Origin of the sequence: Phyllobacterium bourgognense (assembly GCF_003337575.1) — a bacterium.
Lineage (GTDB): Bacteria > Pseudomonadota > Alphaproteobacteria > Rhizobiales > Rhizobiaceae > Phyllobacterium > Phyllobacterium bourgognense.
On record NZ_QPJM01000004.1, the window covers coordinates 56938 to 112753 of the forward strand.

Here is a 55816-nt window from a genome sequence, read left to right on the forward strand (position 1 = left end):
TCAGACGGCGAGAAACGGCGTTGTCGATCTCCTGATCATGGATGTCGGGCTGCCGGACATGGATGGGCGCGAGGCGATCAAGCTTTTGCGCAAGGGCGGCTTCAAAGCCCCGGTCATCATGCTGACCGGTCATGACACCGATTCGGATACCATTCTTGGCCTCGAATCGGGCGCAAACGACTATGTGACCAAGCCTTTTCGCTTTGCGGTCCTGCTTGCGCGCATTCGGGCACAACTTCGCCAGCATGAGCAAAGCGAGGACGCGACTTTCATTGTCGGGCCCTATACGTTCAAGCCCGGGCAAAAGATGCTGATCGACGCCAAAGGCAGCAAGATACGGCTGACCGAGAAGGAAGTCGCCATAATCAAATATCTTTACCGTGCCGGCGGCAAGGTCATCACAAGGGATATCTTGCTTGAAGAGGTGTGGGGATACAACTCTGGGGTGACGACACACACGCTGGAGACGCATGTGTACCGGTTGCGGCAGAAAATAGAACATGATCCATCCAATTCAACCATCCTTGTCACGGAAAGCGGGGGATACAAGCTCATTCCTTGATGCCGATTGCTACGCCCTACCTCTTTTTTGAGGCATAAAGGACGCAGCACACGAATGATTTGCGCGTAATCCTGAAGATGGTTTTTTGGGGTTATGCGCGACGCCAATCTAGGTATATGTCTGTTATTGCATGGCAATTGAAGATGATATTCGCATTCTGGAGACGGTGGGGCTGTTCGAGACGTTTACGCGCGACCAGTTGCGCCTGCTCGCCTTCGGCACCGAACGTCTTGTCTTGCGCGAAGGCCGCGAGCTTTACCGTGAAGGCCAGGCGGCGGATTGTGCCTATGTCATTGATCGTGGTGACATTTCCCTGTTCCGTGAAGGGCCGACAGGTCGCATAGTCCTGAAAACGGTTGGTCCTGGAGCTGTCCTCGGCGAGATGGCGATCATCGCCCAGACCAAACGCCTTACCAGCGCCATGGCCGAATCCGAGACCGAGGTCATCCGGCTCAATCGCTCGCTTTTCCGGCGAATTCTCGAAGAATATCCCGAAATCGCGGCCGCTTTGCATGACCAGATATCGGCGGATCTCAGCGAAATGATTGAGGCCATTACCCGGTACGAACACCTGTTCAATGAGCACTGACTAAACCGGCCGCAACCAAATTTCCCGCACAGCTTGAAATTCATGCGCCAGAATCGAGGATTCTTGCATAGGATTTGAGGAAGTTTGTGCGGGATTCGACTATTCTTGTGCAAATCTTGTTCCGGATCAGACTTAGTCCAGATTAAAACGTGCAATGACCGGAACGTGGTCCGACGGCCTCTCCCATCCGCGTGCCTCGCGAAGGATCGTGATGTCGGTCAGATCGGTTTCGAGGTCCGGCGAACCCCATATGTGATCCAGCCGCCGTCCGCGATCCGCCGCAGCCCAATCGGCGGCGCGATAGCTCCACCACGTATAGATCTTCTCGCTCGGAGGGATGTGGTGACGCATCAGATCGCTCCATCCGCCATCCTTCCTCAGCTTCTCGAGGCCTTCGGTTTCAATCGGGGTATGGCTGACGACTTTCAAAAGTTGCTTGTGCGACCAGACGTCGGTTTCGAGCGGAGCGATGTTGAGATCGCCGACCAGCAGAGACGCATGACCATCGCCGTGAACAGCATTCATCGCGCGCATCTCGTCGAGGAACCCGAGCTTATGCTTGAACTTTGCATTGATTTCCGGATCGGGCTCATCGCCTCCGGCCGGAACGTAGAAATTGTGGATCCGCAGCCGTTTCGATCCGGCATTGACGACCGTGCTCAAGTGCCGGCAGTCGGCGATATCGCAAAACCCGACTCGCGCCGGTTCGGTCAGGGGGCGGCGCGACAGGGTGGCGACACCATGATAGCCTTTCTGGCCGCTGATCTCGATATGCTCGTACCCGGCCATATGAAATGGCTCGCGCGGGAAAAGATCATCCGGGCACTTGGTTTCCTGCAAGCACAATACATCGGGTTGATAGTCGCGGAGGAATTGCAGGACCAGCGGCAAGCGCAAGCGCACCGAATTGATGTTCCAGGTGGCAACGGAAAAAGGCATGAAGACTCGCAAGATGGATGGCACTATAAAGCAGTGCGTGGTTCGACAAGCTCCCATGAGGGATGTCGAGCTGAAGAATAAGAGCGCCAACTTTTGCGACTGTTGATGCCAGACGACCACCCCCTCATGGTGAGCTTGTCGAACCACGCACTTTGGTCATGCCAAAAGATTTCGCAGACCGCAAGGCCGGCTACCGCTTCATCGCGATGCGCGTGTAATCGATCTTGAACATATCATCGGCAAAGCGCACGCCGGTCCGCACATCGGTGATCATCACCGTTGTATCGAGACCTTGGGCATCGGTGATGGTCCACTGGCGCAGGTCGGACGTTTTCGGATCGAACATCATGGAAATGGTCGAGTTGCCGAAGATCGACTTGTCGCCAAGCACGATCGTCGTCATGTCGGGTTCCTGCTTCACTGATTTGACCGATCTGGCGGACAGATCGATCTGATCGCTAAGGAGCAGCTTCAGTGGGGTTTTCGACAGAGGATAGAGATCCCAGGTGTCCAGCTTGCGATTGTTGATCACCACGGACTTGCCGTCGGAGATAACGCGAATGGGCGACGGCTTGTTGTAGTTGAAGCGGATTTTGCCGGGACGTTCGATATAGAACGTGCCCCCGGTTTGGTCTCCGCGCGGGCCGAACTGGACGAAACTACCCGTCAGCGTTTTAACGCTGGAGAACTTGTTTGCTATGTCCTGTGCCGCATTAATGCCGGCGGGACCGGCTTGTGCCAAGGCCGAGGTCTGCAGCGCGATATTCGCAACACCAAACAGGAGACCCATGCCGACGATGGAAGCAACCGCAGAGCTCTTCGCAATGGAGCCAAGGGCGCGAAACGGTGCATTTGTCAGTATCATGATCGTATCTCCTGTCGTCTCTCTTCGTACGAAGCCAGTTGGGCTGCACTATGGCCAATAAACGGCAGGATATCGTTTCTTGTTCCCTTGCGCCGTTACGTACCGAACTCCGACCATTATGTAATGTGCCGCTGCCTATTGTTCCATAACGATCCGCATAAACGTTACGTTACGCCTAGAACTCATCGTCCTCTGTCGGCACGAGAATCTCGCGCTTGCCTGCGTGATTGGCAGGGCCGACAAGCCCTTCCTGTTCCATGCGCTCGATGATCGAAGCGGCGCGGTTATAGCCAATGCCGAGCCGGCGCTGGATATAACTCGTTGACGCCTTCTTGTCGCGAAGCACGACGGCCACAGCCTGATCATAGGGATCGTCCGAATCTTCGAGATTGGACGTTCCCGCTGGTCCGCCACCTTCGTCTTCGTCGTCTTCCTCTGTGATGGAATCGAGATATTCCGGAACGCCCTGCAATTTCAGATGCTGGACGATCTTCTCCACTTCGTCGTCGCCGACAAATGGTCCATGCACGCGCTGGATGCGGCCACCGCCGGCCATATAGAGCATGTCGCCCATGCCGAGCAGCTGCTCGCCGCCCTGCTCGCCAAGGATCGTTCGCGAATCGATCTTCGATGTAACCTGGAACGAAATACGTGTCGGGAAATTCGCCTTGATCGTGCCGGTGATGACGTCGACCGACGGACGCTGTGTCGCCATGATCACGTGGATACCGGCAGCGCGCGCCATCTGCGCCAGCCGCTGCACTGCACCTTCAATATCCTTGCCGGCGACCATCATCAGGTCGGCCATTTCGTCGATGATGACGACGATATAGGGCATCGGCTTCAGGTCGAGCTCTTCGGTCTCGTAGACGGCTTCGCCCGTCGCGCGATCAAAGCCAGTCTGTACCGTTCGGGCAATACGTTCACCCTTCTTGTGGGCCTGCTCGACCCGCTGATTGAAGCCGTCAATATTGCGGACGCCGACCTTCGACATCTTGCGGTAGCGGTCTTCCATCTCCTTGACCGTCCACTTCAGCGCGACGACGGCCTTTTTGGGATCGGTGACGACAGGCGTCAACAGATGCGGAATGCCGTCGTAGATCGACAGCTCCAGCATCTTCGGGTCGATCATGATCAGGCGGCACTGCTCCGGCGTCATCCGGTAGAGCAAGGAGAGGATCATCGTATTGATCGCAACGGATTTACCCGAGCCCGTCGTTCCGGCGACCAAGAGGTGGGGCATTTTCGCAAGGTCGGCGATAACCGCCTCGCCGTTAATGGTCTTGCCGAGCGCGAGCGCCAACTTGGTCTTTGTCTGTTCAAAGTCACGGCTTGCCAAAAGTTCACGCAGATAGACCATCTCGCGGGTCTGGTTGGGGAGCTCGATACCGATCGCATTACGGCCGGGCACCACAGCGACGCGCGCGGCGATCGCGCTCATGGAGCGGGCGATATCGTCTGCGAGGGTGATGACCCGCGACGATTTGATACCCGGCGCCGGTTCGAGTTCGTAGAGCGTCACCACCGGACCCGGACGTACATGGATGATTTCACCGCGCACCCCGAAATCCTCAAGCACGCCTTCCAATAGCCGCGCGTTCTGCTCCAAAGCCTCTTTGGAAAGGCCCGGATTGCGCACGACGTTCTTCGGTTCGCTCAGGAAATGCAGCGACGGCATCTCGTACTCGTCAGATGCAATCAACGATGCCTGTGCCTCGCGCTGAACGCGCGCGCCGGCCCGCGGCGCAGGCGCCGGTGTATCAATGCGTGCAGCAACTGGCCTGTTCGGAATTGCCGTCGGTCTTGCCGGGGCTGATTGCAGCGCCCAATCGTCGACGTCCTCTTCATCGCTGAAGGCAACCGGATCGAAGCGGCCGTCGAACTCATCATTGCCGATATCGATAGCAGGCGCCTCGATTTGTGGTGTTTCGTCGTAGAAGCCGGGCTCGCGCCGTCCACCGGTCTGTCCGTTTTTCTGACGCGAAACCGCAATGTCAGGGAAATCGCCGTCATGACGCGTGCCGATACTGCGTGCACTGTTGTAGAGCCCGGCGCTACGACCTGAAACCCGGCGGAACAGGGCTTTCGTGCTCAGGAACCAATGGGTCAAGGCGCCGAGAGCGAGCAGGCCGCCACCTTCGCGATCATCATCATCCTCGTCGTCATAATCATCGTCTTCGGCCACGTGTCGAGTGGACTTCTTGGTGACCACCGGTTCGCTGTCGCGATAGGTGATGCCACTGGCAAAGCCAAATATCCAAAGGGTCGGGATGGCAAGAATGGCAACCATGATCATGGCAAGACCACCACGGGGGAAAGTGCCGATAAAGATGCCAGGTATTTTGAGGACCATATCACCAAAGACACCGCCAAGACCGATGGGCATGGGCCAGCTTTCAGGGATAGCGAAGCATCCGGCGATCGCCGCAGCCAGAAGCGAGGCGCAAAGCCAGGCAACACTTCGGCGCATCATACGATCCACGCCGCGCCCAGTGAGAAAGAGCCCGCCCCAGAAAAGCGCCGGCATCAGTGCCACGACCATGGAAAGACCAAAAAACTGCATGCCGAGATCGGCGAAGACCGCACCGGGATAACCGAGTGCATTGCGGGTCGGATTCGACGTCGCATGACTGAAGCTTGGATCAAGCACGTTCCACGTAGCGAGGCTGCCGATAGCAAAGGCCACCAAACCGATAAGCCCCAGCCCCCACAGGATATGAATCTGCCTGCGGAACAGGGTGGATAACCCGGTTCGCTGATCATCAATGGCATAGGAGGAAGGGTATCCCTGACGCATGAAATCCGGCCCCGCGTGAACGCATACAGAGCAGCTGCGAGCAGCCGCCAATCCAAGAGTTGATTCTGACGTTACGGTGCGGATGGTTAAGGGGCCATTAACCATGGAAAGGGCAGTCGAGGTATTTACCGAAAACGAAATTGAAATGTTGTAGCGGCTACGGTGACTTCGTGATCGTCAGGGATGTGCTTCTTGATCTACGTCTAACAGTCGCTTGGCGAGATACTCAGCGAATTCGGCTCCAGAAGAAAATAGGATCCAGCTGACTGCCCCCACAATGTCGAACAAAGATATGACATACCTGTCGCCATAACTGACACCCGCCATGAGCCCGGGTGTGCGAGCGATGTGGCGATCGTATATCTTCCAAACTTTTCGAGCTGTTCTACTCTTCACAACAATGAGAAGTGCCTTTGCCGTTTTATGGTACCAAGGCAGTGGCTTTTGCCGAATTGCCAGCAATCCAACCAAGGCCTTCCTTAGCGGTTTTCGAAGCGTTGGTGACAGCTCGGAACAAATTTGAAACGCAAGTTTGTCTTGTTCTTCAGCGGTTAGCGTCATGTTACCTCTCCGGCGAAACAATACTCACTATCCATAAAGGAATGCTTGCATTGTTCGGGAGCTGAGGGTTCCCGCAAATCGCAGGCGTCGCTGTTGGCACAAGGTTGCCGCTGGTGAGCCATGTCCGAACAAAAAGGGCCCGGAAAACCGGGCCCTTCTGCTTCTTTTCAAGATTGTTCTATCAGCTGTGATACGCGGCTTCACTTCGGGCTAATCCACTCACGCGTCTGCGCCAGCAGTTCATCAGACAAATGCGGGTCATCGCTCATCCGGGCCAAGATAACTGCACCCACCATCGCCGCCCAGCTCCCAATGGCGGCCCGGCGTTTGTTTTCTGCGGTTGCTCCAGGAGCCGAGCGGCTCAGGCGCTCGATGTGCTCTCGCAAGCCTGCCGTCATCGCTGCGCGGGCCTCTGGCGATTGATGGATGGTTTGGCCGGCCAGCCCCGCCGTTGGACATCCGCCGGCGATATCATCCCGGTGACTTTCCGAGAGGTACGTCGTCGCGTACCGCGTCAGATCGAGGTCCTCCGGTATCCCGGCTGAAACGATGTGGGCCAGGGTTTGAACGATCAGGTCATCTTTCGAACTGAAATGCCCATAAAAAGCGCCGTGGGTGAGAGACGCCGCCTTCATGACATCCGCCACTGTCACCGCCTCGAACCCTTTGGCCCTGAAAAGCCTGCCAGCTGCCTCCAGGATCCTTTGCCGGTTTTCCGCGACTTGCTCCCGACTGACTTTCATTCCGTCCTCGATTTCTCACTTGACTTTAATCATTACAGCGATCATGAATACACTAAACATGATGACGATCATGATTAATAATCCCAACTCAAGGAAAAAGCAATGAAAGCCAAATCCACCGTCCTTATTACCGGAGCCTCCACTGGCATCGGTGCTGTTTATGCCGACCGTTTTGCCAAGCGAGGACATGACCTTGTATTGGTTGCTCGAGACCTGGCTCGACTGGAAGCGCTCAGCGAGCGGCTGCGCCGTGAAACCGGAGCCAATGTCGATATCCTTCAAGCCGATCTCACCGATGAGGTCGAGCTCGCCGGGGTGGAGTCGCGGGTGCGTGACGATGCGCGCATTGGCATACTGATCAACAATGCCGGCGCCAGCGCGGCCGGCGGCTTCGCCGATCAAACGCCGGACGACGTGGCCAAGCTCATCAGTCTCAACACGACTGCGCTGACACGGCTGGTCAGCGCTGTTACACCCCGTTTCGTCAAGGCTGGGGAAGGGTCGATCATCAATATCGCCTCGGTTGTTGGATTGGCTCCTGAATTTGGTCTAACCGTCTACGGAGCGACAAAAGCATTTGTGCTGTTCCTCAGCCAGGGACTCCAGCTCGAACTTGGCCCAAAGGGAGTGTATGTCCAGGTAGTACTGCCCTCGGCGACGCGAACAGAGATCTGGGAGCGTTCAGGTCGGGATGTGAATACACTTCCGGCCGTGATGGAAGTAGACGAACTGGTCGACGCAGCACTAGTGGGCTTCGATCGTCGCGAGTCCGTGACTATTCCGCCGCTTCCGGATGCCGATCAATGGAAGGTTTTCGACGCGGCTCGACAGTCAATGATTCCGAATTACGCGCAGGTCCACGCTGCCGATCGTTATCAGCCCGAAAAAGCGCTCGCAAGTTAAGGCAGCGCCAGGAGGCGTTTAAACACAAAGGGCCCGGTGAACCGGGCCCTTCTGGTTCTTTTCGAGATAGTTCTATCAGCTGTGATAGGCAGCTTCGCCGTGCGAGGTGAGGTCGAGGCCTTCACGCTCTGATTCAGGCGATGCGCGCAGGCCGACGATCAGATCGACGATCTTGTAAAGGATCGCGCTACCGATACCGGACCAGAGCAGTGTCACGGCGACACCCTTGAACTGCGCCCAGAGCTGAGTCGCCGTACCTGCGTAGCTGGCGGCGAAGTCGGCAGTCGAATAATCAACGATGCCGGCACCACCCAGTGCAGGATTGACGAGGATGCCGGTACCAAGAGCACCGATGATACCACCGACGCAATGGATGCCGAAGACATCGAGGCTGTCATCATAGTCGAACGTGTTCTTCACCACTGCGACGAAGAAGTAGCAGACGACGGTGACGACCGCGCCGAGCACGATGGCTCCCATCGGACCGACAAAACCGGCAGCCGGGGTAACGGCAACCAGGCCGGCAACGGCGCCCGATACGGCACCGAGCATCGAAGCCTTACCACGCAGGAAGGATTCGAGGATGATCCACATCACCGCCGCAGCAGCTGTCGCGACGAAGGTGTTGATCATGGCAAGGCCCGCATAGGCATTGGCTTCGAGATTGGAACCGGCATTGAAGCCGAACCAGCCAACCCACAGCAATGACGCACCGATCATGGTCATCGTCATGGAGTGCGGTGCCATGATGTCTTTCTTGTAGCCGGTACGCTTGCCGATCATCAGAGCGCCGACGAGACCTGCAATGCCGGCATTGATATGAACGACGGTACCACCGGCGAAGTCGATTGCGCCAAAGCCGAAGATCAGGCCCGACGGGTCGGAATAGGCACTTGGACCACCCCAGAACCAGACCATGTGAGCGATCGGGAAGTAAACGAAGGTGACCCAGAGAATAACGAACAGGATGACCGCCGAGAACTTCACGCGTTCAGCGAACGCACCGACGATAAGCGCCGGCGTGATGCAGGCAAAGGTCATCTGGAAGACGACATAGACCAGCTCGGGGATGGCGACGCCCTTCGTGAAGGTTTCGGACATCGTCGTCACGTCGACGCCTTGCAAGAATGCCTTCGACAGGCCACCGACAAACGAATTGCCGGGTGTGAACGCCAGGCTATAGCCGTAGAACACCCAGATCAGCATCACCACAGCGGTGATGGTGAAGACCTGCATGAGAACCGAAAGCATGTTCTTCGAGCGGACAAGACCGCCATAGAAAAGCGCGAGGCCGGGGATGGTCATCAACAGCACAAGCACTGTCGAGATCATCATCCAGGTGGTGTCGCCCTTGTCGACTGTGAAGGCTGGCGCTGCGGCGGCGGGAGCTGCTGGCGCGGCCTCCTGAGCGAATGCGGCCAGCGTACCGATAGCGACCAGTGCGAGCGACCCGAGAAGGGTGCTGCGCGCCGCAGATGTCAGACTGGTTGGAATTTTCATTATTGTCTCCTTGAACCCCAAATAAATCACAGCGCGTCGGTGTCGGTCTCGCCCGTGCGGATACGGACGGCCTGCTCGATGCTGAGAACGAATATCTTTCCGTCACCGATCTGACCGGTCTTGGCAGCCGTGGTGATGGCTTCAACGGCAGTGTCGACGAGCTCGGATGCGACCGCGACTTCCACCTTCAGCTTCGGAAGGAAGCTGACGGCATATTCCGCCCCGCGATAAATCTCGGTGTGCCCTTTCTGGCGGCCATAACCTTTCACCTCGGTGACGGTCAGGCCCTGGATGCCGACAGCGGTGAGTGCTTCGCGCACTTCGTCCAGCTTGAACGGCTTGATGATGGCCATCACAATTTTCATTGAATATACCCCTGCGCTAGCGCGGCGCCTTTCAGGTGGAATTACTCGAAAGGCTTCACATCCGCGTTGAACCCATCGCCTAAAGCCGCTTGCGGCAATCGGTGACTGCTAAGGAGTATTCAAGTTCCATGCCAGACTCGAAATATAACGCCAAGTTATTGATTATAAATGTATATTTTTAACAATTGGCAGCATGCCTGCGTGACTCTAAGCAACATGCCTAAAATTTAGGCAAACTCAATGGTCTTTAAAAACGTCACGCCTCGGAATGCACACGAATTAGGCCTTCCTGTGCTGTCGAGGCAATCAATATGCCATCACGGCTATAGATTGCACCACGATTAAAGCCACGCGCTCCGGATGTACTGGGGCTGTCTGCCGTATAAAGCAGCCAATCGTCGAAACGGCAGGGACGATGAAACCACATGGCGTGGTCGAGACTGGCGACCTGCAGGTCGCGATCGAAAATCGATCTCCCATGCGCATAGAGCGAGGTATCGAGCAGCGTCATGTCCGACAGGTAGGCCAGCACCGCCGCCTGCACGGCGCGATCATCCGGCACAGGACCTGTGGTCTTGATCCACACGTTCTGCTCGGGCGGCAGCTTCTCGCGCGAGAAATAATGGGCGAGCGACAGAGGCTTCATCTCGATGGGCCGGTCCTGCTCCCAGTACTTGCGGATAGCGGCAGGCGCATTCTGCAGATATTGCTCTTTCAGGTCGCGGTCGCTGATGAGATTTTCCGGTTCGGTGACGTCGAGCGGTTTGGGCTTTTGATGTTCAAGCCCCTCCTCCTCGATCTGGAAGGAGGCTTCCAGCGAAAAGATCGCGTGGCCGTGCTGGATACCGACAACGCGCCGCGTGGTGAAGCTCGAACCGTCGCGAATACGATCGACCTCGTAGATGATCGGCACTTTCGGATCGCCGGCGCGCATGAAATAGCCGTGCAGCGAATGCACATGACGCAGAGGATCGACGGTGCGCTGTGCTGCGACCAATGCCTGGCCGATGACCTGGCCGCCGAAGACGCGTTGCCAGCCGGACTGCGGGCTGCGACCTCGAAACAGGTTGTGTTCAAGCATCTCAAGGTCGAGTATGGACAAAAGCTCATTCATGGCGTCAGACATGATCGAAGTCTCCCGTTCGCGCGTCCAACGCTTGCAACAGGAACAGCAGCACAAGTCAAGCGCCGCACAATTGCAACCCGGAGGCAAATCATGGTTGAACGAAGCTCCCCGCAAGACATCACCATCGCCGGCGCAGGCTATGTCGGCCTTGCGACAGCGGTCGCGCTGAAATCATCGGCGCCGCACCTTGCCGTCACGGTTATCGACGCCGCGCCCGCCGGCGTCTGGCGTAACGATACGCGCGCGTCGGCTATCGCCGCCGCCGCAAGCCGCATGCTGGACCGCCTCGGATGCTGGGAGGCGATCCTTCCCGAAGCGCAACCCATTACCGAGATGATCGTCACCGATTCGCGCACGTCCGATCCCGTACGGCCGGTGTTCTTGACCTTCAACGGCGAAGTCGAGCCGGGCGAGCCGTTCGCGCATATGGTCGAGAACCGCGTCCTCAACGCATCGTTGCGCAAGAAGGCGGAAGAACTTGGCGTAACCTTCATCGAAGGCGCGCCGGTGAACGGTTTCGAACATGGCGAGGCACATCTGACGGTCCGTTATTCAGATAACAAGAGCTTGCGCACCCGGCTGCTGATCGCGGCCGACGGCGTCAAATCCCGCCTGCGCGAGATGGCCGGCATCAAGGTCGTGAACTGGGAATACGGCCAGTCAGGCATCGTTTGCACCGTCACCCATGAGCGCCCGCATCATGGCCGGGCCGAGGAACACTTCTTGCCGGCAGGCCCCTTTGCGGTGCTGCCGCTCAAAGGAAACCGTTCATCGCTGGTCTGGACAGAACGGACCGCAGATGCAGAGCGCCTGATCAACGAGGATGATTTCGTTTTTGAAGCCGAACTCGAACAACGCTTTGGCCTGAAACTCGGTGAAGTACACGTGGAAGGCGCGCGTAAAGCCTTTCCGCTCGGTCTTACGCTTGCTCGGGATTTCGTCAAGCCGCGCTTCGCGCTGGTGGGCGATGCAGCGCACGGCATCCACCCGATCGCCGGGCAAGGTCTCAATCTCGGCTTCAAAGATGCGGCAGCGTTGGCGGAAACCATCGTCGATGCCGATCGGCTCGGGCTCGACATCGGTTCGGTAGCGGTGCTCGAGCGCTACCAGACCTGGCGCCGCTTCGACACGGTGCAGATGGGCGTCACAACGGACGTTTTGAACCGGCTGTTTTCCAACGACAACGTACCGGTCCGGGCGCTGCGCGATTTCGGTCTCGGCCTTGTCGAACGGATGCCGCGGCTCAAGGGATTCTTCATCCGCCAGGCCGCGGGACTATCGACGACAGCGCCGAAACTGCTGCAGGGCCAGCCGATCTAGAGCGGGCGTGGATATTTGCGGTAGATCGCGTTTATCTCCTTGAGGAGTTCCGGTGGCAGCGTGATCTGGCTTGCCCATATATCGGTCTTCAACTGCTCCATTGATGTTGCACCGATGATAACCGAGGTCATGAACGGCCGCGTCAGCGCGAAAGCGATCGCCATCTGCGCCACATCGAGATTGTGCTTGCGGGCGAGTTCAATATAAGCGCGAACCGCAGGCGCGGAGTGTTCATTGTTGCGCCACAGACCGCCCGGCTGAATCGAGCCACGTGTGCCCGCCGGCGTTTTCCCGTCGAGATATTTGCCGGTCAGTACACCGGAAGCCAGCGACGAATAGGCGAGAAGGCCGACATCCTCATGATGGCTGAGTTCGGCAAGATCGAGATCGAAAACGCGCTGGATAAGGCTGTATTCGTTCTGCACCGAAGCAACGCGGGGCAGATCGTGACGCTCGGAAAGCTTGAGCCATTGACCGATGCCCCAGGCCGTTTCGTTGGAAAGGCCGATGTGACGGATCTTGCCTTCCTTGACCATATCGCCAAGCCCTTGCAGAGCCTCTTCGATCTGGGCGACGACCTGCGACTTGTCCTGGTTCTGCGGCGCATACTGCCATGCGGTACCGAAATGATAATGACCGCGGGCGGCATAGTGGACCTGATAGAGATCGATATAGTCGGTCTGCAGACGCTTCAGACTGCCTTCCACCGCCTCACGCACGGTCTGGCGATCAGGTGGAGTTCCATTGCGGATCCAGCTATTGCCGCCGCCGGAAATCTTCGACGCCAATACGAACTTGTCGCGCTTGCCGGTTTTCTTGAACCACGTGCCGATATAACTTTCGGTTTTGCCGTAGGTGTCCGCGCTCGACGGAATTGCATAGACTTCCGCCGTATCCATGAAATTGATACCCGCATCCAGCGCATAGTCGATCTGGCTGTGTGCATCGGCTTCGGTGTTCTGTACGCCCCAGGTCATGGTGCCGAGGCAAATTTCAGTGACGACGATATCGGTCCTGCCGAGTTTCTTCAGTTTCACGGGATTTTCCTGTTTGATCTTGGTTGATCAGTCGACTTGGAGGCCAAGCCTCTGCTTTAGCTTTCTGACACGCTGGCCGTAATGATGGGAGACAGGGACGGCAGCAGCGGCCGCCCCTACCATATCAATCAATTCGCACTTTTCCAGTTCGTTAAGCTGCTGGCGCAGAAACGGGGAGGTTTTTTCGATGACAGTTGCGGTATCGCCGACCTGGCTGAAAGCCCATTTCGCATAGATCATCGCCTCGTCCGCCTTTTTGGGACTGCTGATATGAAGGACCACACTCCTTACGGCATCGAAATGACCATCCGTAATCAGAGTATCTTCGGCGATGATCGCAAAGATCAATGTCGCTGCGGCAAGAACCGGGTCCTCAATCGCAGTCAGCGGCGAATGCTCTGCCTGCAAGCGTATTTTCCTGCGTCGGAAATATCCGCGCAGGCGCCCGGCGCCGTCTAGGACATCACCCGCCGCTTCATTCAGTATCTTCAACCTGTACCACCAGAAGAGGCCGCCGCCGAGGAGCCCGAGAACTGCCAGAATAATATGCATGATTAAAATCCCCCTATGAAAAACTCCAGTTTAGAGGGAGGGAAATCGATCCGTAAATTAGGCGATGGAATAATACGGTGCCATGGATATGATACGGAACTATGCTAGCACGGAACCGTTATCGCCAAGCCTGATCACGGCGCACCACACGTCTTGCAATAACTTCAACGAGGGAGATAGAAATGGACAGACAAGCAACAGCAATCTGGAAAGGCGCGCTGAAAGATGGCCAAGGTACGCTCGACACCCAAAGCGGCGCGTTGAAAGGTCTTCCCTACAATTTCAAGGCCCGTTTCGAGGACGCAAGCGGCACTTCCGGTACCAATCCTGAGGAACTGCTAGGCGCAGCCCACGCGGGTTGTTTTGCCATGCAGCTTTCACACTTCCTTGCGGAGAACGGCACCCCGGCGGAAAAGCTCGAGGCAAAGGCGGTCGTGACGCTTGACCCGGCCAAGGGCGCGATCACCAAAAGCGCACTGACGCTGGTCGGCAATGTTCCGGGTATCGACGCTGCGACTTTCAGTGAGCTTGCCAACAAAGCCAAGGCCAACTGCCCCGTGTCAAAGGCGCTCGGCGCGATCGAACTTACTCTGGATGCCAGGCTGGCTTGATTGTCAGGCAGCCAACCGAATGATCTGCGGGCGCTCTGGCGCCCGTTATTGTGTATGGCGATAGGCCGGATCACTTAACTTATGATTGCATCGCTCAAACAGTGGGCGCGGACTATCAAACGCGATGTCGTTGCGCTCTGGCTCGCCGCGCGTGATCCGCGTGTTCCGTGGTATGCGAAAGCAGTCGCCGGGGCCGTTGCCGCCTATGCTCTGAGTCCTATCGATCTTATACCGGACTTCATTCCGATCATCGGCTACCTGGACGATCTCATCATAGTACCGCTTGGCATCATGCTGGCGGTCAAACTTGTGCCTGACGATCTCATGCAGGAACTCCGGGACGAGGCCACGCGCCGCGCCAGACCGGCGAGCAAGGAGGGGCTGATCTTTGTGGTGCTGGTCTGGACGCTGGCGGCTATCGCGTTGCTGTGGGTTTTCTGGCCGAATTCTGCCTAGCTTCCTTCGGCGACCGCGGCGTCAAACCCGCCGCTCCACCATCATCTTCTTGATCTCGGCGATTGCTTTGGCGGGATTAAGACCTTTCGGGCAAGCCTGCGCGCAGTTCATGATCGTATGGCAGCGATAGAGCCGGAACGGATCTTCCAGATTGTCCAGACGCTCGCCCGTTGCTTCGTCGAGGCTGGTGCGCATAATCATGCACAGGCGACAGAGAGCAGGGTGCTTCAGGCAAATGGACCGAACTCTCCAACCTCAAAGCTCGCCTGCAAAACCCATTCTATTGGTTCTCAGTTCCAAGATGGAAGACCACCTCGACATCTTTCCAATTTTCATATTTTTCCGGAGGAAGTTTATACGGTGCAGCACGGAGTACGGAACGGCGAACGCTGGCAATTGCCGCTCTCTGCATCGCGGGCGGAGCCCCACTGGCAGATATGTTCAGTTGCCCTTCGATTTCGCCCTTTCGATCAAGATGAAATTTGACCGTCACGGTGAAATCTGGAGACGCGTCTAAATCCACAGGACGCGCCCAGTTAGATTCAATACTCCGTTGTATCTGACTCAGGATATTCTCTGAGGGGCCTGCCGATGCTTGCGAAGGGCCCGCTACAACTGTGAAAATCATGATTGATGAGAAAATACTGACCTTGCCAAAAACTCTATCAAAATAGCGCAAAATATAAGCTCCTACGTTAAAATCAAACCCGGCGCTCCACCATCATCTTCTTGATTTCGGCAATTGCCTTGGCAGGGTTAAGACCCTTCGGGCAAGCCTGCGCGCAGTTCATGATCGTGTGGCAGCGATAGAGCCGGAAAGGGTCTTCCAGATTGTCCAGACGCTCGCCCGTTGCTTCGTCACGGCTATCGATCAGCCAGCGATAGGCTTGGAGCAGAACAGCCGGGCCGAGATAGCGATCACCATTCCACCAGTAGCTTGGGCATGAGGTCGAGCAGCAGGCGCACAGGATGCACTCGTAAAGGCCATCGAGCTTGGCGCGGTCCTCGTGACTCTGCAGCCATTCCTTGGCCGGCTCAGGTGAGACCGTCTTCAGCCACGGCTCGATCGAACGATGCTGCGCGTAGAAATTGGAGAGGTCCGGCACCAGATCCTTGACGACGGGCAGATGCGGCAGCGGATAGATCTTCACAGCGCCCTTGATCTCGTCCATGCCCTTGGTGCAGGCGAGCGTATTGGTGCCATCGATGTTCATGGCGCAGGAGCCGCAAATGCCCTCACGGCACGACCGGCGCAATGTCAGTGTCGGATCGATCTTGTTCTTGATCCACAACAGACCATCGAGCACCATGGGCCCGCAGTCATCCAGATCGACATAATAGGTATCGATACGCGGATTTTCGCCATCGTCCGGCGACCAGCGGTAAATCCGGTACTCGCGCAGATTGTTTGCGCCCTGCGGACGATCCCATGTCTTGCCGGGACGCATCTGCGAGTTCTTGGGAAGTGCAAGTTCAACCATAATATCCTGGTCTCTCTATTTGTTCTGTCGCAACCCCTGACGGAAAACCGGTACCCACTTTTCCCGGGATTGCTTTTAGTACACACGCGCTTTCGGCGCGATCTTGGCGAGGCTGATGCCGCCATCCTCTTCCTTGAGCAGCGGCTCGAGGTGAACAGGACGATAACCCAGCGTGACCTTTCCATCCGGCGCCAGCCAGGCAAGGCTGTGCTTGCGCCAGTTGACATCATCGCGGTTGGGGAAATCCTCGTGCGCATGGGCGCCGCGGCTTTCCTTGCGCGCCTCGGCGGCAACGACTGTGGTGATGGCATTGGCCATGAGGTTTTCGAGTTCGAGCGTTTCCACCAGATCGGAATTCCAGATCATCGAACGATCCGTAACTTTCACATCCGGTAGCTCGTTCCAGATCTGCTCCATGCGGTTCACGCCCGACTTCAGCGATTCCGAAGTGCGGAACACTGCCGCATCTTCCTGCATGGTCTTTTGCATCTTTTCGCGCAACGCAGCGGTCGGAATTCCGCCATTGGCATGACGCAGGCGGTCGAAGCGATCCATGATCTTCGTGACCGAAGCCTCATTGATGTCCGGGATCTTGGCGTTACGGTCGATTACCTGTCCGGCGCGGATCGCAGCGGCACGACCGAACACCACAAGGTCGATCAGCGAATTGGAGCCGAGACGATTGGCGCCATGCACCGAGGCGCAACCCGCCTCGCCCACAGCCATCAGACCGGGCTGGATCCGGTCCGGATCTTCCTTGGTCGGATTGAGCGCTTCACCCCAATAATTGGTCGGGATGCCCCCCATATTGTAGTGAACCGTCGGAATGACCGGGATCGGCTCCTTGGTGAGATCGACGCCGGCAAAAATCTTCGCCGATTCCGAAATGCCTGGCAGCCGCTCGTGCAGGACGGCCGGATCGAGGTGATCAAGATGCAGGAAGATGTGATCCTTGTTCTTGCCGACGCCGCGCCCTTCGCGGATCTCCAGCGTCATGCAGCGTGAAACCACGTCGCGCGACGCCAGATCCTTGGCGGAGGGTGCATAGCGCTCCATGAAACGCTCGCCTTCAGAATTGACGAGGTAACCGCCCTCGCCGCGCGCACCTTCCGTGATCAGACAGCCGGCGCCATAAATACCAGTCGGGTGGAACTGGACGAATTCCATGTCCTGCAAGGGCAAACCCGTGCGCGCAACCATGCCGCCGCCATCGCCGGTGCAGGTATGCGCCGACGTTGCGGAGAAGTATGAGCGGCCATAGCCGCCCGTTGCCATAACCACCATCTTGGCGGCAAAGCGGTGGATCGTGCCATCGTCGAGGTTCCAGGCGACAACGCCGGTGATAGTGCCCTCTTCATCCTGGATGAGATCGAGCGCGAAATACTCGATGAAGAACTGCGCATTGTGGCGCAGGCTCTGACCATAGAGCGTGTGCAGGATGGCGTGGCCTGTGCGATCGGCCGCCGCGCAGGTGCGCTGCACCGGCGGACCATCGCCATAATTCATCATGTGGCCGCCGAAGGGGCGCTGGTAGATCTTGCCCTCTTCGGTGCGCGAGAACGGCACGCCGTAGTGTTCGAGCTCGTAGACGGCGGCCGGCGCTTCCCGCACCAGATATTCCATGGCGTCCGTATCGCCAAGCCAGTCCGAACCCTTGACGGTGTCATACATGTGCCACTGCCAGGAATCGGCACCCATATTGCTAAGCGAGGCAGCGATGCCGCCCTGCGCTGCAACCGTATGTGAGCGGGTGGGGAAAACCTTGGTAATGCAGGCTGTCTTCAGGCCCTGCTCCGCCATGCCGAGCGTGGCGCGCAGGCCCGCGCCACCCGCGCCGACGACGACCACATCGAACTTGTGGTCGACGAACTTATAGGCTTTATCTGTTGGTGCCATAGTAGAGTTTAAACTCCAAAGCTCAGCTTGAGGATCGCAAAGATGCACACGATACCGACGCCAAGAGCGAAGAAGGTATTGAGCATCAAAAGCACGACCTTCGCACCTTCACCGTGTACATAATCTTCAATGATGACCTGCATGCCGAGACGCATGTGATAGAGACCGGAGATGATCACCATCAACAGCACAAGGGCAGTCAGCGGATGGGACAGGGCGGCCCTTGTCTCGACATAGCCTGCGCCATGCAGGGACAGAATCAGCCCGATGAAGAACAGGATCAGCGGAATATTCGACATCGCAGTCAGGCGCTGACGCCAGAAATGTTCCGTGCCTTCTTTTGCAGAACCAAGTCCGCGAACCTTCTTAAGCGGCGTGCGCATATCGCTCATATCCGCCTCCTCAAGCTATCGTAAATGCGGCGATCCAGACCAGGATCGTCAATGCGACGGAAAGAACGAGCGAACCCCAGGCCATCTTCGTGGTCGTGTCCTTCTCGAGGCCGCGGCCGGTATCCCAGATCAGGTGGCGTATGCCGCCGATCATGTGATGAATAAGCGCCCAGGTGTAACCGAGCAGAACCAGAAGGCCGATCCATGAACCATAGACCATGTTGACGATGTCGAACTGCCGCTCGCTTGTCGCCGTTGCGATCAGCCACCAGGCGACCAGCAGCGTGCCGACATAAAGCGCCGAGCCGGTGATGCGGTGGACGATCGACATGACCATGGTTGGAATTGGTTTGTAGATTTGCAAATGCGGCGACAGCGGCCGATTGGCTGTAGAGCGAGATTGGGTCATATTGATGCGTTCTGCCGGATGGAATTTGGTTCAAGGTCGAGGGGTTTGGCGAGGCCGATGTTTTTCCATCGGACGAGGCCGAAGTCCGAAGGATTTGGACCAAATTCGCCCGGCCCTTCGGGTTTCCGGCTGGCGGCCAACCACGTTGTCAGGCGGCATCGGACGATGGAAGCACATCGCCCTCGCCACCTTCCTAGTGGATTGTCTCGCCATCCGAGAAACAGAACGTCGTCAATATGACCCGATCTCGCTCTAAGATTTGTCTTGCTCATAGCGTCCCCGAGGGTAGCGCCACATCTGGTTAGACGGGCAGGGCCGAAAGGCTGGATAAAGGCAATTTAGAGGGGTTTTAATCCGGTTTTTGCACTGCGTCAAAGCCCCATTCCGCACCCTCATGCGGCGAATTGGCTTGAATAGCAAGTCAATAAGGTTTTTGCTTAAAATTCAATCGTTTAAAGCGGTAAAAACGCCTGTTTCAGCGGTCAAATCTGGCACGCGTGCCCTGCAAAAATAAATTGCCTGAGTCTCGAACAACGAGACTCAAGACGAGCATTTATACGATAGTCGAACGCGACGGGACGGGTCGTTTGCAGGATATTCATCGTGCGTAACAATCCCGGGTTGCCCCGGGTTACTGATTGCCGAAGCGGATGATGAAACTGGTCCAGTCGGCGGGCGCAGCGACCTGTTCGTAGAGCTTGCGGCCATCTTCCGGCACGCGCGGCGCATTGAGCGAGAGCTTGGTCCAGCCGCGTTCTTCCGCCTTGTCGGCGAGCACGTCGATCAGTGCCTTGGCAATACCTTTGCCGCGATGATCATGGTGCACATAGATATGATCGACCTGGCCGGCGCGCATGCCGGACACGGGTTCGGGCAGATCGTAGAAAATGACGAAGCCGACGAGAACCCCATCGAGCCGGGCGCCAGCGATTTCCGCCGTGCGATCCCGCAACAGGTTCTCGGCGTAATAATCGTCCGGACGGCGCGGTGCGCCCCGCTTCAGGGCCTGGGCATAACTGGCAAGGAGAGGCGCGAACTCATGGGCATGGCTGAGATGCAGCAAGGAAATGTCGATGGCGTGCTCGTCCGCGCTTTTCTTGGTCATGGTCGCATCTGTCCCTTCATGGCTGCCTCGGCAGGGTGTTCTTATACATCGGAGGATTGGTTGATTGCGGTCAGCACGTCAACCTGCACCGGGGATGAAAATCGATTTGATTAGGTTTTGAGCGGATGACAATTGTTAATAAAAGGTTAATCTTCGGTTGACGAAATTCGAGCATCCGAGGTCGGCCATGTTCCAGAACAAGAATCTTGCCTGCTCAGTACTGGTATCGCTTACGCTCGCGATCAGTTCGCAGATTGCGGCGGCAGAAGATTTCAATCCCGGCAATAGCTATGGCGACGAATATGGCAATGTGATCCTGCATGAGGCGGGAGGCCTGAAGATCATCTTTGTGGGTGCCGCTGCAGCGAAATCCGACAAGCTGGGCCGGGCCATTCGGCGGCAGGTGCCAGTCTATAAACGGGGTAAAGGCCCCTCGGTAATCTCCCCAGTCAGCGACCCGCTCGTCGCAGGTGTCGTCCCGGCGCCAAATACCGGCGGTTGCAACAGCGCGTTTGTCATTCAAGGACGCGGTTACATGTATGGTGTCGACCGCAACGAAACGCCGGTTCTTGGCAATCCAGGCTGCGAATAGCGCCTCCTCACGTCAAGATTTGATTTGCCTCCGTTAGCTGCGCCCTGTATTGGGGGCCGCTTCATCGAGAGGTAGTAATAATGGCTCGCAGCTCCGACGGCGCACTGGTCCTGTTTTCCGGCGGGCAGGATTCGGCGACTTGCCTCGCCTGGGCACTATCGCGCTTCGACCGCGTTGAAACGGTTGGTTTCGACTATGGCCAGCGGCACCGGATCGAGCTCGAGATGCGCGGGCGATTCCGTAGCGCCCTCGCCGGCAAATTTCCGGATTGGACCGCGCGGCTTGGCGACGATCATATGCTGGACGCAAGCATCATCGGCGAGCTTGGATCGACAGCCATGACTCAGGATATTGCCATCGAGATGGCGGAAAACGGCTTGCCGAATACGTTTGTGCCCGGCCGCAATCTGCTGTTCTTCACACTCGCCGCTGCGCTGGCCTACCGCCGCGGCCTGCGGACAATCGTAGGCGGCATGTGCGAGACCGACTACTCCGGGTATCCCGATTGCCGCGATGACACATTGAAGGCCCAGCAAGTAGCGCTGTCGCTGGGGCTGGACCGCCGCATAACGATCGAAACGCCCTTGATGTGGCTCGACAAGGCCGAGACCTTTGAACTGGCGCAAGATCTCGGCGGCGAAGCTTTGCTGGATCTGGTCGTCGAGCACACCCATACTTGCTATCTCGGCGATCGTTCGCAGCGGCATGAGTGGGGCTATGGCTGTAACAGCTGTCCGGCCTGCGAATTACGTGCGAAAGGGTGGCAGAAGTTCAAGGCGGAGTTCGCATGAGCTACGCCGTCAAGGAAATCTACCTGACCTTGCAGGGCGAAGGCAATCATACGGGCCGCGCCGCCGTGTTTATGCGTTTTGCCGGCTGCAATCTGTGGTCCGGGCTCGAGCGCGACCGCGAAGAGGCGAACTGCAAGTTCTGCGATACGGATTTTATCGGCGTGAATGGTCCGGGCGGCGGCAAGTTTAAAACGGCAGCCGCTCTGGCTGACGCCGTGGCAGCAGCCTGGCCACAAAATGCTGGCGGCAAGCCTTATGTCATCTGCACCGGCGGCGAGCCGCTGCTGCAGCTTGACACGCCATTGATCAAGGCCTTTCACGCGCGCGGTTTCGAAGTAGGTATCGAGACTAATGGCACCATCGCGGCGCCGGCGGAAATTGACTGGATCTGCGTCTCGCCCAAGGCGGCCGCGCCGCTCGTTCAGACCAGCGGCAACGAGCTCAAACTGGTCTATCCGCAAAAGGAAGCCGAGACGCATCCTTCGCGGTTCGAGCAGCTCTCCTTCGAGCATTTCTATCTGCAGCCTCTTGACGTCATCGGTGATCCGGCGCAAACCGCCGCGCATGTGGCATCTGCAGCGGCCTATTGCCTCGCCCATCCGCTTTGGCGGCTGAGCACGCAGACACACAAGATACTGGGTTTGCCTTGAGGTAAGCCCTTTGTTTACAGCAATTCCGGACGCAAAACCGTAGAACACTTTTGCTGGAATTGCTTTTGCGGGCGCCTGTATTGCGCCAATGCGAACGAGGAAAACCATGAGAATCTTCAACGAATTCACGTTTGAAGCGGCGCATCATTTGCCGCACATCTTTCCCGACGGACACATCAATACGCGTCTGCACGGGCACAGCTTTCGCGTTCGCGTGACGCTGGAAGGAAAACCCGATACGAGGACCGGCCTAATCTCCGACCTTGGCGCTGTCAAAAGCGCTTTCGACAGCGCTCACGGCAAACTCGATCATCGCTATCTCAACGAAATCGAAGGGCTTGAAACACCAACGCTTGAAAACATCGCGATGTGGCTGTGGCGGCACTTTGCACTGTCCCTGCCCGGTTTGGCCGAAGTTGGCGTCTACAGGGACACTTGCGGCGAGGGCTGCGAGTATCAGGGCGAGTTCGAGATGGAAAGGAAAGCAGCATGAGTAATTATGCAGAACAGGCGACGATGCTCGGCAAGGATGTGCAAATCCCGCAGCATCCGGATGAGGCCATCCTCGATGCAGTCCCGAACCCGCAGGCCGGAACGCTTTTCCTGGCACGCTTCGCCTGCCCCGAATTCACCTCGCTATGCCCGGTTACCGGCCAACCGGATTTCGGCCATCTGGTTATCGACTACGCGCCGGACCAGACACTGGTGGAGTCCAAATCGCTGAAACTCTTTCTCGGCAGTTTCCGCAATCATGGGGCTTTCCACGAAGACTGCACCGTCGGGATCGGCAAGCGTATTGTCGAAGCGGTCAAGCCGTTGTGGCTGCGCATCGGTGGGTATTGGTATCCACGCGGCGGTATTCCGATCGATGTGTTCTGGCAGACCGGTCCCGTACCGGAAGGCCTATGGCTGCCGGATCAGGGCGTCCCGGCCTATCGGGGGCGGTGATTCGTTTTAAACGGATGGCATCGCTGCTGTGCGTGGTTCGACAGCGATGCCAGCAGAATTATTTCCACTCTCTGATATCTACAAAATGCCCGGCGATTGCCGCGGCGGCTGCCATCGCAGGCGAAACAAGATGCGTGCGGCCCTTGAAGCCCTGCCGGCCTTCGAAGTTACGGTTCGAAGTCGAGGCACAGCGTTCGCCGGGCTTCAGCCGATCATCGTTCATTGCAAGGCACATGGAGCAGCCTGGCTCGCGCCAGTCAAAACCAGCAGCCTTGAAAATCTTGTCGAGCCCCTCGGCTTCCGCCTGTTGCTTGACCAAGCCTGAACCCGGCACGATCATCGCATCGACGGTTGCAGCAACCGTGCGGCCCTCGACGACCTTGGCGACAGCACGAAGATCTTCGATGCGGCCATTGGTGCAAGAGCCGATGAACACACGATCAAGCTTGATATCCGTGATCGGTGTACCGGGCTTCAGGCCCATATAGTCGAGCGCGCGCCACTTCGATGAGCGCTTGGTCTCATCGGGAATCTCATCCGGGTTCGGCACGGCGCCGGTGACGGCAATCACGTCTTCCGGCGAAGAACCCCAGGAAACGATAGGCGGCAGATCGGCTGCGTTCAGAACGACGACCTTGTCGAAATGCGCACCCTCATCGCTCTGGAGCGTTTTCCAGTATTCGAGTGCCTGGTCGAACGCTGCGCCCTTTGGCGCGCGCGGCTTGCCTTTGACATAGGCGAAAGTCGTTTCGTCCGGTGCGATCAGGCCCGCGCGAGCGCCACCTTCGATCGACATATTGCAGATGGTCATGCGGCCTTCCATCGACAGCGCACGAATGGCTTCGCCGGCATATTCGATGACATAACCGGTACCGCCCGCAGTGCCGATCTCGCCGATGATGGCAAGGATGATGTCCTTGGCGGTCACGCCGGCCGGCAGCACGCCATCGACACGCACCAGCATGTTCTTGGCTTTCGACTGGATCAGCGTCTGCGTCGCGAGAACGTGCTCGACTTCCGATGTGCCGATACCATGCGCCAAAGCGCCGAAAGCGCCATGCGTCGAGGTGTGGCTGTCACCACAGACGATCGTCATGCCCGGCAGGGTAAAACCCTGCTCCGGCCCGATAATGTGGACGATGCCCTGACGGATATCCTTCTCCGAATAGTATTCGACGCCGAAATCCAGCGCATTCTTGGCTAGGGCTTCGACCTGGATACGGCTCTCGTTGTTTTCGATACGCTTCGTCCGGTCCGGCGAGGTCGGTATGTTGTGGTCGACGACGGCGAGTGTCTTTTCCGGATGGCGAACCTTGCGGCCAGTGAGGCGAAGACCTTCGAAAGCCTGCGGGCTGGTCACTTCATGGACAAGATGGCGATCGATATAGAGAAGGCATGTGCCGTCCTCCTGACTATCGACCAAATGGTCATCCCATATCTTGTCATAGAGTGTGCGTGGCGCAACCATTGCGGTGTTTCCTCAGACTTTCCGATTATTTCGTGGACATATGCACTCGAGGTCCACTTACGTCAAGAAACAAGCGAAAAAAGTAATAATCCGGCGACAAAGCGCCGCTGTTTCCTGGATTAACGGCGATTCAAACGGCGTTCCAGCCAGCGCAGCCCGAGTGACAGGCTGATTGTCAGAACGAGATATATATAGGCGACGACGGAGTACGTTTCAAAGAAGCGGAACGAGCCCGAGGCATAGACCTTGCCCATCTGCGTGACGTCGACGACGCCCAACACAGAGACAAGCGAAGAATCCTTCACCATCGAGATAAAATCATTGCCGTAAGGCGGCAGGATGGTGCGGATCGCCTGCGGCATGACGATCAGCCGAAACCGTTGAAACCGCTTGAGGCCCAACGCTTTCGCAGCTTCGATCTGCCCCTTGTCCACGGCCTGGATGCCCGCCCGGAAAATCTCGGCGAGAAAGGCCGCATAGGCCAGCATCAACGCGATGATCGCGCGCCAGAGCAGCGAGAAATCACGAACTTGCAATGGATCGAGAATCCCTGCCGCCTGCATCGGCTGCGTCATGAAATTCCACAGCCAGACTGCCGCCGGCGCGCCGACAAAGGCGATATAGAACAGCAGCACCAGCAAGGGGATGCCGCGAACAATCTCGACATAAAACCGCGAGATCTGCCTGACAACGACATGTTCTGAAAGGCTCATCACCGCGAGGAGAAGACCGAAGGCCGACGCGAGGAAGAAGGCCAGCAGCGAAACCCAGACCGTAATCCAGATACCTTGCGAGACCGTCGTGAAGACCTGTCCGTAGATCGGGTTGACGAGAATGGCGATGCCGAGTGCAACGGCAATCATTCCCGTCACAAGCAGCCACCACGGGAAATCATTCTCCTCCGAAGGTCCCCTGCTCTTCGCGTTATCGGGCACTGTCGGGATTACTGCCCGAGCTTGTAGTCGAGGAACCATCTCTTGTTGAGCGCATCGAATGTGCCATCAGCTTTCAGCGCAGCAATGGCTGCATTGACCGGTGCGACGAGGTCCGACCCCTTCGGAAAGATGAAACCGAAATCCTCGGCGCCGAGCGGCCCGCCGATCAGCTTCAACGTACCGCCCGAGGCATCGACATAGCCCTTGCCGGCCGTGCTGTCGGTTAGCACAAGATCGACATCGCCGGTCTTCAGCGCCTGGATGGTCGCGCCGAACGTCTCGAACAGTTTGATGCGCGGGTTCTGCTCGTTGCCGTCCAGCACATTGTATACGGCGACGTAGAAATTGCTGGTACCGGGCTGCGCACCGACGAGCGTATCCTTGGCATCGGCGAAGCTTTTCTGATCGGTGAAGCGGCTCTCGTCGCTGCGCACCAGCATGAACTGCTCCGAACGCATATAGGGTTCTGAGAAATCCACCTTCTGCTTGCGCTCGTCATTGATGGTGATGCCGGTCATGCCAATCTGGTACTGATTGTCGGAAACAGCCTGAATCATCGCATCCCAGCTGGTATTGAGATATTCGACTTTGAAGTTGAGCCGTTTGGCGATCTCGTTCATCGCGTCATATTCCCAGCCGACAGCCTTGCCGGTCTTCGGGTCGACGAATTGCAGGGGCGGATAGGCATTTTCCGTGACGACCGCGACTTTCCTGCCGCCAAGATCGGGCAGCTCCGCGGCCAAGGCAGAAAGCGGCGTCAGGGCGAGTATCAGCCCTGCCAAAAGAACGGATCGCAAGTTCATCTCAAACCCCTGTCACGTGTTTGCGTCGGAAACAGATTTCACCTTGTCATTGGCGCGTCAATCCCCGCAAGCATCTCTGTTCCTTCTGCGCCCGCGCAGGCAGATGAATTTTGCGCGTCAAACAAAAAAGGCGGCCCGAAGACCGCCTTTTTCAAAATGATAGGACCGCGCTTATTCAGCGGCAGGTGCCTTGGCAACAGTTGCTTCCGAGACTGTCTCGGCTGCACCGGTTGCAGGAACGGTTGTCTTGTTCTTGCGGTTGTCTTTCTTCTCGACGATACGGGCCGCCTTACCGGTGAGGCCACGCAGATAGTAAAGCTTGGCACGACGTACCTTACCGCGACGAACGATATCGACGCCTTCAACCAGCGGAGAAATAACCGGGAATACGCGCTCGACGCCTTCGCCATAGGAGATCTTGCGAACCGTGAAGTTCTCGTTGATGCCAGCGCCGTTACGGGCGATGCAAACGCCTTCATAGGCCTGAACGCGGGTACGGGTACCTTCCGTCACGCGGACATTTACACGAACAGTGTCGCCTGGGCGGAAATCCGGGAGTACGCGCTTGGCTTCGATTTTTGCTCTCTGTTCGAGATCGAGCTGACGAATAATATCGACGGTCATCGTCTTCATCCTTTGTTTTTCAAACAGTCAGAGCGCTCGACACTTGAAACACAGCAGCCTGGCCGTATTTCTATGCCTCCGACGAAGCAGGAGCGAATTCACCATTCATTGATTAATGGCCATTGTTAATGGACTTGGGTATTTCCCGAGTTGGCGGGCTGATACACCATAAAACCCGGTTTGTCACGTACACAGACGATTCTTTTTGTCCGCTTATTTCTTTAATAAAGCTCGATGCGCCTGCCAAAGATCCGGCCGACGCTCCTTCGTCAACCGTTCGGCCTCCGAACGCCGCCACTTATCGATAGCGCCGTGATTGCCGGAGAGGAGTACATCGGGAATGCGCCGCCCTTCCCATTCCTGCGGCTTGGTATAGTGCGGATGTTCAAGAAGGCCGGTCTCGAAACTCTCGGTTTCGCCGGACATGACGTTGCCCATCACGCCCGGCAGAAGCCTGACGATCGCATCGAGAATGACGATTGCAGCAGTCTCGCCGCCGGAAAGTATGTAATCTCCGATTGAGATTTCTTCGAAATCCCGGGCCTCGATCAGCCGTTCGTCCACGCCTTCGAAACGTCCGCAGAGCATGATCGCGCCTGGCCCCGCGGCCAGTTCTCGTACACGGGCCTGGGTCAAGGGTTTGCCGCGCGGGCTCATGTAAAGTTTCGGACGCCCATCCGCCACGTGCCCACCTGATACATGATCGATCGCACGGGCGAGAACATCCGCTTTCATGACCATGCCCGCGCCGCCGCCTGCGGGCGTGTCATCGACCATGCGGTGCTTGTCGGTGGTGAAATCGCGGATCTGCACCGTTTCCAGCGACCATGCGCCATCCTGCAAGGCTTTTCCGGCAAGCGAAACCCCAAGCGGTCCCGGAAACATTTCCGGATAAAGCGTCAGCACAGTGGCGCGAAAACCGCCTTCTGCCCCGGTCATGGCTGCTTCTTCCCGCCATCCTCGCCGCCGAGTTGCCGGCGGCGTTCCTCATCTTCGTTCTCGTCGGGAATGAGCCCGGCGGCCGCGGGATCGATAATGATATGACCGGCCTTGATATCCACATGGGGCACCGCGAGCAGCGTGAAAGGGATCAGCATCGAGCGCTTTCCCGGTATGGTCAGCTCGAGCAAATCGCCGCCGCCGAAATCGAACATCGCCGATACCTTGCCATGCTTGTTGCCTTCGGCGTCGATCGCCTCGAGCCCGATCAGGTCCGAATGGTAGTATTCGTCCTCGTCGAGATCCTGCGGCAGCTGCGAGCGATCTATGAACAAAGTCGTGCCATTGAGGGCCTCGGCCATGTTGCGATCGTTCACTCCGCGAAAGCGCACGACGACGACCGTTTTCGCCGGACGGATATCAAGCACCTCGAAAGGCCTGCCGGTCACGTCATAAAGCGGACCGTAATCCGCCAGCGCCATCGGATCGCCGGTGAAGGTTTTCACCCTGAGCTCTCCGCGTGTGCCATGCGCCGCACCGATCACCGCCAACTGCACCGGATCGTTCAACTTCGCCATTGGGCTTCTTCCATCTTGTTCATTCAGCCCGAATTAGAGCAAAGCCGAGGCAAATCCAAGAACGAAACGACTCTGTAAGAAGTCGTGTGGCATCGTCCCGGCATATTAGCCGAGGAGCGATGCCATGGGCGTCCAGCCACAAACCGAACAGTTCCTTGTTTCCGCTCGACCGGATCTGATCGACGCGCGCGAAAACTGGTTGAAATCGCTGAAGAATACTCGGCGGCTGGCAGCGAACACATTGGAAGCCTATGAACGCGACACGCGCCAGTTTTTTCAGTTTCTTACAGGACATCTCGGCGAGCCTCCGGCACTCAAGGACGTAGCGACACTGCGGATCGCCGATTTGCGTTCATTTCTTGCGCGACGGCGCAATGACGGTGCCGGCGCGCGCACACTCGGCCGCGGGCTTGCCGGGATACGTTCATTTCTGCGCTTCCTCGAAAAGCAGGGCATGGCCAACGCTGCTGCTTCGATCGCTATGCGGGCGCCGCGCCAGCCGAAATCCCTGCCCAAGCCGCTGACCATGGTGGATGCACGGCGTGTCGTCGAGAAGGGCGAACAATTGAACGAATTGCCGTGGATCGCCGCGCGCAATGCTGCGGTTCTGACCTTGCTTTACGGCTGCGGATTGCGCATTTCCGAGGCGCTCGGCCTCGATGGCGGCGCATTGACCGATCCGGATGCGCGCTCGATTCTGATTACCGGCAAGGGCGGCAAGACCCGAATGGTGCCATTGCTACCCATCGTGCACCGGGCTGTTGCCGAGTATCGCGCGCTCTGCCCCTACCACCTCGAAGAGGGCAAGCCGCTGTTTCGCGGCGCCCGTGGCGGCGAACTGCATTCGGCCATCATCCAGCGCGATATGCAGAAGATGCGCGGCGCGCTCGGCCTGCCAGACACGGCGACACCGCACGCCTTGCGTCATTCCTTTGCCACGCATTTGCTGGGACGGGGCGGCGATCTGCGCACGATCCAGGAGTTGCTCGGTCACGCCAGCCTGTCGACGACGCAGGTCTATACCGGCGTCGATACGGAGCGATTGATGGAAATTTACGCCAAAGCGCATCCCCGCGCCTGAATACGGACAATTTACCGGCGGAGATTAACGCTTTCTCCGCAGGCTTACGGATAGATACCAGGCATGAACGACACCGATAATCCCACTTCGCTTGATCATATAGCAGATAGCCTGCTGCGGCTTTGCCTGGTACTGAGCTGGCTGCTATTGGCTTCGCTTTTCGTGGTAGCCTTCAGTGTGACACGCGCCAGAGCCGAAGAGGTCGTCTGCGGCGGCCATGATCTGATCGCGGAAATGGCAAGGACCGATCCGGCAAAGCTCGATGCCTTGCGCAGGGAGGCCGCGGATACCGTAAACGGCAAGGGTCTGCTGTGGAAGATCGAGAAGGCCGGAACACGACCATCCTATCTCTACGGCACGATGCATCTGACCGATCCGCGCGTGCTCAAGCTTTCCGATGCCGCTGAGGCCGCCTATCGGGGTGCCGGAACCGTCGTCATAGAAACAGATGAGGTCCTCGACCCGAAGGCCCCAATGAAGGTCATGGCCGAAACGCCGGAACTGATGATGTTCATGGACGGCAATACGCTGGACAAGATCATTCCCCAGGACGCGCTTGAGACGGTCAGGACTGCGCTGTCAGAGCGGGGTATCTCGCTTGCCGCCGTCAATCGCATGCAGCCCTGGATGCTGACCAGCATGCTCGCCATGCCGGCATGCGAATTCGCCCGCACGAAGGAAGGTGCAGCTTTTCTCGATATCAAGCTGGCGGAAGACGCCAAGGTACAAGGCAAGCAGATTGCCGGTCTTGAGACAATCAAGGATCAACTCGGCGCCATGGCGTCGCTGCCAACGCAGTTTCACATCGACGGATTGATCGAGACGCTGACGCTCCGGTCGAAACTGCCGGATGTCTTCGAAACGATGACTGTACTTTATACCCAAGGCGATATCGGCATGATCTTTCCCTTGATGCGCTCGGTATCTCCCGACACCACGAGTGGCGCGAACTATGCCGAGTTCGAGGAGAAGATGGTCAATGCGCGCAACCGGACCATGGCAGAGCGTGCCGTGCCAATCGTAGCCAAGGGCAATGCTTTCATAGCAGTCGGCGCACTGCACCTGCCCGGCGAGCAAGGTCTTGTTTCACTGCTGAGAAGCAAAGGCTACACAGTCACCGCCGACTGATAGTCTTACCAAGTATTGATGTGATGAACCGTCCTATATCGGGCAAAACGTCAAAAAGCATCGTCAGGACGGCAACGGTTATTTCCGGAACTTTCCTGACCAATAATCGTTGTGCTCTTCGGAATGTACTAAAAGTCATGGAGGACACGAAATGACATACGATCCAAACCTGCAGCAGCGGCCGATGGAAAGCGATCCGAACAATCCGAGATCAACCATTGTTAAAAGCGGTGGTGGCAGCGGTTTCCTGATCGCCGGGATTATCATAGCTGCGTTAGTGATCGGCGGCTACTTCTTCCTCAATCGTAGCGATACCGGGATGAGCCCGACGGCTCCAACACCGCCTGCTGCGACTGCACCTGCACCGACTGCTCCGGCTCCTGCAGAACCTGCTCCGGCACCAGCTACGCCGGCTCCAGCTCCTGCACCCGCTCAGTAATTAGCGAGGATACAGAAAAGGCCCGGATCTCCGGGCCTTTTTGATATATTAGCAAGAAAACTTACATGTGGATCGGCTTGAAGAAAGTCGCCAGAGCGGCTTCGCGCACGGCTTCCGACATGGTCGGATGAGCGTGTGTCGTGCGCGCCAAATCCTCTGAAGAACCGCCAAACTCCATCAGCACTGTTGCTTCGTGAATCATTTCACCAGCACCATAACCCAGAATATGGACACCCAGCACCCGGTCGCTACCCTTGTCAGCCAGGATTTTCACAAAACCGTCCGTGTGCAGCATGGCACGCGCACGGCCATTGGCCGTGAACGGAAATTTGCCAGCTTTGTATTCGATGCCGGCCGCCTTCAGCTCCTCTTCCGTCTTGCCGACAGACGCCACTTCGGGCTGCGTATAGACCACGCTGGGGATTGCATCGTAATTGACGTGGCCCGCCTGTCCGGCGAGGATTTCGGCAACGGCAATGCCTTCATCCTCCGCCTTGTGTGCCAGCATCGCACCCTCGACGACATCGCCAATGGCATAGATTCCCGGGATATTCGTCTGCCAATGGTCATTGATGGCGACACGTCCGCGATCATCGACTGCAACGCCGGCCTCCTTCAGGCCCACACCGTCCGTATAGGGTTTGCGGCCGGTTGAAATGAGCACCACGTCGGCCTCGATGGTTTGGGCTTCGCCACCCTTGACCGGCTCGAACGTGATCTTGGCGCCTTTCCCGGATTTTTCGACGCCGGTCACCTTGGCGCTCATCTTGAAGTCGATGCCCTGCTTTTCCAGCATGCGCTGGAACTGGCGCGAGACTTCGCCGTCCATTGGTCCGAGGATCTTGTCCAGGTATTCGACGACTGTGACCTTCGATCCGAGACGCGACCAGACCGAACCGAGCTCGAGGCCAATGACGCCGCCACCAACCACAATGAGACGCTCCGGTACTTTTTCAAGCTCCAGCGCGCCAGTCGACGATATGATGACTTTCTCGTCGAATTCGACATTGACGCCGGGAATGCCGGCCACATCCGAACCGGTGGCGATGACGATGTTTTTCGCTTCGATCTCCTGAACCGTGCCGTCTTCGGCGGTCACGGAAACCTTGCCGGCTGCCAAAATCTTGCCTGTGCCTATGAACGTGTCGATCTTGTTCTTCTTGAACAAGAACGCAACGCCATTGACGTTGGCCTCGACCGTTGCATCCTTATGGGCCAGCATGGCAGGAAGATTGAGCTTTGGCGTGCCGACATCGACGCCCAAAGTGGCATGGGAATGACCCGCCTCATGGAACACTTCGGAGGCGTGCAACAGTGCTTTTGACGGGATGCAGCCGATATTGAGGCAGGTTCCGCCGAAAGTAGCGCGCTTCTCGATCACCGCGGTCTTGAGACCAAGCTGCGCGGCCTTGATCGCGCAGACGTAGCCACCCGGACCTGTTCCGATGACGACGACATCATATGGCATGATTGATTCCTTCTCTTGCGACGTTGCCAACAAATTACTGTTCGGGCACGCATTCTTTGAAGCGGAAGACTTCCCAGGGAAAAGTCTCGATGGGTTTTTCAGTTTTGAAATTGAACTTGCTGATGGAACTGGACAAATCCGGCAGGAGCAACGCCTGCGCAGCCGGTTCCTTGGCTAGGGGCAGCAGGTCGGCGTCGGCTCCCTCCTTCAACGCATAGATGACGCCGCGCCAAACGGTGCATGCCCGCAGTTCGTCACCGGTAACATCGCCAGTGGGGCACTTGTACATGATGATGCCATTGGGTCTTGCAATGCCCTCATTCCACATGACCACGCCATCGAGTTTCAGATCGCTGTCGTTCCTCTCTATGGAGAATTCATTCGAAGTCATGACAGGCTGATCTTCGGGAACATGCTTGAACTTCAGTGTATAAGCATCATCCCTGTCAGTGTAGATCGCCCGATCCTGCGTACAGGCGGCGAAAGCAGGAGCAGTAAATAGAGCCGACCCCAAGAGAGCAGCTAGAATACGTGCAGAACGGGAATAAACACGCGAATCCATCAATACTCTAACTCTCGGATTTGACACGACGGGCCAGCTGTTCTCCCTTGCGGGAGCAAACCCAGCACTGTCGCATTTGTTAAAGATCGAGAACAAGACGCTCCGGATCCTCGAGGCTTTCCTTGACGCGAACGAGGAAGGTCACTGCTTCCTTGCCATCGACGATGCGATGATCGTAGCTCAGCGCCAGATACATCATCGGGCGAATGACGATCTGCCCGCCAACAACCACCGGGCGATCCTGGATCTTGTGCATGCCGAGAATACCCGACTGGGGCGCATTGAGGATGGGGGAGGACATCAGCGAACCGTAGACGCCGCCATTGGAAATGGTGAACGTACCGCCCTGCATATCAGCCATCGACAGCGCGCCATCGCGTGCAGCCTTGCCGAGGCGGCCGATTTCCTTTTCGATCTCGGCGATCGACATCTGGTCGGCATTGCGCACGACCGGAACGACAAGGCCCCGATCCGTGCCGACAGCAACGCCAACGTGAGCGAAGTTCTTGTAAATGATATCGTTGCCGTCGATTTCCGCGTTGACCGATGGTACTTCCTTCAGCGCATGCGTTACGGCCTTGGTGAAGAAGCCCATGAAGCCGAGCTTGACGCCATGTTTCTTCTCGAAGATTTCCTTGTAGCGATTGCGCAGATCCATGACAGCCGACATATCCACCTCATTGTAGGTGGTCAGCATGGCGGCCGTGTTCTGTGCGTCCTTCAACCGGCGCGCAATGGTCTGACGCAAACGGGTCATCTTCACCCGCTCTTCGCGCGATGCGTCGTCAGCAGACGATGCGGGACGAGCCGCAACAGGCTTGGGTGCTTCGCCTGCGGTGGGCTGGGCGGTGATGCCTTTGGCAACGGCATCGAGCACGTCCCCCTTTAGCACCTGTCCGCGCTTGCCGGACCCTTCGACCTGAGAGAGGGAAACACCTTTCTCGGCAAGGATCTTGGATGCAGCAGGGGAAGCCGGCATCTCGCTTGGTTTGCGGATCGTGATAGCCGGCTCACCGGCGACTTCGGCGGTCTTTGCTTCTGCTTCCTTGGTCGAAGCAGCAGCAGCACTGCCCGAGGCCTGCGCAGTAGCTTCCGGCTTTGCCTCCGCCTTCTTGGCGGGAGCAGCTGTTGCGCCATCGCCGGAACCGATCATACCGAGCAGGGCACCGACCTCGACCGTATCGCCCTCCTTCGCAGTGATTTCAGCGAGCGAGCCGGCAGAAGATGCCGGCACCTCGATCGTCACCTTGTCGGTTTCGAGTTCGACCAAAGGCTCATCAACGGCAATCGCATCGCCGACATTTTTGAACCATTTGCCAATTGTCGCTTCGGAAACGGATTCGCCCAGCGTTGGGACGCGGATTTCGGTGGCCATGTTCTCGTTCTTCCGTTGATCGTGATCTGTCTAATTAAGAACCCAAAGCATCTTCAAGGAATGCTTCAAGCTGTGCAAGGTGTTTGGACATCAGGCCCGTTGCCGTCGAAGCTGCCGCAGGACGTCCGGTGTAACGGACGCGCTGATGCTTGGCATCGATATGCGCGAGGACCCATTCCAGATAGGGATCGATAAAGGCCCATGCGCCCATGTTCTTGGGCTCTTCCTGACACCAGACCATTTCCGCGTTGCGGAAGCGGGAAAGTTCAGTGATCAGGGCCTTTGCCGGGAATGGATAAAGCTGCTCGACACGCAGGAGATAGACATCGTCGATGCCGCGCTTTTCGCGCTCCTCGTAAAGGTCGTAGTAGACCTTGCCGGAGCACAACACCACGCGGCGGATCTTCGAATCCTTCTGCAGCTTTATAGGCTGATCTTTGAGAAGTTGCGCATCGTCCCACAGCAAGCGGTGGAATGATGAATCGCCCGTGAAATCACCAATCGAGGAAACGGCACGCTTGTGACGCAGCAAGGATTTCGGCGTCATCAGGATAAGCGGCTTGCGGAAATCGCGTTTCATCTGACGGCGCAGGATATGGAAGTAATTAGCCGGCGTCGTACAGTTAGCGACCTGCATATTGTCTTCTGCACAAAGCTGCAGATAACGCTCGAGCCGGGCCGAGGAATGTTCCGGCCCTTGACCTTCATAGCCATGTGGCAGAAGGCAGACGAGACCCGACATGCGCAGCCACTTGCGCTCACCCGAAGATATGAACTGGTCGAAGATGACCTGCGCGCCGTTGGCGAAATCGCCGAACTGCGCTTCCCACAGGGTCAGCGCCCGCGGATCGGACAGCGAATAACCATACTCGAAACCAAGCACGGCCTCTTCCGAAAGCATCGAATTGATGACTTCGTAGATCGCCTGGCCCTTCTGCAGATTGTTGAGCGGGATATAGCGCTTCTCGGTGTCCTGATCATAAAGCACCGAATGACGCTGGCTGAAAGTGCCGCGCTCGACATCCTGGCCGGACAGGCGCACCGGATGGCCTTCCGTGACCAGCGAACCGAACGCCAAAGCTTCGGCAGTCGCCCAATCGAAGCCCTCGCCAGTCTCGATCATCTTGGCGCGGTTATCCTGGAAGCGCTGGATGGTCCTGTGCACATTGAGCCCAGGCGGAACTTCGGCGAGTTTCCTGCCGATTTCCTTCAAGGTCTTCACCGGCAGGCCGGTCTTGCCGCGCCGCTGTTCGTCGGCATTGTCGGCCGTACGTAGGCCGCTCCACGCACCGTCGAGCCAGTCGGCCTTGTTTGGCTTGTAATGCTGGCCCGCTTCGAATTCCTGTTCGAGACTTTCACGCCATGCTGCGCGCATTTTTTCGAGGTCAGCGTCGGTAATGAGCCCTTCGTCGATCAGCTTCTGCGAATAGACCTGGACCGTTGTCTTCTGACTGCGGATCGTCTTGTACATGATCGGCTGCGTGAATGCAGGCTCATCACCTTCATTGTGGCCGAACCGGCGATAGCAGAACATGTCGATGACGACTGGCTTATGGAACGTCATGCGATATTCGGTGGCAATCTTCGCCACATAGACAACGGCTTCCGGATCGTCGCCATTGACGTGGAAAATCGGCGCTTCAATCATTTTCGCCACATCAGAGGGATAGGGCGAGGAACGTGAGAAGCGCGGATTGGTGGTGAAACCGATCTGGTTGTTGATGATGAAATGCACGGTGCCGGCGACGCGGTGACCGCGCAGACCTGACAGGCCGAGACATTCGGCGACAACGCCTTGACCGGCGAACGCCGCATCGCCATGCAGAAGCAGCGGCATGATCTTGGCGCGTTCAGACAGCGGGACAATCTCATCGCGGGCATTCCCAGCAATGAGATCCTGCTTGGCACGCGCCTTGCCCATGACAACCGGATTGACGATCTCAAGATGCGAAGGATTGGCGGTCAGCGACAGGTGGACCTTGTTGCCGTCGAACTCGCGATCCGACGAAGCGCCAAGGTGGTACTTCACGTCACCGGAGCCTTCAACGTCATCCGGCGTATAGGAGCCGCCCTTGAACTCATGGAAAATCGCGCGATGCGGCTTGCGCATGAACTGGCTGAGAACGTTTAGACGGCCGCGGTGCGCCATGCCGAGAACGATTTCCTTCAGGCCCATGGATCCGCCGCGCTTGACGATCTGCTCCAGGGCCGGAATGAGCGACTCGGCACCATCAAGACCGAAACGCTTGGTGCCCTTGTACTTGACGTCGATGAACTGCTCGAAGCCTTCCGCCTCGATCAGCTTCGACAGGATGGCCTTCTTGCCTTCCGCCGTGAAAGCAACGCCCTTGTCCGGGCCTTCGATGCGCTCCTGGATCCAGGCTTTTTCCACCGGATCGGAGATATGCATGAACTCGACGCCGATGGTCGAACAATAGGTGCGCTGGAGGATGTCGAGCATCTGCGGTATCGTCGCATATTCGAGACCCAGCACATTGTCGATGAAGATCTTGCGGTCGTAGTCAGCCGGCGAGAAACCATAGCTCTCGGGCGACAGCTCATTATAATCTTCCTTGACTTCGGCAAGGCCGAGCGGGTCAAGTTTGGCATGCAGGTGACCGCGCATGCGATAGGCGCGGATCATCATAATCGCGCGTACGGAATCGCGGGCAGCATGGATGATATCCGAATCTGACGCTGGCACCTGAACGGCAACGGCAGCGCCATTGGTAGCTGCTGCGCCGTTGGCACTCTTGGCCTTCAACTTGTCGGTGATGTGCTTTTCAACTTCGCCCCAATTGCCGTCGAGCGCTGAAACGAGCTCGCCATTGCTGGTAATCGGCCAGTTCGGCTTCTCCCACGAAGCACCCTTGGCATTGGCGATGACGTCAGCCTTGCTGTCGTTGAGGTTGGCGAAGAATTCCTGCCATTCGGCGTCCACTGATGCCGGATCCTGCTCGTAACGTGCGTGCAATTCCTCGATATAATTGGCATTGCCGCCATAGAGAAATGAGGTGAGAGCGAAAAGATCGTTGGCCTGTTCTTGACGTGCCATGTTCGTGACCGGAGCCCTGCTCCGTCTCCTTTTCTGGTGATTGACCGGGGCGCCTACCGTCCCGATCCGTTCTCGCTATGTTAAAGTCTCAGCCTTTGAGAACTTCGACCAATGTCTTGCCGAGCTGCGCCGGCGAAGGCGAAACGCGGATACCCGCGGCTTCCATCGCTGCGATCTTGTCTTCCGCGCCGCCCTTGCCGCCGGAGATGACAGCACCGGCATGACCCATCGTACGTCCGGGAGGTGCCGTACGCCCGGCGATGAAACCAGCCATCGGCTTCTTGCGGCCACGCTTTGCTTCGTCGGCAATGAACTGCGCTGCATCTTCTTCAGCCGAGCCACCGATTTCACCGATCATGATGATCGATTTGGTCGCTTCGTCGGCAAGGAACATTTCCAGGACGTCGATGAACTCGGTGCCCTTTACAGGATCGCCGCCGATACCGACTGCAGTCGTCTGGCCGAGGCCCTCGTTCGTCGTCTGAAACACTGCTTCATAGGTAAGTGTTCCGGAGCGCGATACAACACCCACGGAGCCCTTCTTGAAGATGTTACCCGGCATAATGCCGATCTTGCATTCTTCCGGTGTCAGGACGCCAGGGCAGTTCGGGCCGATCAGACGCGAGGTGGAACGGTCGAGGCGCGCCTTGACCCGAACCATGTCCATGACAGGAATACCTTCGGTGATGCAGATGATCAGAGGAATCTCTGCCTCGATGGCTTCCAGAATTGCTTCTGCTGCGCCTGCAGGCGGAACGTAGATGACCGACGCATTGGCGCCTGTACGATCCTTACCTTCCGCAACCGTAGCGAAAATCGGCAGCTGCGCGCTCGAACCGGTCGGCAGATTGCCTTCCCAGGTCTCGCCGCCCTTTTTCGGATGGATGCCGCCGACCATCTGGGTACCGTAATAGGCCAAAGCCTGCTCGGTGTGGAATGTTCCGGTCTTGCCGGTGAGGCCCTGAACGAGAACCTTGGTGTCTTTGTTGACCAGAATAGACATGCCTTAGTTTCCCTTCACAGCTGCGACGATTTTCTGCGCCGCATCATCGAGATCGTCCGCAGAGACGACATTCAGGCCGCTTTCATTGATGATTTTCTTGCCGAGTTCGGCATTGGTACCTTCGAGGCGAACGACGAGCGGGACCTTGAGACCGACTTCCTTGACCGCAGCGATCACCCCTTCGGCAATGATATCGCACTTCATGATACCGCCGAAGATGTTGATCAGGATGCCTTTGACCGCAGGGTCGGCCGTGATGATCTTGAACGCAGCCGTGACCTTCTCCTTGCTGGCGCCACCGCCAACATCGAGGAAGTTCGCTGGCTCAGCACCATATAGCTTGATGATGTCCATCGTTGCCATAGCGAGGCCGGCACCATTGACCATGCAGCCGATATTGCCGTCGAGTGCCACATAGGCGAGGTCGTATTTCGAAGCTTCGATTTCCTTGGCGTCCTCTTCCGTCGTGTCACGGAGTTCAACGACGTCAGGATGGCGGAACAGCGCGTTGCCATCGAACGAGACCTTGGCATCAAGAACACGCAAGCGGCCGTCTTTCATGACGATCAGCGGATTGACCTCGAGCAAGCTCATGTCCTTCTCGGTGAAGGCCTTGTAGAGGATCGGGAAAAGCGTCTCGCCATCGGACCGGGCTTCACCCGCGAGGCCATATGCGTCGTTGATCTTGGCGGTATCGTCTGCAGTCACGCCTTTTTCCGGATCAATCGAAACGGTGATGATCTTTTCCGGCGTGTCGTGCGCGACGCCTTCGATATCCATCCCACCCTCAGTGGAAACAACGAAAGCCGGGCGGCCGGTGGCGCGATCGATCAGGATCGACAGATAGAGCTCGCGCTCGATGTCGGCGCCGTCCTCGATGTAAAGGCGGTTCACCTGTTTGCCGGCAGGACCGGTCTGCTTGGTGACCAGCGTGTTGCCCAGCATTTCCTTCGCGTTGGCAACAACCTCCTCGACCGATCTGGAAAGGCGTACGCCGCCCTTCGCATCCGGTCCGAGTTCCTTGAACTTGCCCTTGCCACGCCCGCCAGCATGGATCTGGCTCTTTACCACATAAAGCGGACCGGGCAGCGTTTTCGCCCACTCTTCCGCCTGTTCGACGGAGTAGACGGCGACGCCATTGGCGATGGGGGCACCGAACGAGTGCAACAGACGCTTGGCCTGATATTCGTGAATATTCATATGATATTTCCTCTACGAATAATCCGCACACATAGGTGCGGATCGTTTCAGAATTGTTTCAGGCCCGAGTTATTTCAGGTTCGGAGCAATGTTGATGCAAGCCTCGCACAGACCCGCAACAGAAGCGACCGAAGCCTCGAATTGTTTCTGTTCCGTCTTGTTGAGATCGATTTCGATGACGCGCTCGACACCACCGGCGCCGATGATGACCGGGACGCCGACATACATGTCCTTGACGCCATACTGGCCGGAAAGATGCGCTGCGACGGGAAGAACGCGCTTCTTGTCCTTTAGGAAAGCTTCGGCCATCTGAATAGCTGACGATGCCGGCGCGTAGAAAGCAGAACCCGTCTTCAGCAGGCCGACGATTTCGGCACCGCCATCGCGGGTACGCTGGATGATCTGATCGAGTTTTTCCTGGCTGGTCCAACCCATCTTGACCAGATCCGGAAGCGGGATACCCGCAACGGTCGAATAGCGTGCAAGCGGCACCATGCTATCGCCGTGACCGCCCAGAACGAAAGCGGTGACATCCTCAACGGAGACTTTGAACTCATCAGCAAGGAAATAACGGAAGCGTGCGCTATCAAGGATACCCGCCATGCCGACAACCATGTTCTTTGGCAGGCCGGAGAACTTCTGCAATGCCCAGACCATAGCGTCGAGCGGATTGGTGATGCAGATCACGAAAGCGCCTGGGGCGTACTTCTTGATGCCCGCGCCGACCTGCTCCATGACCTTGAGGTTGATGCCGAGAAGATCATCGCGGCTCATGCCTGGCTTGCGCGGCACTCCGGCGGTGACGATCACCACATCCGCGCCTTCGATTGCCGAATAATCATTGGCGCCGACGAGACTGGCGTCAAAATCGTCAACTGGCGACGACTGGGCGATGTCCAGCCCCTTGCCCTGCGGTATGCCTTCTGCGATGTCGAAAAGCACGATGTCACCGAGCTCCTTGAGCCCGATCAAATGTGCAAGCGTTCCACCGATCATGCCTGAACCGATGAGGGCGATTTTATTACGTGCCATGCTGATTACTTCCTTGATCTGAAGTCGTGACGGACGCCAAAGGACACATCGCAATATTAGGGCAGCCCACGGGCAAACCTTTTACCACATGTCTTTGCGCTGGGACGTTCGAATATTCCTCTTTCAAAAATAACTCAACACAAAATTTTCACCCCAATAGATTCAATCGGTTAGAATTAATGGGATTTACGTAAACGTCAATTTAATTCGCTCTTTCACGGCCAAAGCCTGTTATTTTTAACACAGGGCACATATCAAAATGATGAAAGAATGGCGAGCCGCATCACGCTCAATTGATGGGGTCAAATCTGTGCGGATCGTGTTTCCCCGACCGCGTCGCCCTTGCCTGCTGCCGCCAGATAATCTTCGCTCTGCATCTCAAACAACCGTGACGCCGTACGATCAAATTCAAAGGCCTCGTTGCCTGACTTTGCCACATAAAGCTGGTCTGGCGAGGCCGCCGCCGAGACCACCACGTGCACGTGGTGATCATAGAGGAGATCGATCAGGATGATGAACCGCTTGGCTTCATTGCGTCTCGGTAGGTCGAGCACTGGCACGGCATCGATAAAGATCGTCTGATAGCGCTTTATGATTGCGGTATAATCGGCTGCCCCGAGCGGCTTCGAGCAAAGATCGGCAAAGGTAAAGCGCGCGACGTGCCGTGCGGCCTGCGGAATGATGACCGTACGGCCTTTGACCTTGACACTATCTTGGGTGATGGTCGCGCCAGCGGTCGCGGCGTGCCAAGCGTCATCCATCAGCCGGTTCGTCTCATCGTTCAGCGGCGAAAGAAAGACCGGCATGCGGTTCAGCTTCTCCAGGCGATAATCCGTGCGGGCATCGAGGTTGATGACGTCGACGTGGGTTTTCAGAAGATCGACAAACGGCAGGAAGAGCTGGCGGTTGAGACCATCGCGATAAAGATTGTCCGGCGCGACATTCGACGTAGCGACGAGGACCACGCCGCGCTCGAACAGCGCGCGAAACAGGCGCGACAAGATCATCGCATCGGCAATATCGGTCACCGTGAATTCGTCGAAACACAGAACCCATGCCTGCTCCGCCAACGCATCGGCAACCGGCGGAATAGGATCTTCCTGTTTCGTCTCGCCTTTCTTGAGAGCCTGGCGGTGCGCGTTGATGCGTTCATGCACATCCGCCATGAAGTCGATGAAGTGCGCCCGACGTTTGCGTTTGACCGGTACCAGTTGATGGAACATGTCCATCAACATGGTCTTGCCGCGACCGACTTCGCCGTGGATGTACAGACCCTTGACGATTTCGTGCCGAGGCGCCTTTCGGCTGAAGAGCCAGCCCAGCGCACTGGATTTTGTTGCAAGCCGCTTCGTCGCCACGTCGTGGATCAAACGATCAAATCGACTGGCAAGACGCTGTTGCGATGGATCGTCGTCCAAATCTCCTGCATGCACAAGCGCATCGTAGCGCTCACGCACGGAGGGAAATACTTTCAGATTATCGTGCGACATGCGAAATGCAGTCTCCGGATGCGCCTGTGGCGCACTCCAATTTTAGGTCGTAAGATAACTAACGTGACAGACTGACGTTCTGCCCGCCCGACGTCTGACCGTCGAACTTCGATTGGCCGGAAGAATAAAGTTTTGCCACTGTACCGCCAGCTGCATCATAAAGCGTGAGCTGTTTGCCACTCACAGCCCAAGAAGACAGATTGGCAAGTTCGCCCGGGCAGCGCAGAGGACCGGCTCGGTAGCCTTGGCCGAACTTGGTTTGCGGCGTCGCGATCTTGCAGCTCTGCCCGCCCATCGAAGCATTCCAGACGCCGGCAACGCTGCTGGCAGTAAGGTCAGGAGCATTTTCAGGCGGCAGCGCAGCGACCTGCGTATTGCCCTGCGGCGCTGGAGTTGCGTTACCCGTTGTCGGGGCCGTCGGAAACTGATTGGAGCCGCCCGGCGGTGGCAGTTGGCTCTGGCTCACCGAGCCTGAGGGTGCCGGCTGCAATGGTGCAGGCGCGGTAGAGACGGGATCCATCCGTGAACTCTGGCATCCCGCCAGCGCCATGCCAACGACGGCGACGGCCAGCAAATTGACTTTCAAAGTCCCCATAACTTCAGTTCTCCATCTGCGCATTTGAACTCAGAATGCGATTCCATTCGGCGCTCGTTAACCATCAATACAATGGCGATACTGGCGAAATTTCAACCCGCACCCCAGAAAAAGCGCTGTTTTTCTGACTGAACCGGCCATCAGGACCATCAAAATTTGGTGGAACTGACAATATCGCCACACCTTGCAAAGCTGCCCGCGATCAACCTGGACCAGCGGTATTAACCAATTCAATCATTTCAAGGTGAATAAAGTCTTATGCATTGCAGCAAGCCAGTATCGCTGCCACGCAGGCATTGGTGTGCGCTGGCACTGGCATTTCTTTCCCTTTTCCGCCATATAAGCCCTCTATCGACAGATGATGGCAATTATAGGCTAGCGAAGGCATGGCGGCATACGCGCAATTTGCGAAGATGAACGGGCTTGGTAACGAAATCATCGTTGCCGATATGCGCGGGCGTGCGGACCGGATTACGGCTGACGCGGCTATCGCGCTCGACCGGGATCCGGCGACCAAGTTCGACCAGATCATGGCCATTCACTCAGCCAGAACTGGCGGCACGGAAGCCTATATCGAGATTATCAATTCCGACGGCAGCCAGGCACAGGCCTGTGGCAATGGCATGCGCTGCGTGGTGCAGGCGCTGAGTTCCGAAACCGGCAAGCGTGAATTCACTTTCGAGACGATCGCCGGAATTCTGACTGCGCAGGAGCATCCTGACGGGCAAATCTCCGTCGACATGGGGACACCGCGCTTCGATTGGCAGGACATTCCCCTCGCGGAACCGTTTCACGATACGCGCAGGATCGAATTGCAAATTGGGCCGATCGATGCGCCGGTCTTGCATTCGCCATCGGTCGCCAATATGGGCAATCCGCATGCGATCTTCTGGGTTGACCAGGATGTGTGGACCTACGATCTCGAGCGGTTTGGACCGCTACTTGAAAACCATCCGATCTTCCCGGAACGCGCTAATATCTCGATCGCGCAGGTGACCAGCCGCAACGCCATTACCCTGCGTACATGGGAACGCGGTGCCGGTTTGACCAAGGCCTGCGGTTCTGCTGCCTGCGCCGCTGGTGTTTCCGCCGCGCGCACCGGCCGTACCGAAAGGGTAGTAACGGTCACTGTGCCGGGCGGACCGCTATTGATCGAATGGCTTGAAAACGATCACGTGATCATGACGGGCCCGGCCGAATGGGAATTTTCAGGATCGCTGAACCCCGCGACGGGAGCGTGGCATCGCGACGAAGCCAAATCTTCGCAGGGAGCGGCGTGATGGCTGTCGATGTCGTCACTTTCGGATGCCGGCTCAATACATACGAGTCGGAGGTGATGAAGCGCGAGGCCGACGCGGCGGGTCTGGGCGCGCTTGAGGATGGCGCGATCATCTTCAATACCTGCGCCGTTACCAGCGAAGCTGTGCGCCAGGCCCGGCAAGCCATCCGCAAGGCGCGCCGGAATAATCCGCAAGCGCGCATCATCGTTACCGGTTGCGCCGCTCAAACGGGCGCTGATGAATTTGCCGCCATGGGTGAGGTGGATCTCGTTCTCGGCAACGAGGAGAAGCTGAAATCCAACTCCTATCGCATGCTGCCGGATTTCGGCGTCAACCAGTTTGAAAAAGTGCGCGTCAACGACATCATGGAGGTGCGCGAGACCGCCTCGCATATGGTCGACGCCATCGAGGGTCGCGCGCGTGCTTTCGTTCAGGTGCAGAATGGCTGCGATCACCGCTGCACATTTTGCATTATCCCCTATGGCCGGGGTAACTCCCGCTCGGTGCCGATGGGCGGGGTCGTCGAACAGGTGAAGCGGCTCGTCGGCAACGGTTATAACGAAGTGGTGCTGACCGGCGTCGACATGACCAGCTATGGACCGGATCTTCCGGGAAACTTGCGGCTGGGCAAACTGGTGAAGACCGTACTCAAGGAGGTACCGGACTTGAAGCGGCTGCGCCTTTCCTCCATCGACTCAATCGAGGCCGACGAGGATTTGATGGAAGCGCTGGCCACCGAAAAACGTATGATGCCGCATCTGCATCTATCGTTGCAGTCCGGCGACAACCTGATTCTGAAGCGCATGAAGCGCCGCCATCTGCGCGAAGACTCAATCGCGTTCTGCGAAAATGTCCGGAAGATTCGCCCGGATATCGTTTTTGGTGCGGATATTATCGCTGGTTTTCCGACCGAGACGGACGAGATGTTCGAAAATTCTATCCGGATCGTCGAGGAGTGCGGGCTGACGCATCTGCATGTTTTTCCGTTCAGCCCGCGTGAAGGAACGCCTGCTGCGCGAATGCCGCAGCTTAACCGTCAGATCGGCAAGGCACGCGCGGCAAGGCTGCGAGCTGCCGGCGATACTGCCTATCACCATCACTTGCAAAGTCTCGTTGGCACGACGCAAAAAATTCTCATCGAGCGCGAAGGCCTTGGCCGGACAGAGGGTTTCACTCTCGTTGGTGTCGATGACGGAGTGCCGGGCCATATCATCGAGCGCACGATCAATGGCCATGACAGCGACAAGCTATTGGCTAATGATAGTAGCCGGCGCGCGGCATAATCTTAATCAGCAAAGCAGTTTTCATGGCTCTGGGTTTCATCAAGAAGATATTCTCCTTCGGCAAAAAGGAGGTCGAAGAGGTTCCGGCTGACAAGCCCCTGGCCGAGCTTGACCAGCTATCGACCCCTGAGCAGCTTTATGAGGATACGACGGCACAGGAAGCCTTGAATGTTCCGGCCGAAACTATTCCTGCTGAGGCAGAACCGGTTGTCGAGGAACAGGATGCCTTCGAAGAGACGGCGGTAGAGCCTGAGTTACTTCAAGACATCGAACCTGTCGTCGTCGAACAGACCGAAATCATATCGCCGCCGGTCGATGAGTTCATCGAGGCCACGGATGAGATGGAGTCGCCGATGGGCGAGGCGGCGATCGAGCCGGTGGCGATCCCTGCCCCCGAAGCTCCCGCCCCAGAGGTTGAAGAAGCACCCGAACCTATAATTGCGCCCAAGCCTTCAAAAGTGACGGTTAGCAAAACGGTGGAGGAAAAGCAGGTCGAAGTACCGATAGTGGCAGAACCGGCGGTACGTCTTTCCTGGTTCGAGCGCCTGCGCAAGGGGCTGTTCCGTTCCTCCCAGCAACTCGGCGATTCCATCGGCAGCATCTTCACGCGACGCAAGCTCGACGAAGATACACTGCAGGATCTGGAAGACGTGCTGATTCAGGCAGATCTCGGCATGGAGACCGCCATCCGCATCACTGGGGCCCTGAGCGCAACACGCTATGGCAAGGATATCAGCACAGAGGAAGTCCGCACCATCATGGCAGCGGAAATCGAGAAGGTGCTGGGCCCGGTGGCCAAGCCGCTGGAACTCGACCTTTCGCACAAACCACACGTCATCCTTGTTGTTGGGGTCAATGGCACCGGCAAGACCACCACGATAGGCAAGCTTGCCGCCAAGCTTACGGCAGGTGGCCTTAACGTCATGCTCGCCGCGGGTGACACGTTCCGGGCGGCGGCCATCGAACAGTTGCACATATGGGGCAAACGCACTGGCGCACCCGTCGTCTCCTCCAAGCTCGGCGCCGATGCGGCGGGGCTTGCCTTCGATGCGTGGAAACAGGCGAAGGAGGCCGGAAGCGACGTACTGATCATCGACACAGCCGGCCGTCTGCAGAACCGCGCCGAACTGATGGACGAACTCGCGAAGATCGTTCGCGTGCTCGGCAAGAACGACCCGGAAGCACCGCATACGGTGTTGCAGACGCTCGATGCGACGACGGGGCAGAACGCGCTCAATCAGGTCGAGATTTTCAAGAATATTGCTGGCGTCAATGGTCTCGTGATGACCAAGCTTGACGGCACAGCACGTGGCGGCATCCTTGTCGCCATCTCGGCAAAACACAAATTGCCGGTCTACTTCATTGGTGTGGGCGAGCAGGTCGAAGACCTCGAACCCTTCGCCGCAAGCGATTTTGCCAAAGCCATCGCAGGAGTTGCATGATGGAACAGCCCATATTCGAACGCGATCCATCTGATCCGGCAGCCAGAACTGACCTGGCGCGCAAGGAAATCAATCCGCTGCTCAAGCTGGTTCTGGAACTCGGCCCGCTGATGGTGTTCTTTTTCGCCAATGCGCGCGGCGAATGGTTGATCGAACGCTTTCCCGCCCTCTCCAATATTGGCGAGCCGATTTTCATCGCCACCGCCCTGTTCATGGCGGCAACGGCGATTGCACTTGCGGCCTCATGGATTCTGGTTCGCAGCCTGCCGATCATGCCGTTGATCTCCGGTATCGTCGTGCTGATCTTCGGGGCACTGACGCTATGGCTCCACAATGAAACTTTCATCAAGATGAAGCCGACCATCGTCAATGCATTGTTCGGGGTCATCCTGCTGGGCGGACTTTACTTCGGTAAATCCCTGCTCGGCTATGTCTTTGACAGTGCCTTCAAGCTGAATGCCGAGGGATGGCGCAAGCTGACGATGCGCTGGGGGATCTTCTTCATTTTCCTCGCGGTCCTGAATGAAGTTGTGTGGCGCAGCTTCTCGACCGATTTCTGGGTGGCGTTCAAGGTTTGGGGCACCATGCCGATTACGCTGCTCTTCACCTTTGCGCAGATGCCGCTCGTGATGAAATATTCCATTGAGCCTGCAGCCGAGAAAGCGTCGAGCAAAGACCAATAAGACCGCCACAATCCGGCTGGAAAGGGTCATAATTTCCGCCTGATCACGACGAAATCCCGCCGCGATCCGTGCTCAAGAATCGGTGCATCCGCAACGAATCTTCAGAAGGCCCAATCCATGAAAACGGTTCTCATCGTAATGACCCTGATGGGTTGCGACTGCGATGCGAAAATCTGCGAATATATAAAGACCGCAGATGCGGGCTGGACCAGTATCGAACGATGCAGAGCCGACCAGGAGAACCAGATTCGTCAGAACACGAAGGTCGACTATCCGTTGATCACCGCGACATGTACCGTGAAATCTGCTCCTGAATCAGTGGTCGCCGGCAGGTCTTTTACGGTTCCCGCTGCGGACCGGCCAATAGAGACGATTGCCCTTGGCACGCCTATTGTTGCGCCGGTCACGGTCGCGACTAAAACGACATTCGGCTATCGGATGATCACTGTTCCGCTCACCCACGCCTATGACAGTACGGCGACGGCCGCAACAAGAGCCGCGGGCTGGGTACGGCGCTATGCCATGCTGGAAAACTGAAAGACCTTTATTTCGCCTTTAGCGCTGCCTCAACGGCAGGCATGACATCGTCGCGGATCGAGTCTTCCGTCAAAGGTCCGACATGCTTGTAGGCGACGATTCCGTCCTTGCCGACAAGGAAGGTTTCCGGCACGCCATATACGCCCCACTCGATTGCGGCCCGGCCGTTCATGTCGGCTCCGATGGCGGCGTAGGGATTGCCGAGTTCGTCGAGGAAGCCGAGGACGTTCTCGTTTTTATCCTTGTAGTTCAACCCGGTGAGCCGAAACCGCTTGTCTTCACCCAATTGCATGAGCAGCGGGTGTTCGACACGGCAGGGCACACACCAGGAACCAAAAACGTTGACGAGCGTGACCTGCCCCTTGAAGGCTGCCGGATCGAGCCCAGGAACCGGCTGGCCATCCTTTTGTAAGCCACTCACGGCAGGCAGCGACACATTGGGAGCGGGTTTGCCAATCAGCGCAGACGGAATGACCGATTCATCGCGGCCCGACGCAAGCTGGAATGCGAAAACAGCGGCTAGGGCGGCAAACAGGATAAGCGGCAGGAAGACAAAGAACAGGCTGCGCTTTCGTGGAGCCTTTTCGACTTGCTCCTGCCCCGTCACGATGCGTTATCCATCTTCGTCTCGGACCTGCGACGCACTCCGCGCGATTCCAGTTCCTGCAGCGCCTGACGCTGGCTGCGTTGATCGATGAAAATCCATCCGATCAAGGCAGCAAGGACGATGATGGCAGCGCCATAGGAGGCAAGCACGAAACCGGTATGGCTCATCATGACACTGTTCCCCGATCTGCGCTACGGGCAGCAACGCGGCGCATCGCCGTGACGCGGCGACGCCAGATTTCGTTGCGCATTGCCATCATATGCAACGTGAAAAATAGCAGGGTGAAACCGATTGCCATGACCAGCAGTGGCTTGAGATAGGACGGGTCGAGAGTTGAGCCACCCATGCGCAGCACTGACGCAGGCTGATGCAGCGTGTTCCACCAGTCGACCGAAAACTTGATGATCGGAATATTGATGAAGCCGACAAGGGTTAGGATAGCCGTGGCCTTTGCCGATTTTGCCGGGTCATCCATGGCGCGGGTAAGCGCGATGATCCCGAGATACATCAGAAACAGGACAAAAACGGAGATGAGCCGCGCATCCCAGACCCACCACGTGCCCCACATCGGCTTACCCCAAAGTGAGCCGGTAATCAGCGCCAAAGCAGTGAAGACAGCACCGATCGGCGCCGCAGCCTTGGCGGAGACATCGGCCAGCGGGTGGCGCCATACGAGTGTTCCGAGCGCCGCGACGCTCATGATCGTGTAACACATCATCGAAAGCCAGGCGAAAGGCACGTGGATGAACATGATCTTGACGGTCGAGCCTTGCTGGTAATCGTCGGGCGCGTTCATCGACATCCAGAAGCCGATGGCCAGCACGAGAACGGTAAGTCCGCCAAGCCACGGCAGAATGCCACCTGCCAGGCTCAAAAACCGCGTAGGGTTGGCCAGGTCGATCCATCGTCCGGTCTTGGATACTGCGTCACTCATCACATACTCTTAGCTTTCTGATGCCCGTTTCGCAATTCATCACGCCGTCAATCGGCTGAAGACCTCAACGCCGCTGCGGCGGCTATTGGACCCAGCACTGCAAAGAACAGCGTAATCGCAGCAAGAATAAGGAAAGGTGCCAGAAACGGTGCGGGATCTTCAACTGCGCCATAGGACGCAGACACGCCGAAAATCAGCACCGGTATCGTCAGCGGCAGGATGATCACAGAAACCAAAAGACCGCCCCGCGGCAGCGAAACCGCCACCGCAGCGCCAACAGCGCCGATCAGCGTGATCGCCGGCGTGCCAACCAGAAGGGTCAAAGCGGTCGCACCAATGGCCGCGGCCTCCATGTTCATGAAGAGCCCAAGCAGCGGCGAGGCAATGACCAATGGCAAGACGCTGACTGTCCAATGCGCCAGACATTTGATCAGGATTGTAAGTGGAAGCATGTGCCGGTCCGACGCCATGATCAAGAGATCGAGCGAGCCATCATCACGATCCGCCTGAAACAGGCGGTCGAGGCCAAGCAAGGTCGCAAGCAGCGCTCCGATCCACAACATGGCCGCCCCAATACGGGAAAGCAGCTTCAGATCGGGCCCCACGCCAAAGGGGACGACGGCAATTACCGCCAGAAAGAACAGGATTCCAACCAACGCGCCGCCGCCAGCGCGCAAGCCCAGTCGAACGTCGCGAAGGAACAATGCGCCCATTACGCGGCTGCTCCCAAGGCCAATTCCTTCGATCCCTCAAGCCCCAGTGGCAAATGGGTCGCTGCAACTATAATTCCGCCGCTTGTCAGGTGTCCGCGCATAAGTCCGGTGAACTGCGTCTCAGATGCTTTGTCCAACCCGGCGGTTGGCTCATCCAGAAGCCACACCGGCCGGTCGCTGACAAGAAGCCGGGCGATGCTCACACGGCGTTTTTGTCCGGTCGAAAGATAGCCAAAAGGCAGGTGACCAATTTCACCAAGACTGACATAGTCGAGCGCTTCGGCAATCGAATACTGACCCTGTCCGTTGAACGATTGCCAGAAATGCAGGTTTTCACCAACGCTGAGGACCGGCTTCATGGCATTGAGGTGGCCAAGATAATGAGCGGCTGCGGTGAGCCCCTCAAACGCGGCTGGCGCACCCTCGAGCCGAAGCATTCCTTCCGCCTGGACAAGCAGACCTGCGATAATTCGAAGCAGGGTCGATTTACCTGAACCATTGGGCCCGGTCACCATAAGGGCTTCACCGGAGGAAACAGCAAAGTGAAGACCGGAAAACAACAGTTCTCCTCCCCGTTCACCACCCAAATTCTCGGCGATTAACCGCATGACCGATCCGCTTTTTGGTACTTGTGAAACGCCACGTGATTATTTCGACGCAGCACACAATTTAGACTAATTCCGGTCTGGCACAGATCAGCGAAAAACTCTATATAGCTCACAACCATGCCAGCGGTCGGCGTGGAAACCATTTTGGCCGATCTCGATACGGGTTCATTGGACCTGTTGCGGGACGGACAGCGGAAATGACTGCACCCGCACCTTAGCGCGTCCTTGAAACGCGGCAAAGGCGTTCGTCCCGGGTTTAGGCCTCAGCATAAGGACGAACGCAACAATGTCTCAGATTGACAGCTTCAAATGTCGTAGGACCCTCGTCGTGGGGGACAAGGAATATGTCTATTATAGTTTGACAGAAGCCGAAAAGAACGGCCTGGAAGGCATCTCCCAGCTGCCATTCTCGATGAAAGTTCTTCTCGAAAATCTGCTTCGTTTTGAAGACAACCGCTCGGTCTTCAAAAAAGACATCGAAGCCGTCGCAGCATGGCTCGTCGACCGCGGCAGTGCCGGTGCGGAAATCGCCTATCGTCCGGCCCGCGTCCTGATGCAGGACTTCACTGGGGTTCCAGCAGTCGTGGATCTTGCAGCGATGCGCGACGCCATGGTCAACCTCGGTGGCGATCCGGAAAAAATCAATCCGCTCGTTCCGGTTGACCTCGTCATCGATCACTCTGTTATCGTCGACGAGTTTGGCAATCCCCAGGCTTTCAAGCGCAATGTCGATCTCGAATATGAACGCAACGGGGAGCGCTACCGCTTCCTGAAGTGGGGCCAGCAGGCGTTCAAGAACTTCCGCGTCGTTCCGCCTGGCACCGGCATCTGCCATCAGGTCAATCTTGAATATCTCGCGCAAGGCGTGTGGACCAAGGAAGAGGATGGCGTGACCGTCGCTTATCCTGATACGTGCGTCGGCACCGACTCGCATACGACCATGGTCAATGGGCTGGGCGTACTCGGCTGGGGCGTTGGCGGTATCGAGGCTGAGGCATCCATGCTTGGCCAGCCCGTTTCGATGCTTCTGCCGGAAGTCATCGGCTTCCGCCTGACCGGCAAGGTCAAGGAAGGCGTGACAGCGACCGACCTCGTTCTTACTGTTGTGCAGATGCTGCGCAAGAAGGGCGTCGTGGGCAAGTTCGTCGAATTCTTCGGACCTGGCCTGGAAAGCATGACGCTCGCAGATCGTGCAACCATTGGCAATATGGGCCCCGAATACGGCGCGACCTGCGGCTTTTTCCCTATCGACCGCGAAACCATCAATTACATGCACATGTCCGGACGCGACGAAGACCGTCTCGCTCTTGTCGAGGCCTATTCGAAGGCGCAAGGCATGTGGCGCGAGCCAAACTCTGCTGATCCGGTGTTCACCGACACGCTGGAACTCGATCTTGGGACCGTCGTTCCTTCCATGGCTGGACCGAAGCGTCCCGAGGGCCGTATCGCGCTTGAAGACATCGCGTCCGGCTTTCATGAATCGCTGCAGAAAGAATACAAGAAGACCACGCAGCTCGATGCCCGCTATGCGGTCGAAGGAGAGGACTACGATCTTGGTCACGGTGATGTCGCCATCGCGGCTATCACCTCCTGCACGAACACCTCGAATCCGAGTGTGCTGATTGCAGCGGGTCTTCTTGCCCGCAATGCGGTGGCCAAAGGCCTGAAGTCGAAGCCCTGGGTCAAGACATCGCTTGCTCCGGGCTCGCAGGTCGTTGCCGCTTATCTCGAAAGCGCCGGTTTGCAGACATCACTAGACGCGCTTGGCTTCAACCTTGTCGGTTTCGGCTGCACGACCTGCATCGGCAATTCCGGCCCGCTGCTGACGCCGATTTCCAAGACGATCAACGATAAAGGGCTGATCGCGGCATCGGTACTTTCCGGCAATCGCAACTTCGAAGGCCGGGTATCGCCCGACGTTCAGGCAAACTATCTGGCTTCACCGCCTCTCGTCGTTGCCTATGCGATCGCCGGTACAGTCAAACTCGACCTGACCACCCAGCCGCTTGGCGAAGATCAGAACGGTAATCCGGTTTTCCTCAAGGATATCTGGCCGTCTTCACACGAGATTCAGGAGTTCATCACCAAGAACGTTACCCGCAAACTATTTTCGGCCAAATATGCCGATGTGTTCAAGGGCGACGAAAACTGGCAGGCGGTGAAGGTTCCGGCAGGTCAGACCTATGCCTGGGACGATCAGTCGACCTATGTGCAGAACCCGCCTTACTTTGTCGGCATGGGCAAGACACCGGGCAAGGTCAACGACATCAAGGGTGCGCGCATTCTTGGTCTGTTTGGCGACAAGATCACCACCGACCACATTTCTCCGGCCGGTTCGATCAAGGCGGCCTCTCCTGCCGGACAGTATCTGACCGAGCATGGCGTCGCTCCGCTGGACTTCAACCAATACGGCACCCGCCGCGGCAATCATGAAGTGATGATGCGCGGCACCTTCGCCAACATCCGCATCCGCAATCATATGCTCGGCGAAAACGGCCGTGAAGGTGGCTATACGATCCATTACCCGACCAAGGAGGAGATGCCGATCTACGATGCCGCCATGCAATATCGGAGCGAAAACGTTCCTCTGGTGGTCTTTGCCGGTGTGGAATATGGCAACGGCTCGTCACGCGACTGGGCAGCAAAGGGAACAAGTCTGCTTGGTGTCCGTGCGGTGATTGCCCAGTCGTTCGAGCGTATCCACCGCTCCAACCTGGTCGGCATGGGCATAGTACCATTCGTTCTCGAAGACGGCACGAGCTGGCAATCATTGGGACTCAAGGGTGACGAAATCGTCTCGATTGACGGTCTGGCGACAATTCAGCCACGGCAAAAGACATTTGCCACGGTGGCTTATGCCGATGGCAGCGTCAAGCAAGTGCCATTGATCTGCCGTATCGATACGATCGACGAGCTGGAATATTTAAAGAACGGCGGTATCCTGCAGTACGTTCTGCGTGATCTTGCTGCCTGAACGTTAAGGATAATGTGAAATGGATGGTCGCCGGGAAACCGGCGGCCTTTCGACCAGAGCCTCGGGATCTAAGGCAAGACGAAACGTGATCGAATTCACCTCAAAGTGACTTCCTGTTGAAACGATCGGCTCCTATCAATCTTCTGACAATGAAATGACAAATAAGAACTAAAAAACTCGGGAAGAAAATAACTGCCTTGCCCCTGCGCACCCTATCCAGACGCATTGTAATCAGCGCACCGTTCGTGGCAGCAGTGGCCTATGTGCTGCCTGTCTATGCGGGGGATTCTGGCCAGCAACCAGAAGGTGTCGTCGAGCTTTATACGTCTCAAGGCTGTGGATCATGCCCCCCGGCGGATGCGGTGCTGAAGTCGCTTGCTACGGAAGGAAAGGTTGTCGCGCTGGCCTTCCACGTGGATTATTGGGACTACCGCGGCTGGAGGGATAGCCTAGCCGTACCCGAAAACACCGACCGTCAGAATGCATATCGTACCGCGCTGGGATTGAACGGTGTTTATACGCCGCAGGTGATCATCAATGGCCGGGAGCATATGAACGGTCAGGATGGCCAGAAGATTCGCAGGCGTATTGCAGAAACGCGTAACACACCGACTGGGCTTACCATCCCCGTATCCATCGAAAAGGCCGCGCAGGACCGGCTGTTGATCGACATAGGTTCAGGCCCATCAGCAACCAATCCGGTTCGGGTTCTGCTGGCCTATTTTAATCGGGAGAGTATCATCACCATTCCCGATGGCGAGAATGTTGGGCGCAAGGTCAATTACGCCAATAGTGTACGCGCGATGGAGACGGTCGGCATGTGGGATGGAACGGCGCAGAAGATCGAAATCCCGCTAAGTGAGATCGCCAGCAAGAAAGCGTCCGGCTGCGCGGTGCTGCTGCAGGAGATGCTGGGTGAAGGCAAGCCAGGCCCTATCATCGGCGCCTCCATTATTGCCGCGAAACCCTAGAGCACCCAGAAAAACAGGCCGGATAAATCCGGCCTGAGTATTGGGGCATGTTGCTTAGGGAGACTTGTCGGGCTCAACCCGGGCAACCCGTTGGGCGGGGGGCTTGGGGTTTTCGGATTGCTTCGAGAAAGAGGCCGGTCTCCGACAACATGCGATTGATGTTGGGTGTCGAATCCGGCGGCAATGCGAACAGATAATGGCGAGAATGTGTCAACCTATCACCATTGAATTCACGACGTATTGCTTTGTGAGAAAGCCCACAAAACAGTTCGTAAGCAGCGGTATCGAACAGCTCCCATAACTCCGGACTTGTAAATTGACACGGATCAGGCCAACTTATGTCATCCACGTGACACAACAGTTCTCAAAGGCGGTTGATTGATGGACAGCAATGCAGGTGGCGACGAATCGCAACAGCAGGCTAAACTTATCTCCCTTACCCGTAACAACGATTTGCCCGTAACCTTCAACCGGCGCGAACTCGATCAGATCCTAGGAATATATGGTTTCATGGTATCTGCCGGTGAATGGCGGGACTATGCCATCGATCATTTGATGGACCGGGCAGTCTTTTCGATCTTCCGGCGAACCAGTGAAGTACCGATGTTCCGGATAGAGAAAAACCCCAGGCTTGCGCGCAAGCAAGGCGCGTACAGTGTCATTGCTGCCAGTGGCCTCATTCTCAAGCGCGGACAGGAACTCGATCGGGTACTAAGGATTTTCGACAAGAGCCTGAGGGTCGTACGGAGTTAGGGTCCTGACTTAGCGCTTAAGCTTTCAGCGGAGGCTTGCCAGGCAATGTTTCCGAGCCGCCGTTCA

General features: G+C 57.2%; 58 protein-coding genes and 2 pseudogenes (2 of these 60 running past the window's edge). 22 read left to right on the forward strand and 38 right to left on the reverse strand.

Annotated features, from left to right (window positions below):
• Positions 1–562, forward strand: the 3' portion of a protein-coding gene (locus tag C7476_RS09010; protein WP_112525106.1) for a response regulator transcription factor. The gene continues 122 nt to the left of window position 1, outside the view; only the last 562 of its 684 coding nucleotides appear in the window; its start codon lies off the left edge, out of view; it ends in the stop codon at positions 560–562.
• Between the two features lie 130 nt (positions 563–692).
• Positions 693–1151 carry a cyclic nucleotide-binding domain-containing protein gene (locus C7476_RS09015; protein WP_114429597.1) on the forward strand — a complete coding sequence of 153 codons (459 nt, stop codon included), beginning with the start codon at positions 693–695 and terminating at the stop codon, positions 1149–1151.
• 132 nt (positions 1152–1283) lie between these two features.
• Here C7476_RS09015 and C7476_RS09020 read toward each other — a convergent pair whose 3' ends face one another.
• The 5 genes from C7476_RS09020 to C7476_RS09040 form a co-directional block, all read right to left on the reverse strand.
• Positions 1284–2090 carry an exodeoxyribonuclease III gene (locus tag C7476_RS09020; protein WP_114429599.1) on the reverse strand — a complete coding sequence of 269 codons (807 nt, stop codon included), beginning with the start codon at positions 2088–2090 and terminating at the stop codon, positions 1284–1286.
• Positions 2091–2280: 190 nt separating this feature from the next.
• Entirely contained in the window at positions 2281–2955 is a 675-nt protein-coding gene (locus C7476_RS09025; protein WP_181872393.1) for an outer membrane lipoprotein carrier protein LolA, read from the reverse strand.
• 175 nt (positions 2956–3130) lie between these two features.
• On the reverse strand, positions 3131–5752 hold the full coding sequence (locus C7476_RS09030) for a DNA translocase FtsK (protein WP_114429601.1): 2622 nt from the start codon (positions 5750–5752) through the stop codon (positions 3131–3133).
• Positions 5753–5929: 177 nt separating this feature from the next.
• The gene (locus C7476_RS09035; RefSeq protein ID WP_114429603.1) at positions 5930–6313 is read right to left on the reverse strand and encodes a hypothetical protein; all 384 of its coding nucleotides are present in this window, start codon (positions 6311–6313) and stop codon (positions 5930–5932) included.
• A gap of 200 nt (positions 6314–6513) precedes the next feature.
• A complete protein-coding gene (locus C7476_RS09040; protein WP_114429604.1) occupies positions 6514–7056 on the reverse strand; it encodes a TetR/AcrR family transcriptional regulator in 543 nt (180 codons plus the stop codon).
• A 102-nt stretch (positions 7057–7158) separates the two neighbouring features.
• Between C7476_RS09040 and C7476_RS09045 the strand changes: the two genes are divergently transcribed.
• Positions 7159–7959, forward strand: coding sequence for an SDR family NAD(P)-dependent oxidoreductase (locus C7476_RS09045; RefSeq protein WP_114429606.1), 801 nt, complete (start codon positions 7159–7161; stop codon positions 7957–7959).
• Between the two features lie 75 nt (positions 7960–8034).
• On the opposite strand, the gene C7476_RS09050 is transcribed toward C7476_RS09045, so the two are convergent.
• From C7476_RS09050 to tesB, 3 genes are all read right to left on the reverse strand, one after another.
• Positions 8035–9459: an ammonium transporter gene (locus C7476_RS09050; protein ID WP_114429608.1), complete on the reverse strand. Its 1425-nt coding sequence runs from the start codon at positions 9457–9459 to the stop codon at positions 8035–8037.
• A gap of 26 nt (positions 9460–9485) precedes the next feature.
• Entirely contained in the window at positions 9486–9824 is a 339-nt protein-coding gene (locus C7476_RS09055) for a P-II family nitrogen regulator (RefSeq protein WP_100000921.1), read from the reverse strand.
• A 256-nt stretch (positions 9825–10080) separates the two neighbouring features.
• Positions 10081–10950: an acyl-CoA thioesterase II gene (gene tesB, locus C7476_RS09060; RefSeq protein ID WP_114429610.1), complete on the reverse strand. Its 870-nt coding sequence runs from the start codon at positions 10948–10950 to the stop codon at positions 10081–10083.
• A 90-nt stretch (positions 10951–11040) separates the two neighbouring features.
• Between tesB and C7476_RS09065 the strand changes: the two genes are divergently transcribed.
• A complete protein-coding gene (locus tag C7476_RS09065; RefSeq protein WP_114429612.1) occupies positions 11041–12270 on the forward strand; it encodes a ubiquinone biosynthesis hydroxylase in 1230 nt (409 codons plus the stop codon).
• On the opposite strand, the gene C7476_RS09070 is transcribed toward C7476_RS09065, so the two are convergent.
• Positions 12267–13307 carry an aldo/keto reductase gene (locus tag C7476_RS09070; RefSeq protein ID WP_245426248.1) on the reverse strand — a complete coding sequence of 347 codons (1041 nt, stop codon included), beginning with the start codon at positions 13305–13307 and terminating at the stop codon, positions 12267–12269. The genes C7476_RS09065 and C7476_RS09070 overlap by 4 nt on opposite strands.
• 27 nt (positions 13308–13334) lie before the next feature.
• Positions 13335–13859, reverse strand: coding sequence for a hypothetical protein (locus C7476_RS09075; protein WP_114429613.1), 525 nt, complete (start codon positions 13857–13859; stop codon positions 13335–13337).
• Positions 13860–14041: 182 nt separating this feature from the next.
• Between C7476_RS09075 and C7476_RS09080 the strand changes: the two genes are divergently transcribed.
• Entirely contained in the window at positions 14042–14470 is a 429-nt protein-coding gene (locus C7476_RS09080) for an OsmC family protein (RefSeq protein WP_112525084.1), read from the forward strand.
• A gap of 81 nt (positions 14471–14551) precedes the next feature.
• Complete coding sequence (locus C7476_RS09085; RefSeq protein ID WP_114429615.1) at positions 14552–14926, forward strand: YkvA family protein; 375 nt, start codon at positions 14552–14554, stop codon at positions 14924–14926.
• Between the two features lie 21 nt (positions 14927–14947).
• On the opposite strand, the pseudogene C7476_RS09090 reads toward C7476_RS09085, so the two are convergent.
• The 7 genes and pseudogenes from C7476_RS09090 to C7476_RS09120 all read right to left on the reverse strand — a co-directional run.
• Positions 14948–15112 (reverse strand): annotated as a pseudogene (locus tag C7476_RS09090) (succinate dehydrogenase iron-sulfur subunit); the annotation flags it as partial.
• 94 nt (positions 15113–15206) lie between these two features.
• On the reverse strand, positions 15207–15605 hold the full coding sequence (locus C7476_RS27830; protein WP_147274638.1) for a cell envelope integrity TolA family protein: 399 nt from the start codon (positions 15603–15605) through the stop codon (positions 15207–15209).
• Positions 15606–15627: 22 nt separating this feature from the next.
• Positions 15628–16407 carry a succinate dehydrogenase iron-sulfur subunit gene (locus C7476_RS09100; RefSeq protein WP_112525080.1) on the reverse strand — a complete coding sequence of 260 codons (780 nt, stop codon included), beginning with the start codon at positions 16405–16407 and terminating at the stop codon, positions 15628–15630.
• Positions 16408–16482: 75 nt separating this feature from the next.
• The gene (gene sdhA / locus C7476_RS09105; protein WP_114429618.1) at positions 16483–18303 is read right to left on the reverse strand and encodes a succinate dehydrogenase flavoprotein subunit; all 1821 of its coding nucleotides are present in this window, start codon (positions 18301–18303) and stop codon (positions 16483–16485) included.
• 8 nt (positions 18304–18311) lie between these two features.
• Positions 18312–18695, reverse strand: a complete 384-nt coding sequence (sdhD, locus tag C7476_RS09110; RefSeq protein WP_114429620.1) for a succinate dehydrogenase, hydrophobic membrane anchor protein — start codon at positions 18693–18695, stop codon at positions 18312–18314.
• Positions 18696–18705: 10 nt separating this feature from the next.
• Positions 18706–19104, reverse strand: coding sequence for a succinate dehydrogenase, cytochrome b556 subunit (gene sdhC / locus C7476_RS09115; RefSeq protein ID WP_114429622.1), 399 nt, complete (start codon positions 19102–19104; stop codon positions 18706–18708).
• A gap of 631 nt (positions 19105–19735) precedes the next feature.
• A complete protein-coding gene (locus tag C7476_RS09120) occupies positions 19736–20209 on the reverse strand; it encodes a GNAT family N-acetyltransferase (protein ID WP_114429624.1) in 474 nt (157 codons plus the stop codon).
• A gap of 187 nt (positions 20210–20396) precedes the next feature.
• On the opposite strand from C7476_RS09120, the gene C7476_RS09125 reads away from it, so the two are divergent.
• The 5 genes from C7476_RS09125 to queF all read left to right on the forward strand — a co-directional run bounded on the left by C7476_RS09125 (position 20397) and on the right by queF (position 23190).
• A complete protein-coding gene (locus tag C7476_RS09125) occupies positions 20397–20801 on the forward strand; it encodes a hypothetical protein (protein WP_114429626.1) in 405 nt (134 codons plus the stop codon).
• 80 nt (positions 20802–20881) lie between these two features.
• Positions 20882–21592 (forward strand): 7-cyano-7-deazaguanine synthase QueC, encoded by a 711-nt coding sequence (gene queC / locus C7476_RS09130; protein WP_114429628.1) that lies wholly within the window; start codon positions 20882–20884, stop codon positions 21590–21592.
• On the forward strand, positions 21589–22242 hold the full coding sequence (gene queE, locus C7476_RS09135; RefSeq protein ID WP_114429629.1) for a 7-carboxy-7-deazaguanine synthase: 654 nt from the start codon (positions 21589–21591) through the stop codon (positions 22240–22242). The genes queC and queE overlap by 4 nt, the downstream gene beginning before the upstream one ends.
• Before the next feature lie 106 nt (positions 22243–22348).
• Complete coding sequence (locus C7476_RS09140) at positions 22349–22735, forward strand: 6-pyruvoyl trahydropterin synthase family protein (RefSeq protein ID WP_114429631.1); 387 nt, start codon at positions 22349–22351, stop codon at positions 22733–22735.
• Positions 22732–23190: a preQ(1) synthase gene (gene queF, locus C7476_RS09145; protein WP_114429633.1), complete on the forward strand. Its 459-nt coding sequence runs from the start codon at positions 22732–22734 to the stop codon at positions 23188–23190. Before C7476_RS09140 ends, queF begins: the two co-directional genes overlap by 4 nt.
• 58 nt (positions 23191–23248) lie before the next feature.
• Here the strand turns inward: queF and leuC are convergent, their stop codons facing one another.
• From leuC to rimM, 6 genes are all read right to left on the reverse strand, one after another.
• Positions 23249–24658 carry a 3-isopropylmalate dehydratase large subunit gene (gene leuC, locus C7476_RS09150; protein ID WP_114429634.1) on the reverse strand — a complete coding sequence of 470 codons (1410 nt, stop codon included), beginning with the start codon at positions 24656–24658 and terminating at the stop codon, positions 23249–23251.
• 119 nt (positions 24659–24777) lie between these two features.
• Positions 24778–25521, reverse strand: a complete 744-nt coding sequence (locus C7476_RS09155; protein ID WP_245426261.1) for an amino acid ABC transporter permease — start codon at positions 25519–25521, stop codon at positions 24778–24780.
• A gap of 80 nt (positions 25522–25601) precedes the next feature.
• A complete protein-coding gene (locus tag C7476_RS09160) occupies positions 25602–26396 on the reverse strand; it encodes a basic amino acid ABC transporter substrate-binding protein (protein WP_114429637.1) in 795 nt (264 codons plus the stop codon).
• A gap of 171 nt (positions 26397–26567) precedes the next feature.
• The gene (rplS, locus tag C7476_RS09165; RefSeq protein WP_112525226.1) at positions 26568–27020 is read right to left on the reverse strand and encodes a 50S ribosomal protein L19; all 453 of its coding nucleotides are present in this window, start codon (positions 27018–27020) and stop codon (positions 26568–26570) included.
• Positions 27021–27233: 213 nt separating this feature from the next.
• The gene (trmD, locus tag C7476_RS09170; protein ID WP_114429638.1) at positions 27234–27959 is read right to left on the reverse strand and encodes a tRNA (guanosine(37)-N1)-methyltransferase TrmD; all 726 of its coding nucleotides are present in this window, start codon (positions 27957–27959) and stop codon (positions 27234–27236) included.
• Entirely contained in the window at positions 27956–28537 is a 582-nt protein-coding gene (rimM, locus tag C7476_RS09175; protein ID WP_114429639.1) for a ribosome maturation factor RimM, read from the reverse strand. The genes trmD and rimM overlap by 4 nt, the downstream gene beginning before the upstream one ends.
• 124 nt (positions 28538–28661) lie before the next feature.
• On the opposite strand from rimM, the gene C7476_RS09180 reads away from it, so the two are divergent.
• From C7476_RS09180 to C7476_RS09190, 3 genes are all read left to right on the forward strand, one after another.
• Complete coding sequence (locus C7476_RS09180) at positions 28662–29618, forward strand: tyrosine recombinase XerC (RefSeq protein ID WP_114429640.1); 957 nt, start codon at positions 28662–28664, stop codon at positions 29616–29618.
• A 63-nt stretch (positions 29619–29681) separates the two neighbouring features.
• Positions 29682–30746, forward strand: a complete 1065-nt coding sequence (locus C7476_RS09185; protein WP_114429641.1) for a TraB/GumN family protein — start codon at positions 29682–29684, stop codon at positions 30744–30746.
• Positions 30747–30897: 151 nt separating this feature from the next.
• Entirely contained in the window at positions 30898–31185 is a 288-nt protein-coding gene (locus C7476_RS09190; protein ID WP_114429642.1) for a hypothetical protein, read from the forward strand.
• Positions 31186–31246: 61 nt separating this feature from the next.
• On the opposite strand, the gene lpdA is transcribed toward C7476_RS09190, so the two are convergent.
• From lpdA to C7476_RS09235, 9 genes are all read right to left on the reverse strand, one after another.
• Complete coding sequence (gene lpdA / locus C7476_RS09195) at positions 31247–32683, reverse strand: dihydrolipoyl dehydrogenase (RefSeq protein WP_342633333.1); 1437 nt, start codon at positions 32681–32683, stop codon at positions 31247–31249.
• A gap of 4 nt (positions 32684–32687) precedes the next feature.
• A complete protein-coding gene (locus C7476_RS09200) occupies positions 32688–33215 on the reverse strand; it encodes a hypothetical protein (RefSeq protein ID WP_114429643.1) in 528 nt (175 codons plus the stop codon).
• A gap of 79 nt (positions 33216–33294) precedes the next feature.
• Entirely contained in the window at positions 33295–34590 is a 1296-nt protein-coding gene (gene odhB / locus C7476_RS09205) for a 2-oxoglutarate dehydrogenase complex dihydrolipoyllysine-residue succinyltransferase (RefSeq protein ID WP_114429644.1), read from the reverse strand.
• 34 nt (positions 34591–34624) lie between these two features.
• Positions 34625–37645, reverse strand: coding sequence for a 2-oxoglutarate dehydrogenase E1 component (locus C7476_RS09210; protein WP_114429645.1), 3021 nt, complete (start codon positions 37643–37645; stop codon positions 34625–34627).
• A gap of 88 nt (positions 37646–37733) precedes the next feature.
• Entirely contained in the window at positions 37734–38648 is a 915-nt protein-coding gene (gene sucD / locus C7476_RS09215) for a succinate--CoA ligase subunit alpha (protein ID WP_114429646.1), read from the reverse strand.
• A gap of 3 nt (positions 38649–38651) precedes the next feature.
• Positions 38652–39848, reverse strand: coding sequence for an ADP-forming succinate--CoA ligase subunit beta (sucC, locus tag C7476_RS09220; protein WP_114429647.1), 1197 nt, complete (start codon positions 39846–39848; stop codon positions 38652–38654).
• Between the two features lie 69 nt (positions 39849–39917).
• Positions 39918–40880, reverse strand: a complete 963-nt coding sequence (gene mdh, locus C7476_RS09225) for a malate dehydrogenase (RefSeq protein ID WP_112525031.1) — start codon at positions 40878–40880, stop codon at positions 39918–39920.
• A gap of 302 nt (positions 40881–41182) precedes the next feature.
• Positions 41183–42370: a cell division protein ZapE gene (gene zapE / locus C7476_RS09230; protein ID WP_114429648.1), complete on the reverse strand. Its 1188-nt coding sequence runs from the start codon at positions 42368–42370 to the stop codon at positions 41183–41185.
• Between the two features lie 58 nt (positions 42371–42428).
• Positions 42429–42965 (reverse strand): protease inhibitor Inh/omp19 family protein, encoded by a 537-nt coding sequence (locus C7476_RS09235; RefSeq protein ID WP_114429649.1) that lies wholly within the window; start codon positions 42963–42965, stop codon positions 42429–42431.
• A gap of 386 nt (positions 42966–43351) precedes the next feature.
• Between C7476_RS09235 and dapF the strand changes: the two genes are divergently transcribed.
• From dapF to C7476_RS09260, 5 genes are all read left to right on the forward strand, one after another.
• On the forward strand, positions 43352–44245 hold the full coding sequence (gene dapF / locus C7476_RS09240) for a diaminopimelate epimerase (protein ID WP_114429650.1): 894 nt from the start codon (positions 43352–43354) through the stop codon (positions 44243–44245).
• Entirely contained in the window at positions 44245–45528 is a 1284-nt protein-coding gene (gene mtaB / locus C7476_RS09245; RefSeq protein ID WP_114429651.1) for a tRNA (N(6)-L-threonylcarbamoyladenosine(37)-C(2))-methylthiotransferase MtaB, read from the forward strand. Before dapF ends, mtaB begins: the two co-directional genes overlap by 1 nt.
• Positions 45529–45551: 23 nt before the next feature.
• On the forward strand, positions 45552–46970 hold the full coding sequence (gene ftsY / locus C7476_RS09250; protein ID WP_114429652.1) for a signal recognition particle-docking protein FtsY: 1419 nt from the start codon (positions 45552–45554) through the stop codon (positions 46968–46970).
• Entirely contained in the window at positions 46970–47653 is a 684-nt protein-coding gene (locus C7476_RS09255) for a septation protein A (protein WP_114429891.1), read from the forward strand. The genes ftsY and C7476_RS09255 overlap by 1 nt, the downstream gene beginning before the upstream one ends.
• Before the next feature lie 117 nt (positions 47654–47770).
• Entirely contained in the window at positions 47771–48190 is a 420-nt protein-coding gene (locus C7476_RS09260) for a hypothetical protein (RefSeq protein ID WP_114429653.1), read from the forward strand.
• Positions 48191–48197: 7 nt separating this feature from the next.
• Here C7476_RS09260 and C7476_RS09265 read toward each other — a convergent pair whose 3' ends face one another.
• From C7476_RS09265 to ccmA, 5 genes are read right to left on the reverse strand one after another with little or no spacing between them, the layout of a single operon-like run.
• Positions 48198–48797: a DsbE family thiol:disulfide interchange protein gene (locus C7476_RS09265; RefSeq protein WP_114429654.1), complete on the reverse strand. Its 600-nt coding sequence runs from the start codon at positions 48795–48797 to the stop codon at positions 48198–48200.
• A complete protein-coding gene (gene ccmD / locus C7476_RS09270; RefSeq protein ID WP_114429655.1) occupies positions 48794–48967 on the reverse strand; it encodes a heme exporter protein CcmD in 174 nt (57 codons plus the stop codon). Before ccmD ends, C7476_RS09265 begins: the two co-directional genes overlap by 4 nt.
• Entirely contained in the window at positions 48964–49734 is a 771-nt protein-coding gene (locus C7476_RS09275; protein WP_181872394.1) for a heme ABC transporter permease, read from the reverse strand. The genes ccmD and C7476_RS09275 overlap by 4 nt, the downstream gene beginning before the upstream one ends.
• Positions 49735–49778: 44 nt before the next feature.
• The gene (gene ccmB / locus C7476_RS09280) at positions 49779–50444 is read right to left on the reverse strand and encodes a heme exporter protein CcmB (protein WP_114429657.1); all 666 of its coding nucleotides are present in this window, start codon (positions 50442–50444) and stop codon (positions 49779–49781) included.
• Entirely contained in the window at positions 50444–51052 is a 609-nt protein-coding gene (gene ccmA, locus C7476_RS09285; protein ID WP_114429658.1) for a heme ABC exporter ATP-binding protein CcmA, read from the reverse strand. The genes ccmB and ccmA overlap by 1 nt, the downstream gene beginning before the upstream one ends.
• A 286-nt stretch (positions 51053–51338) precedes the next feature.
• On the opposite strand from ccmA, the gene acnA reads away from it, so the two are divergent.
• From acnA to C7476_RS09300, 3 genes and pseudogenes are all read left to right on the forward strand, one after another.
• Positions 51339–54026 (forward strand): aconitate hydratase AcnA, encoded by a 2688-nt coding sequence (acnA, locus tag C7476_RS09290; protein WP_114429659.1) that lies wholly within the window; start codon positions 51339–51341, stop codon positions 54024–54026.
• A 197-nt stretch (positions 54027–54223) separates the two neighbouring features.
• Positions 54224–54997 carry a DUF1223 domain-containing protein gene (locus C7476_RS09295; RefSeq protein WP_245426250.1) on the forward strand — a complete coding sequence of 258 codons (774 nt, stop codon included), beginning with the start codon at positions 54224–54226 and terminating at the stop codon, positions 54995–54997.
• A 465-nt stretch (positions 54998–55462) separates the two neighbouring features.
• A pseudogene (locus C7476_RS09300) lies at positions 55463–55750 on the forward strand (DUF2794 domain-containing protein); the annotation flags it as partial.
• A gap of 16 nt (positions 55751–55766) precedes the next feature.
• Here the strand turns inward: C7476_RS09300 and C7476_RS09305 are convergent.
• Positions 55767–55816 carry the 3' end of a GNAT family N-acetyltransferase gene (locus tag C7476_RS09305; RefSeq protein WP_114429892.1) on the reverse strand. Its footprint extends 499 nt past the window's final position, so 50 of the gene's 549 nt are visible here — the last part of the coding sequence; its start codon lies beyond the right edge, outside the window — the gene reads right to left on this strand; its stop codon occupies positions 55767–55769.

What these genes read in the sequence shown, in the direction of transcription:
- C7476_RS09015 (WP_114429597.1), top strand. Translation starts at nt 693, where the DNA reads ATGGCAATTGAAGATGATATTCGCATTCTGGAGACGGTGGGGCTGTTC.
- C7476_RS09020 (WP_114429599.1), bottom strand. Translation starts at nt 2,090, where the DNA reads ATGCCTTTTTCCGTTGCCACCTGGAACATCAATTCGGTGCGCTTGCGC.
- C7476_RS09025 (WP_181872393.1), bottom strand. Translation starts at nt 2,955, where the DNA reads ATGATACTGACAAATGCACCGTTTCGCGCCCTTGGCTCCATTGCGAAG.
- C7476_RS09030 (WP_114429601.1), bottom strand. Translation starts at nt 5,752, where the DNA reads ATGCGTCAGGGATACCCTTCCTCCTATGCCATTGATGATCAGCGAACC.
- C7476_RS09035 (WP_114429603.1), bottom strand. Translation starts at nt 6,313, where the DNA reads ATGACGCTAACCGCTGAAGAACAAGACAAACTTGCGTTTCAAATTTGT.
- C7476_RS09040 (WP_114429604.1), bottom strand. Translation starts at nt 7,056, where the DNA reads ATGAAAGTCAGTCGGGAGCAAGTCGCGGAAAACCGGCAAAGGATCCTG.
- C7476_RS09045 (WP_114429606.1), top strand. Translation starts at nt 7,159, where the DNA reads ATGAAAGCCAAATCCACCGTCCTTATTACCGGAGCCTCCACTGGCATC.
- C7476_RS09050 (WP_114429608.1), bottom strand. Translation starts at nt 9,459, where the DNA reads ATGAAAATTCCAACCAGTCTGACATCTGCGGCGCGCAGCACCCTTCTC.
- C7476_RS09055 (WP_100000921.1), bottom strand. Translation starts at nt 9,824, where the DNA reads ATGAAAATTGTGATGGCCATCATCAAGCCGTTCAAGCTGGACGAAGTG.
- tesB (WP_114429610.1), bottom strand. Translation starts at nt 10,950, where the DNA reads ATGTCTGACGCCATGAATGAGCTTTTGTCCATACTCGACCTTGAGATG.
- C7476_RS09065 (WP_114429612.1), top strand. Translation starts at nt 11,041, where the DNA reads ATGGTTGAACGAAGCTCCCCGCAAGACATCACCATCGCCGGCGCAGGC.
- C7476_RS09075 (WP_114429613.1), bottom strand. Translation starts at nt 13,859, where the DNA reads ATGCATATTATTCTGGCAGTTCTCGGGCTCCTCGGCGGCGGCCTCTTC.
- C7476_RS09080 (WP_112525084.1), top strand. Translation starts at nt 14,042, where the DNA reads ATGGACAGACAAGCAACAGCAATCTGGAAAGGCGCGCTGAAAGATGGC.
- C7476_RS09085 (WP_114429615.1), top strand. Translation starts at nt 14,552, where the DNA reads ATGATTGCATCGCTCAAACAGTGGGCGCGGACTATCAAACGCGATGTC.
- C7476_RS09100 (WP_112525080.1), bottom strand. Translation starts at nt 16,407, where the DNA reads ATGGTTGAACTTGCACTTCCCAAGAACTCGCAGATGCGTCCCGGCAAG.
- sdhA (WP_114429618.1), bottom strand. Translation starts at nt 18,303, where the DNA reads ATGGCACCAACAGATAAAGCCTATAAGTTCGTCGACCACAAGTTCGAT.
- sdhD (WP_114429620.1), bottom strand. Translation starts at nt 18,695, where the DNA reads ATGAGCGATATGCGCACGCCGCTTAAGAAGGTTCGCGGACTTGGTTCT.
- sdhC (WP_114429622.1), bottom strand. Translation starts at nt 19,104, where the DNA reads ATGACCCAATCTCGCTCTACAGCCAATCGGCCGCTGTCGCCGCATTTG.
- C7476_RS09120 (WP_114429624.1), bottom strand. Translation starts at nt 20,209, where the DNA reads ATGACCAAGAAAAGCGCGGACGAGCACGCCATCGACATTTCCTTGCTG.
- C7476_RS09125 (WP_114429626.1), top strand. Translation starts at nt 20,397, where the DNA reads ATGTTCCAGAACAAGAATCTTGCCTGCTCAGTACTGGTATCGCTTACG.
- queC (WP_114429628.1), top strand. Translation starts at nt 20,882, where the DNA reads ATGGCTCGCAGCTCCGACGGCGCACTGGTCCTGTTTTCCGGCGGGCAG.
- queE (WP_114429629.1), top strand. Translation starts at nt 21,589, where the DNA reads ATGAGCTACGCCGTCAAGGAAATCTACCTGACCTTGCAGGGCGAAGGC.
- C7476_RS09140 (WP_114429631.1), top strand. Translation starts at nt 22,349, where the DNA reads ATGAGAATCTTCAACGAATTCACGTTTGAAGCGGCGCATCATTTGCCG.
- queF (WP_114429633.1), top strand. Translation starts at nt 22,732, where the DNA reads ATGAGTAATTATGCAGAACAGGCGACGATGCTCGGCAAGGATGTGCAA.
- leuC (WP_114429634.1), bottom strand. Translation starts at nt 24,658, where the DNA reads ATGGTTGCGCCACGCACACTCTATGACAAGATATGGGATGACCATTTG.
- C7476_RS09155 (WP_245426261.1), bottom strand. Translation starts at nt 25,521, where the DNA reads ATGATTGCCGTTGCACTCGGCATCGCCATTCTCGTCAACCCGATCTAC.
- C7476_RS09160 (WP_114429637.1), bottom strand. Translation starts at nt 26,396, where the DNA reads ATGAACTTGCGATCCGTTCTTTTGGCAGGGCTGATACTCGCCCTGACG.
- rplS (WP_112525226.1), bottom strand. Translation starts at nt 27,020, where the DNA reads ATGACCGTCGATATTATTCGTCAGCTCGATCTCGAACAGAGAGCAAAA.
- trmD (WP_114429638.1), bottom strand. Translation starts at nt 27,959, where the DNA reads ATGACCGGGGCAGAAGGCGGTTTTCGCGCCACTGTGCTGACGCTTTAT.
- rimM (WP_114429639.1), bottom strand. Translation starts at nt 28,537, where the DNA reads ATGGCGAAGTTGAACGATCCGGTGCAGTTGGCGGTGATCGGTGCGGCG.
- C7476_RS09180 (WP_114429640.1), top strand. Translation starts at nt 28,662, where the DNA reads ATGGGCGTCCAGCCACAAACCGAACAGTTCCTTGTTTCCGCTCGACCG.
- C7476_RS09185 (WP_114429641.1), top strand. Translation starts at nt 29,682, where the DNA reads ATGAACGACACCGATAATCCCACTTCGCTTGATCATATAGCAGATAGC.
- C7476_RS09190 (WP_114429642.1), top strand. Translation starts at nt 30,898, where the DNA reads ATGACATACGATCCAAACCTGCAGCAGCGGCCGATGGAAAGCGATCCG.
- C7476_RS09200 (WP_114429643.1), bottom strand. Translation starts at nt 33,215, where the DNA reads ATGGATTCGCGTGTTTATTCCCGTTCTGCACGTATTCTAGCTGCTCTC.
- odhB (WP_114429644.1), bottom strand. Translation starts at nt 34,590, where the DNA reads ATGGCCACCGAAATCCGCGTCCCAACGCTGGGCGAATCCGTTTCCGAA.
- C7476_RS09210 (WP_114429645.1), bottom strand. Translation starts at nt 37,645, where the DNA reads ATGGCACGTCAAGAACAGGCCAACGATCTTTTCGCTCTCACCTCATTT.
- sucD (WP_114429646.1), bottom strand. Translation starts at nt 38,648, where the DNA reads ATGTCTATTCTGGTCAACAAAGACACCAAGGTTCTCGTTCAGGGCCTC.
- sucC (WP_114429647.1), bottom strand. Translation starts at nt 39,848, where the DNA reads ATGAATATTCACGAATATCAGGCCAAGCGTCTGTTGCACTCGTTCGGT.
- mdh (WP_112525031.1), bottom strand. Translation starts at nt 40,880, where the DNA reads ATGGCACGTAATAAAATCGCCCTCATCGGTTCAGGCATGATCGGTGGA.
- zapE (WP_114429648.1), bottom strand. Translation starts at nt 42,370, where the DNA reads ATGTCGCACGATAATCTGAAAGTATTTCCCTCCGTGCGTGAGCGCTAC.
- C7476_RS09235 (WP_114429649.1), bottom strand. Translation starts at nt 42,965, where the DNA reads ATGGGGACTTTGAAAGTCAATTTGCTGGCCGTCGCCGTCGTTGGCATG.
- dapF (WP_114429650.1), top strand. Translation starts at nt 43,352, where the DNA reads ATGGCGGCATACGCGCAATTTGCGAAGATGAACGGGCTTGGTAACGAA.
- mtaB (WP_114429651.1), top strand. Translation starts at nt 44,245, where the DNA reads ATGGCTGTCGATGTCGTCACTTTCGGATGCCGGCTCAATACATACGAG.
- ftsY (WP_114429652.1), top strand. Translation starts at nt 45,552, where the DNA reads ATGGCTCTGGGTTTCATCAAGAAGATATTCTCCTTCGGCAAAAAGGAG.
- C7476_RS09255 (WP_114429891.1), top strand. Translation starts at nt 46,970, where the DNA reads ATGGAACAGCCCATATTCGAACGCGATCCATCTGATCCGGCAGCCAGA.
- C7476_RS09260 (WP_114429653.1), top strand. Translation starts at nt 47,771, where the DNA reads ATGAAAACGGTTCTCATCGTAATGACCCTGATGGGTTGCGACTGCGAT.
- ccmD (WP_114429655.1), bottom strand. Translation starts at nt 48,967, where the DNA reads ATGATGAGCCATACCGGTTTCGTGCTTGCCTCCTATGGCGCTGCCATC.
- ccmB (WP_114429657.1), bottom strand. Translation starts at nt 50,444, where the DNA reads ATGGGCGCATTGTTCCTTCGCGACGTTCGACTGGGCTTGCGCGCTGGC.
- ccmA (WP_114429658.1), bottom strand. Translation starts at nt 51,052, where the DNA reads ATGCGGTTAATCGCCGAGAATTTGGGTGGTGAACGGGGAGGAGAACTG.
- acnA (WP_114429659.1), top strand. Translation starts at nt 51,339, where the DNA reads ATGTCTCAGATTGACAGCTTCAAATGTCGTAGGACCCTCGTCGTGGGG.